We start from the raw sequence: 55024 nt of genomic DNA, 5'->3' as shown, positions 1-55024 counted from the left end.
GCCACCAGGAACACCAGCGACTACGACCTCACGCGGCTGGCCCAGGGCCGCATTGCCGAGGCTGTATCGCAGGGCACGACGTACCTGGAGACGAAAACGGGCTACGGCCTGGACGTTGAGCAGGAGGCCAGGAGCGCACGCATCGCCTCCACCGTCGCGGATGAGGTCACCTACCTCGGCGCGCACCTGGTGCCCGCCGGCATTGATGCGGATGAGTACACCAAGCTCGCCTGCGGCCCGATGCTGGACGCTGTGCTTCCGTACGCCCGCTGGGCCGACGTGTTCTGCGAAAAGGGAGCCTTTTCCGAGGAGCAGTCCCGTGCCGTGCTGCAGGCCTGCCGCCACGCCGGGCTGGGGCTGCGGGTGCACGGCAACCAGCTGGGCCACGGCGCCGGCGTCAGCCTCGCTGTGGAGTTCGGCGCGGCGAGCGTGGACCACGTCAACTATCTTTCCGGGCAGGACATTGACAGCCTCGCCGCCGGCTGGTCCGGCTGGGACGCCGCATCCGGAACGGGCACGCGGGGGACCGTGGCCACCTGCCTCCCGGCCTGCGACCTCTCCACCCGCCAGCCGCTGGCGCCCGGCCGGCAGCTGCTGGACGCCGGCGTGCCCGTGGCCCTCGCGTCCAACTGCAACCCCGGCACGTCCTACACGAGCTCTATGGCTTACTGCGTCACCACCGCCGTCCTGCAAATGCGCCTGAGCGTCCACGAGGCCGTCCGGGCGGCGACGTACGGCGGCGCCCTGGCGCTGCAGCGCGAGTCCGGGAACGACGTCGACGGCGAACGGGCGGTGGGCTCCATCGCCGTCGGACACCGGGCAGACCTGCACGTCCTTAACGCCCCGTCCGCCACCCACCTGGCCTACCGGCCCGGCATGCCGCTCACGCACGCCGTTTGGCGTGCGGGCGTGCGCGCACGGTAGTGTCAGGCGGGGCCATCAGCCGGGGGCAGTGACGCAAAATGATCATAATAGGTCTGATACAATCATAAAGCGTCATTTTTTGTGGCGTTTTAGGATCGTGAAAGGCCCTGCATGACCCGCACCGATCGACTGACGGCCATCCTGGATCTCCTTGCCGAGGCCGGCCAGGTGGAAGTCGAGGAGATCGTCACGCGGCTCGGCGTATCGCCGGCAACCGCCCGGCGTGACCTGGACAGCCTGGCCAAGCGGCGGCTGCTGACGCGGACCCGCGGCGGTGCCACCACAGGTGCCCTGGCCTACGACCTTCCCGGCAGGTACAACCGCGACGACCATGCCGTGGCCAAGCAGGAGATCGCTCTGGCCGCCTCGGCGCTGATCGCCCCGGGCATGGTGATCGGGCTGTGCGGCGGCACCACCAGCACCGCCCTGGCGCAGATCCTGGCCACCCGCGAGGACCTCAACTCGCCGTCGAACCAGCCCACCCTCACGGTGGTCACCAACGCCATCAACATCGCCTCGCAGCTTGCCGTCCGCCCCAACATCAAGGTGATGGTGACCGGCGGCATCCTCAACACCCGGTCCTATGAGCTGGTGGGTCCCTACACGGACATCATCATGCAGAAGGTGGTGCTGGACATCGCCTTCATCGGGGTCAACGGCGTCGACGCCGAAGTGGGACCCACCAACACCGGCGAGGCCGAGGCGACGGTTAACGCCCTGCTGGCCAGCCGCGCCAGCATCTCCTACGTGATCGCGGATTCCTCCAAGGTGGGCCGCCGTGCGTTCGCCACCATGGACGGCTACAACTTCACCCGCCTCATCACCGATTCGGGCATTTCGGCGGCGGACAAGGCGGCATTTGAAGCTCGCGGCACAGAGGTGATCGTGGCCGGCGCCTAACGGGGAATACGCCGCCTAGAAGATCACCGGCGGGGCGTCCAGCACGGTTTCGTCCACCCTTCGGTCCACCCACTGGGTGAAGGGCGTGTCGAGATCGTACTTGCCCAGGCTGTTTTGAACGAGCATACGCACTTCGGCGTTCTCGGGGTTGTTCAGCGACTCGAAGTACTCCACCGACCAGTGGAACCAGCGCATGCAGAACAGCCGCATCGTCAGGCCGTGCGTCACCAGCAGCGCGTTGGGGGAGTAGTCCGGCTTGGACCAGTGCCGGTACAGGGTTTCCATGAACGAGGAGATCCGGTCGTACACGTCGGAGCCCGACTCGCCCTCCCGGAAACGGTAGAAGAAGTGGCCGTAGGCGTTGCGGAGTTCCTTCTGGTCCTCGATGTCGCCGGAGATCTGGAAGTTGGCCCAGTCCTGCTCCCGCAGCCGCGGCTCCTCGATCACCCGCTCCGTCAGGGAGCCGAGGTTCAGCGCCTCGAGCGTCTGGTATGCGCGCAGGTACGGCGACACGTAGACGCTCACCTGCCGGCCGTCCAGCTCGCGCCGGATCCGCTCCCCGGCGGCCTTCGCCTGCTCCAGCCCCAGCTCCGTCAGCGGAATCCGGTAATCGGGCACCCTGTTGTAGATGGAGGTGTCCGCGTTGGCCGCGGACTGGCCGTGCCGGATCATGATGATTTTCCCGGGAGCGCTCATAGTTCCCCAGCATAGGGTCACCCCGTGGCCGGACAGGAACCGGCGGGCTGACAGCAAAGCACCAGCAGCTGCAGGCAAGATAGGAACATGTTGGTTCCCTCCCGCCGTCGGCTGCGGTTCGAAGTATGGATTGTCCTTGGCCTGTCACTGGGGCAGTCCGCCGTCTACTCCGTGGTGCAGCTGCTGGACAAGATGACCCAGGCACCCCTGGCGCAGGGGACGTCCACGCTGAACAGGTCGCAAAGCACCCGCGAGTATTTCGACCTGACCTACCAGCTGCTGGACATCATCTTCGCCCTGGTGCCGGTCCTGCTGGTGATCTATTTCCTGACAGACCAGCGCCAGGCGAAGCCCGGGACCGGGCACGACTCCGGCTCCGCCTTCCGGAAGCTGGGGTTCAACTTCGCCCGGCCGGGCAAGGACCTGCTGCAGGGGCTCGGGCTGGCCGCCCTGATCGGCATCCCCTCGCTGGGCCTTTACGCTGCCGGGCGTGCGCTGGGCATCACGACGGCGATCATCCCCAGCGGCCTGGATGCGTACTGGTGGACGGTGCCCGTCCTGATCCTGTCCGCGGTGCGCCACGCGATCGTGGAGGAAGTCATTGTGGTGGGCTACCTGCTGGACCGGTTCGGCAAGTTCGGCTGGTCCATGCCCCTGGCGATCTTTGTGTCCTCGATGCTTCGCGGCAGCTACCACCTGTATCAGGGGTTCGGGCCGTTCATTGGAAACGCCATCATGGGCGTGGTTTTCGCCTGGGTCTACACCAGGACCCGCCGGGTGATGCCGCTCGTGATCGCGCACGCCCTGCTGGACATCGTCGCGTTCGTCGGGTTCAGCCTGTTCGGCAAGGCCATCGGCCTGGGCTAGCGCTCCGCCCCTTAAAAAGGATTCGGCCGCCATCGGCGGGTGGCGTCATTGGCACCCGCTGATGGCGGCCGAAGTGCAGGGCAGAAAGTGCGTCAGATGGTGACGGCGCCCGCTGCGGTTTCGAACGTGACGGAAAGGATGCCCGGCGTGCCGTGCGGGGCCACCCAGTTCACGGCGACATCCTCCAGCGGCCGTTCGACCGGCTCGCCGAGCCACTCGGTCACGCGCTCGGCGGAACCCGCGATCGTGAGGCTGGACATCTTCACATTGCTGTCATAGGCGTTGGACGGGTGCAGGCCCGGATCGCCCTCCCACTTGAGCATGTACGGAACCTGCGGGTCCGCGATCAGGCCCAGGATGCCGATCTGCTTCCAGACCAGCTCCCGGCCGTCGGGGAACTTGCGGTTGCCGTTGACGGCGGAGCGGCCGAGGCGCTCCTCGAAGGGGGCCAGGTCGTCAACTTCGACGCACCAGCCCATCCAGCCGCCGCCGGCCGCGGACCGGGCCCGGACGGCCTGGCCGAACGGTGCCTTGTCCGACGCCGGGTGGTCCAGGACCTCAACAACCTCAAGGTACTTGTGGCCGGCCAGCGGAATAATCATGTTCCGGGTTCCAAACCGGGGGTGCACTCCGCCCTTAACGGCTTCGACGCCGAGGGCAGAGGAGATACGTTCGGTGGTGGCCGCGAGGCCATCGTGTTCACAGGCGTAAGAGACGTGATCCATGCGCATGCCCTCATCTTGGCACTTTGTGACGGGGCTCTCAGCTTAGGGTGGCCTAACCTAGCGAAAAGTCCATACTTTGACGAACTTCGTCACAAAGCTGTGCGCGTAATACTGCCATTCCTACACTGATCGCAGGTATGAGTGCCAGCGAAGAATGCCCCGGCCGCTGGCCGGCAACCCTCCGCCGCGGCGGGGTGCCCCGGGCGAAGACCTGGCTGCGCGGCGCCCGCTGTGCGGCAAGCGCGGGCCTGTGCCGGGACCAGCACATGCCCCTTGAGCAGAGGAGCCTGCATGTCCAACGCATGGTCATTCGAAACCCGCCAGATCCACGCCGGCCAGGTGCCGGACAACGCCACCGGTGCCCGGTCGCTGCCGATCTACCAGACGACGTCGTTCGTCTTCCCCAGCGCCGAAAGCGCGGCGGAACGCTTCGCGCTCGCCGAAATCGCGCCCATCTACACCCGGATCGGCAACCCGACCCAGGACGCCGTTGAGCAGCGGATCGCCAGCCTGGAGGGCGGGCTCGCCGCGCTGCTCCTGAGCTCCGGCCAGGCTGCAGAAACGTACGCCATCCTCAACATTGCCGAGGCCGGCGACCACGTGGTGGCCAGCCCCAGCCTCTACGGCGGCACCTACAACCTGCTGGCACACACCCTCAAGAAGTTCGGCGTGTCCGTCACCTTCGTGGCCGACCCGGACAACCTGGAGCAGTGGCGCGACGCCGTGCAGCCGAACACCAAGCTCTTCTTTGCCGAAGTGGTCTCCAACCCGCGGCAGGACGTCCTGGACATTGAAGGGGTGTCCCGGACCGCGCACGAGGCCGGCGTGCCACTCATCGTGGATAACACCCTGTCCACGCCCTACCTCATCAGGCCGCTCGAGTGGGGCGCGGACATCGTAGTGCACTCGGCCACCAAATACCTGGGCGGACACGGGGCCGCCATTGCCGGAGTCATCGTGGACTCAGGCAACTTCGACTTCGGCAAGGACCCGGAACGGTTCCCTGGCTTCAATACGCCGGACCCCACCTACAACGGGCTGGTCTACGCCCGCGACCTCGGCGCAGGCGGTGCGCTGGGGGCCAACCTGTCCTACATTCTCAAAGCGCGGGTCCAGCTGCTGCGCGACCTGGGCTCCGCGGTATCCCCGTTCAATGCCTTCCTCATCGCGCAGGGCCTGGAAACGCTGAGCCTTCGGGTGGAACGCCATGTGGCCAATGCGGTGGCCGTCGCCAGCTGGCTGGAAGCCAGGGACGATGTGGAGTCCGTAGCCTACGCCGGGCTGCCGTCCAGCCCCTGGTATGAGCGGGGTCTGAAGTACGGGCCGAAGGGCACCGGCGCAGTGGTGTCGTTCACGGTGGCCGGCGGCGCCGATGCGGGCAAGCGCTTCGTGGATGCCTTGGAACTTCACTCCCACGTGGCAAACATCGGCGACGTCCGCTCCCTCGTCATCCACCCGGCGTCGACCACGCACAGCCAGCTGACCCCGGAACAGCAGAGCGTGGCCGGGGTGGCCCCCGGCCTGGTCCGGCTGTCCGTCGGCCTGGAACACATCGATGACATTCTGGCCGACCTCGACGCCGGCTTCCGGGCGGCGAAAGGCGCCTGACTCCAGCTGAGGCGGGTGGAACTCCCGGCCCGGGAACGGGCCGGGAGTCACACAGCCGTCACATTCTTAGCGCAGATGTCCGCCTGTTTCGTAAACTTGGCAACAGGTCATGAGTGCCAGCGACAGCCCCGGCTTGCTGGCCGGCAACCCTCCTTCCGCGGTGGGGTGCCCCGGGTGAAGACCTGGCCTGCCGGACAGCTGCCGGCGGGCAAGCGCGTAGAAGAGGTTTACCTATGACGATTTCTGTCAGCAGCACCGACGTTCCCGCCGCCGAGGCTTCGGACGGCACTGTTGTTCCCGCCGGCCGCACTCTTTCCGGCAGCCGCACGATTCCCGACGGGACAGTCCAGTACCTCAACATCGGCAGCCTGAAGCTCGAGGCCGGGGGATTCCTGCCGGACGTGACCCTGGCCTATGAAACCTGGGGAACGCTCAACGAGGACGGCTCGAATGCCATCCTCGTGCAGCACGCCCTCACCGGCAGCACGCACGTGACGCGGGGCGCCGGTGAGGAGGAGGGCTGGTGGGAACAGCTCGCCGGGCCGGGCGCGCCGGCGGACACCGGCAGGTTCTTTGTCATTTCCGTCAATATCCTGGGCGGCTGTTACGGGTCCACCGGACCGTCGTCGAACGCTCCGGACGGCAAGCCCTGGGGCTCGCGCTTTCCGCTGGTGACGCTGCGGGACTCGACAGTTGCCGAGGCGCGGCTCGCCGACCGGCTCGGCATCGGAACCTGGCATGCCGTTGTGGGCGGATCCATGGGCGGGGCTCGGGCCCTCGAATGGGCGGTGACTTTTCCTGAGCGGGTCCGCCGCTGCGGCGTCATCTCCGTCGGTGCGAGGAGCACGGCCGAACAGATCGCCTTCGCGCAGGCGCAGACCCTGGCCATCCGGCAGGACCGCCATTTCAACGGCGGTGACTACTACGGCGGACCTGAACCCACGGAGGGCCTGGCGCTCGCCCGGCGGATTGCCCACATCACCTACCGGTCCGCCTACGAGCTCGACTTCCGGTTCGGCAGGAACGCCCAGGCCCCTGAAGAGCCCCTGCAGGCAGATGCCCTGGCGGGCCGCGGCCGTTACCAGGTGGAGAGCTACCTCGACTACCAGGGCAACAAGCTGGTGCGGCGCTTCGACGCCAACAGCTACATCGCCCTGACGGAAGCACTCATGAGCCATGACGTCAGCCGCGGACGGGGGACACTCAAGGAAGCCCTTGCCCGGGTCACCGCCGACGTCTTCGTGGCCGCCGTGGAGACGGACCGGCTGTACTTTCCCGCCCAGTCGCTGGAACTCGCCGAGGCCCTGCCCGGGAATGTGGACGTGCACATGATCGATTCGCCGATCGGCCACGACGGGTTCCTCACGGAGATCGGCCAGCTGAACGCCCAGCTCAGGGAGCACTTCCTCAACTGATCCGGCCCCGGTCACTACGCCCGTAGCCTGCGGTACCGCGGCAATACCCGTGCAGCAGATGTGCATTTATGCAGATGCGCCCTGCACTATTTGGCGTTGAGCTTGCGTCATTGGCAGACCATACTCGTTGAATCCGGCGTTCGTGGTGCGCATCACACCAGTTCGCCATCGACTGGTCCCCGTGGTGTCGAGGAAGACGCCGAAGGAGTTCGCTATGAGTACGGAAAGCTCCGCCGTAAGGCGTGCAGAAGAAACCGACGTCAAGGCCTCAGGCCTCAAGAAAGTTGTGACGGCGTCCATGGCCGGCACGGTGGTGGAGTGGTATGAGTTTTTCCTCTACGCCTCGGCTGCCACCCTGGTCTTCGGCAAGGCCTTCTTCCCCAACGCCGGCACCGAGCTGGACGGCATCATCGCCGCCTTCCTCACGTACGCCGTCGGCTTCGTTGCCCGCCCGATCGGCGGCATCGTCTTCGGCCACTTCGGCGACAAGTTCGGGCGCAAGCAGCTGCTGCAGCTGAGCATCATCCTGGTGGGTGTTTCCACCTTCCTCATGGGCTGCCTGCCGACGTTCCAGCAGATCGGCTACTGGGCGCCCGCGCTCCTGGTCTTCCTGCGGTTTGCCCAGGGCTTCGCGGTCGGCGGCGAATGGGGCGGCGCGGTACTCCTCGTGGCCGAGCACAGCCCCAGCAAGTCACGCGGCTTCTGGGCGAGCTGGCCGCAGTCCGCCGTTCCCATGGGCAACCTGCTTGCCACGGCCGTGCTGTTCATCCTGTCCTCCACGCTGACCCAGGAAGCCTTCCTCGGCTGGGGCTGGCGCGTCGCGTTCTGGCTCTCCGCGGTGATCGTCGTGATCGGCTACTACATCCGCACCAAGGTCAACGACGCCCCGATCTTCCTCGAAGCCCGCAAAGAGGTCGAGGCCGGGCACAAGGGCTATGGCGTTGCCGAGGTGTTCAAGCGCTACCCCCGCGGCGTCTTCACCGCCATGGGCCTGCGCTTTGCCGAGAACATCCTCTACTACCTCGTGGTGACGTTCTCCATCACCTACCTCAAGACCGTGGTCCAGGCCGACACGACGCGGATCCTGCTGCTCCTGCTGTTCGCCCACGCCGTGCACTTCGCCGCCGTTCCGCTGGTGGGAAAGCTGTCGGACCGCTTCGGCCGCAGGCCCGTCTACATGGCCGGCGCCATCCTGGGCGCCACCTGGGGATTCTTTGCCTTCCCGATGATGGACACCAAAAACGACATGATCATCCTGGCGTCCATCATGATCGGCCTGCTGTTCCATGCACTGATGTACGCCGGCCAGCCCGCGATCATGGCGGAGATGTTCCCCACCCGGATGCGCTACTCCGGCGTATCGCTGGGCTACCAGGTGACCTCCATCGTCGCCGGTTCGCTCGCGCCGATCATCGCTGCCTCGCTCCTGGGCACCTACAAGTCGTCCGTGCCGGTGGCCATCTACCTGCTGATCGCCTGCGCCATCACCGCCGTCGCCGTGTTCTTCCTGAAGGAAACCCGCGGCGTCTCGCTCCACGACGTGGACGCGGCGGATGCCCAAGGCACTGCCGACCTGCTCGCGGCCGGCAAGAAGTAGGGCAGGCGCCCCAGCCAGTAACCAGTCAGCTGCCCGGACCCGCCACCGATGCGGGGCCGGGCAGTTGCCCGTTCACCGAGATCAAGGATTCCCATGAAAGCAGCAGTCCTCTACTCCACCGTCCCCAACAGCGGCACCGCGGCCGGGACTGCATCGCAGAGGCCCAGCTACACTGACGCCCGGCCCCTGGTGGTGCAGGACTTGGAGCGGCCGGAGCCCCGCGCCGGCGAGCTGGGTGTTGCCATCACCTACTCCAGCCTGTGCCATTCAGACCTGTCCGTGGTGGACGGTTCGCGGGTCCGCCCCCTGCCGATGGCCCTGGGCCACGAGGCGGTGGGGCGGATCGTGTCGGTCGGCGACGGCGTCCCGGACGTCTCGGTCGGCGACCACGTGGTGCTGGTCTTCGTGCCGAGCTGCGGGGACTGCCGCGCCTGCCGGTCCGGCCGTCCTGCGCTTTGCCACCGGGCGGCCGAGGTCAACGGCTCGGGCGACCTGCTGCACGGCGGGGCGCTCCTGCGGACGCCGGCGGGGGAGCGGATCAACCACCACCTGGGCGTCTCTGCTTTCGCCGACTATGCAGTCGTCGCCCGGGAATCGGTGGTGGTGATTGACGACGACGTCCCGGACACTGTCGCAGCGATGTTCGGTTGCGCTGTGCTCACCGGAATGGGAGCCGTGCTGAACACCGCCGCTGTCACGGCCGGCCAGTCGGTGGCTGTCTTCGGGCTCGGGGCGGTGGGCCTTTCCGCCGTCATGGCCGCCTCCCTCGCCGGGGCCGCCAGCGTGACCGCCATCGACCCCAACCCGGGCAAGCACCAGCTCGCCCTCGACTGCGGTGCCACCGCGGTGGGCACGCCCGGGGACGCGGCCAGTCTCATCAAGGAAGCCGCCGGCGACGGCGTGGATGTCGCCGTCGAAGCCGTCGGCTCGGCCGCCGTGATCGCCGCTTGCCTGGGGCACGTGACCCGTGGCGGTGCCGTCGTCTCGGTCGGCCTGCCCCATCCGTCAGCCGAACTGACCGTGCCGGCGCTGCAGTTCGCCGGAGCCGGCAAACGCCTGCTGGGTTCATACATGGGCGACGCTGTTCCGAGGCGGGACATCCCCCTCTACCTCGGCTACTGGCGCGCGGGCAGGCTTCCAGTGGAGCTGCTGCACACCGACACACGGCCGCTCATCGAGATCAACGAGGGGTTGGATGCGCTGGCGTCCGGGCAGGTGGTGCGGCGGCTGTTCCAGGCCTGAGGCAGGCTGCCTGATGGGGCCAAGGCCGGACGGCGGGCGCTCGCCTGACGGGGCGCTCGCCTGACGGCGCGCAGTCCGGCGGGCGTCGGGGTACCGTACCGCCGTGAATCAGCCCGCCAGCACTGCTGACCGGGCCTTCACTTCCTCCTTGAGCGACGCGATGACGGCCTGCACCGCGGCCGAACGGAGGGACTCCGGCCGTGCCACCGCCCAGATGGGCAGCTGGCGCTCGAAGTCGTCCGCGAGCACGGGAACGAAATCCGGCTGCCCGGCCACCATGAAGTTCGGCAGCAACCCGATGCCTGCGCCCCGCCGCACCGCCTCCACCTGGGCGAAGACACTCGTGGCCTGGAAGCTTGACTTGGGCATCGGCAGCTCGGAGGACCAGCGGTGCCCCAGCTCCGCCACCTGCAGCGCAGACTCAACGTAAGAGACAAAGCCGTGCTGCCCGACTTCGTCGAGCGTTTCCGGCAGTCCCTGTCCCGCGGCGTAGCCGGGGCTGGCGTAGAGGCGCAGGTAGTAGTTGCTCAGGAAGATCGTCTGGGCGTTGCTGACGTCCGTCCGGCCCACCACGATTTCCAGGTCCACGCCTGACCTGTTCTGGCTGACCTTCCGCGTGGCGCTCAGCATCTCGATGTTCAACTGCGGGTTCTGCTGCTGGAGCCGGACCAGCGCGGGGGTGACGAAGACGGCCCCAACGCCGTCCGTCGTCGCGACGCGCACCAGGCCGGACAGGGCGCTCTGGTCCCGGCTGATGAGGCCGGAGAGTGATCCGAGCGTGCTCTCGATGGCTTCTGCCGCCTCCACCGCGGAGGCGCCGAGCTGGGTCAGCTCCCAGCCGTGCGGGCTGCGTTCCAGGGTGCGCCCGCCCAGCTGCTTGTCCAGGGCGAGGATCCGGCGGGAGATGGTGGTGTGGGTGGTGCCCAGCGTCTCCGCCACCGCATTGAACCTGCCCAGGCGCGCCACTGTCAGCAGGATCAGCAGGTCGTCCGGGCTCGGAAGCCGCCTCAGGTCCACGGCAAGCCTTCCCTTAGTGTGCATCAATGCACATAGCGTCTGTAATTTTTCCCCTTGATTGCACTCTAGCAGGGTGTGATGGTGGACACAGACCTTCCGGCCCCGGTGGCCGGATCCGAAGCAAAGGAGCTCACGAAATGGCAGTAATCGGTTGGATCGGCCTCGGAAACATGGGCGGCTTTATGTCCGCGAACCTGGCGAAGGCGGGACATGATGTCCGCGGTTTTGACCTCAACCCTGCGGCGCTCGCCGCCGCCGACGAGGCCGGCGTCACGCCGGTCGGCAGCATTGCTGAGGCCGTCGACGGCGCGGACGTGGTGTTCACCATGCTGCCCAAGGGCGAGCACGCCCGTACGGTGTACCTCGGCGAAGACGGCGTCCTGGCACACGCCGGCACCCACACGCTGCTGGTGGACTCCTCCACCATCGATATCGCGTCCGCCCAGGAACTGCACGACGCCGCTGCTGCCGCCGGCTTCCGCTTTGTGGACGCCCCAGTCTCCGGCGGCATGAGCGGTGCCAAGGCCGGGACGCTGACCTTCATGGTGGGCGGCGAGGAGGGTGCCGTCGCCGACGCCACCGGCTATATCGGCCCCATGGCGGCCAACATCATCCCCACCGGCGGCGCCACCACCGGGCAGGCAGCGAAGATCTGCAACAACCTGATGCTCTTCATCAATCTGGCGTCCACCGCGGAAGGCGCCGTCCTGGCCGACCGGCTGGGCCTCGACAAGCAGGTCTTCTGGGACATCGCGTCCGTCTCCTCCGGCGACTCCTGGGCGCTGCGGACCTGGTACCCGGTGCCCGGCGTGGTCTCCACCGCCGCCTCCAACAACGACTTCGCACCCACCTTCACCACCGAACTGGCCAACAAGGACATCGGCCTCGCCATCAGCGCAGCCGAGGACACCGGCACACCGCTGGAGATCGGAAAGCACGTCCAGCAACTGTTCCAGCAGCTCATCGACGCCGGCGAGGCGGGCAAGGACTGTTCGATGATCATCAAGGTCGCCGACGGCTCGCTGGCCTCCTCCGCCAAGTAGCCCGCATCATCCGGCACATTCGCTGGCCGCACCTGTAAGCAACGTACGAAAAGAGACTTCCCATGGAAACCATTCCCCACTTCATCAACGGCAGCCGCGTCAGCGACGCCGAACGTTTCGGCCCCGTCTTCAACCCGGCCACCGGCGAACAGGAGAAGCAGGTGGCGCTCGCCTCGGCGTCGCGGACCGAGGAAGCCATCGCCGCCGCCCGCGCCGCGCTCCCGGCGTGGCGCGCGACCAGCCTGGCCAAGCGCACCAACATCTTCTTCCGGGTCCGCGAGATCCTGAACCAGCGCAAGCCCGAGCTCGCGGCTATTCTCACCAGCGAGCACGGCAAGGTCCTCTCCGACGCCGAGGGTGAGATCTCCCGCGGCCTGGAGAACATCGAGTTCGCCACCGGCCTGTCGCACATGCTCAAGGGCGAGCGCTCGGAGCAGGTCTCCAGCGGCATCGACGTCCACTCCGTCCGCCAGCCGGTGGGTGTCGTGGCCTGCATTACCCCATTCAACTTCCCGGCCATGGTGCCGCTGTGGATGATCGGCAGCGCCCTGGCCTGCGGCAACACCGTGCTGCTGAAGCCCAGCGAGAAAGACCCCTCCGCCGCCATCTTCATCGCCGAAGCCTTCGCCGAAGCGGGGCTGCCCGCCGGCGTGCTGAACGTAGTCCAGGGGGACAAGGAAGCCGTCGACGTCCTGCTCGAGCACCCCGACATGAAAGCGGTGAGTTTCGTGGGCTCCACGCCCATCGCGCAGTCGATCTACAAGCGGGCGGCCGACCACGGCAAGCGCGTCCAGGCACTGGGCGGGGCGAAGAACCACATGGTGGTGCTGCCCGACGCCGACCTTGACATGGCTGCCGACGCTGCGGTTTCCGCGGCCTACGGTTCGGCCGGCGAGCGCTGCATGGCCGTAAGCGTCCTCGTGGCGGTGGGCAACATCGCCGACGACCTTGTCGAGGCGATCTCCAGCCGCATGGCCGGCCTGAAGATCGGCCCGGGAACCGACCCGGCCTCCCAGATGGGTCCGCTGATCACCGCGGAGCACCGGGACCGCGTGGCTTCCTACGTTGCGGGAGCGGAAAACGAAGGCGCCACGGTGGTCGTCGACGGGCGCTCGCAGCAGTTCGATTCGAACGGTTTCTTCATCGGCGTCAGCCTGGTGGACCACGTCAAGCCGGGCATGAAGGTGTACGACGACGAGATCTTCGGCCCGGTCCTGTCGGTGGTCCGCGTGGACACCTACACCGACGCCGTCCGGCTGGTCAACGAGAACGAGTTCGGCAACGGCGCGGCCATCTTCACCCGCGACGGCGGGGCAGCGCGGCAGTTCGAATTCGACGTCGATGCCGGCATGGTGGGCGTCAACGTCCCGATCCCCGTCCCGGTGGGCACGTTCTCCTTCGGCGGCTGGAAGAACTCCCTGTTCGGCGACACCCACATGTACGGCCCGGACAGCATCCGCTTCTACACCCGGGGCAAAGTGGTCACCACGCGGTGGCCCGACCCGTCCACCTCGGTGATTGACCTCGGCTTCCCGCAGATCGACTAAACTCGAAACTCGGTTTACATCAAAACTTGAGTTCGGACCGGTCACGACCGGCCTGTGCCTCAGCCCGTGTCCCGCAGCCACAAGCAGCGGGCCGCGGGCTGACCTTTTTGCGCGAACAGGCACCTGAGCCCCCACTGAGCGGCGCGAGCGGGAACCTGTCTTTCAGGCGTGTCCGGTTCTATGCTGGCCGCATGGTCCGGCTGAGACCCTTTGCCTGCCTTGCCCTCCTGCTGCCGGTGCTCCTCCCGGTGGCCGGATGCGCGAAGACCTGTCCAGCCATGGCCTGGATCAACTACCTCACTGTGGCCCTGGACGGGGACACCCGCACTGTGGCTTGGGTTCAGCTGTGCACTCCCGACGCCTGTTCCCAGGCAGCGGACCGGCCAACCGCGCCACCGGTGCTTCCAACGGCGACTCCGACCCCAACGGGTGCCAACGGTCTCGGTTTCCCGCCGGGGCAGGGACCAGCCGAACACCACATTTCGGTCGAGCGGACCGGTTCTGATGCCTGGAGATTTGGATTCGTCGTGGAATCGCCGGGGTCTGTGACAGTGCGCGCTCTCGATTCCGCGGGCAAGACGCTCGCGGAGAAACGGGTCTCGCTGGCCTGGCAACAGATTGGCAAAGCCACGGAATGCGGCGGTCCCGCGACGGCGGCTCCCGTCACCCTGGCTGTCAACGCATGACGGCCAGCGTATGGCCGCCAGCGCTGTACGACGGACCGCGCGGCGAGGTCTTGGGTGCGTGCTGCCTAGCCGTTCATGATGTCCTTGCGCCGGGCCATGTACTCCTCCATGGAGATCTGCCCGTCGCTGTACTGCTGATCCAGCTCAGCCAGTTTCCGGGCACGGAACCCCTGCGGAGCCGACGGCGGCGGGGGAGTTGCGTGCGCTGATCCAGTGGGAGGGGCGGCGCTCTGCTGAGGCTGGGGCGGATTGGCCCGGTATTCCGGGCTGTCCTCATAGGGAACCTGCCCCTGCTGCCACGGCGCACCGGCACTGCCGGGACCGTACTGGTTGGGGTACGGCTGGTTGGGATACGGCTGATTCGGGCCGGGCTGAGCGTATGGCGTGTTCTGCTGATCCGGGTAGGGCTGGTTCAGGGGCGGAAGCTCTTCACGCCCACCGCGCTGGGGAAATCCAAATCCGCCGCTGAAGTAGTCCTGCTGCGTGTAGCCGTCCCTCGGCCGGTTGTCCGGGCGGCCCCGGAAGGGGCCACCAAATGGGCTGCCCGGCTGGTTGCCGAACTGGTCGTCTCCCTGGTTGGGAAACTGGCCGGGATACTGTCCGGGCAGGCCGGGGCCCTGGTTCCGCCGCTGGACTGACCTCCGGTACATCCGCATGCCCATGGGAACCAGGACGGCCAGAATGATGATCCAAAAGAAGAAGTCGAACACGGTGGGGCCTCTCAGTGAGTGTCCATTCCAGCTTAGTCCCGTGAGGAAACGCGCCCGGGATGCTTATGCCCAGAGCGCACGGCCGCACGGTAAGGGACGCCAGGCGGCTGCTCCGTAACGCGGCGCTCCAAATCGCGGTGCATTGGAACGCGGTTCACTGGAAGTCACTTGCAGACCCGGGGCTGCTGCCGGACGGGATCGTCCAGGCCCATCGGCCCTTCACCCGAACCCAACGGAACGCCCGGACCGAACACGGGTCCCGGCGTCGGGCGTTTGGGGGTGATGCCGTCGCCGGAGGACCGGTGGCGCAGGCGCCGGACCACCCACGGCACAAAATACTCCCGCGCCCAGACGAGGTCTTCGCTGCGGGCCTCGCGCCAACTGCGGGGCGGCAGCGGCTTCGGCGCGAGCGGCTCCAGGCTGTGCTCCACATTCAGGGCCTCGAGCACCATGGCGGCGATGGTGTGGTGTCCGAGCGGCGAGAAGTGCAGCCGGTCCTCGTTCCACATCTGCGGATCCCTCAGCTGCCGGAGCGACCACATATCGGCGATGATTGCATCGTGCCGGGCGGCGATGGTGCGGAGGTTCTCGTTGTAAATGGCCACCTTGCTGCGGATCCGGCCCAATACGGACGAGCCTGTGTCCGGACCGTTGAACAGCACGACCGTGGCGCCGCTCGCCGCCAGGATCTGCACCACCGGGTCGAGCCGTTCGGCGAGGGCATCCGGATCGCCGCCGGGCCGGATGAGGTCGTTGCCGCCGGCGGAAAGGGTCACCAGGTCCGGCTTGAGGGCCAGGCACGGCGCCAGTTGCTGGTCGATGATCTGCTGGAGCAGCCGTCCCCGCACGGCGAGGTTTGCGTAGGCGAAATCCTCTTGGCCCCGTCCAAGCTCTTCCGCCACCCGGTCAGCCCAGCCCCGGTAGCCGCCCGGGCTGCTGGGTTCGGGGTCGCCGATGCCTTCGGTAAAGGAATCGCCCATGGCCACATACCGGCTCCAGGGGTGGCGGGACGAGGGCTCCTGGGTATCTTCAATAGGCTCTGGGGCTTGCTGCATGGGTTCGGTTCCGCTCACCTTCCCATCCTGTACCGTCACCGCCTGGCTACGCCACCGTAGGTTGTTACCGGCGGGTAACTGTAAGAATGGAGCCATGACTTTAGCCGACTCCTTTCCTGCCCCCGTTGTTCTGTGGTCCAAGCCTGAGGAAGCCCGGGCCGGCAAGCCCCTGCTCGTCCTGCTGCACGGCTACGGCGCGAACGAGCAGGACCTCCTCAGCCTGGCTGACATGCTCCCGGACGACTTCGCTGTTGCATCAGTCCGCGCACCCATCGCCATGGGACCGGGCTTTTCCTGGTTCCCGCTGACAGGATCGATCGAATACTCCGTCGACGCCGTCAAGGCCGCGTCAGCGTACGTCCTGGACTGGCTGGACACGGTCAAGGCCAACCACCCGTCCGTCACCCTTCTCGGGTTCTCGATGGGAATGGCCATGGCCACCACACTGCTCCGGCAGCGGCCCGCTGACTTTGCCGCCGTCGTCGGCCTCTCCGGCTTTGTGGTCAATGCGGATTCCGACGGCGAGTTCCGGGACGCCGAGCTGGATGGAACGGTGCCGCTGTTCTGGGGCCGGGACCAGCAGGACCCGGTCATCACGCCGGACAAGATCGAATACACAATGGGCTGGGTCCGCAAGCACGTGAAGCTGACCAAAGTTCTGTACACCGGCATGTGGCACGGCATCAACGCCCAGGAAGTCGGCCACGTGTCCGAGTTCCTCACCCACGAGGTGCTGAAGAAGTAGCGCTATTAACCCTGGGGAGCACTGACCCGGACGGTCTGCCCGTTCACCGTCACCGTGTCCCCGTTGTGAAGCTGCCGGCCGCGCCGGTCGTCGATCTCACCGTTGACCTTGACCAGGCCGTTCTTGATCAGCTCCGTTGCCTCCACGCCGTCCTCCACGAGGTTGGCGAGCTTCAGGAGCTGGCCCAGGCGGATCATGGTGTCGCGGATGGGGATCTCTTCGATTTCCGGGTTGCTCATACCTGTAATGATGCCTGACGTTAGGTGAACCGAATGACCCATGCACCCCGGCTGCCCCTTGCCGTGGGCCTTCCGATGGCCGTGGCCTCCGGCCTTGCGATTCCCGTCCAGGGACGCATCAACGGGGCCCTTGGTGCCCGCCTCGGTGACGGCATCGCCGCGGCCGTCGTCAGTTTCAGCACCGGGCTGATTGTGATGGTCCTCGTGTCCCTGCTGGCTCCGCGCGGGCGGGCCGGCCTCGCCCGGATCCTGCCCGCGCTGCGGGAACGCCGTTTCCCGCCGTACTACGCGCTCGCCGGCGGCATCGGCGCCTTCTTCGTCTTCGCGCAGTCCTTCACCGTGGGGCTGCTGGGCATCGCCCTGTTCACCGTGGCCACCGTCACCGGCCAAACGCTCAGCGGCCTGCTGGTGGACCGCCTTGGTATCGGCCCGGCGGGAAAGAAGTCCGTGACCGGCATCCGCGTCATTGGCTGCATCCTCACCATTGCCGCGGTCTCGTGGGCGGTATCGCCACGCTTTACCGGCGGCGCTGCGGGCGCGTCCGGCGCGGGCAGTGCGGCAGCCGGCCCGGCCGATCCCACGGCCCTGCTCCTTCCGATTATCCTGCCGGTCCTGGCCGGCTTCCTCATGAGCTTCCAGCAGGCCATGAACGGCACCGCCACCGTGCACTACGGGACGCCGATCGCTGCCACGCTGGTGAACTTCATCGCCGGTACCTGCGTGCTGTGGGTTGCCTGGTCCATCAAGGTGGCCGTCGCAGGACCTGCCAACCCGCTGCCGGGGGAGTGGTGGTACTACCTCGGCGGACCCATGGGCTGCGTGTTCATCGGCCTTGGCGCGCTGCTGGTGCGCAGTCTCGGGGTGCTGGTGACGGGCCTCGGCATGATCGCCGGCCAGCTGCTGGGGTCGCTCGGCCTGGACCTGCTGGTGCCCACGCCGGGCACCGTCGTGGAGGCGGCCACGGTTCTGGGGACGCTGCTGACCCTGGCGTCCATCGTCGTGGCCACCCTGCCCTGGCCCCGCGGCGCCTTCCGGCGGTGAGAACGCCTTTCAAAGATGAGCGCCGTAGGCTGGGCGGCGACCGGAAGATGCAGAGCGCCCGGAAGATGCAGAGCGCCCGGAAGATGCAGAGCGCCCGGCAGATGAGGGGCGCCCTCCGCAGGCAGCTCCCGGTAGGCTAGGACTCGCAGCTTCCTGCACAGTTTTTTCCCTTTCACACGCCCCGCCCGGCATCCAGCCGCGGTCACAGGGCCAGAGACACCGCGGACCGCACCCAGCGGCCCTGTAGAAATTGGAGTTCCCATGGCAGCAAAATCCGTCCTCGACCAGGTCATTTCCCTTTCCAAGCGGAGAGGTTTCGTTTTCCAGGCCGGCGAGATCTACGGAGGCTCGCGTTCCGCTTGGGACTACGGACCCCTCGGTGCCGAGCTGAAGGAAAACATCAAGCGCCAGTGGTGGCAGTCCGTGGTCCGCGGCCGCGAGGACGTGGTGGGCCTGGACTCCTCCGTCATCCTGCCCCGCCAGGTATGGGAAGCCTCCGGGCACGTCGAGGTCTTCTCCGACCCGCTCGTTGAGTGCCTCTCCTGCCACAAGCGCTACCGCGCCGACCACCTCGAAGAGGAATACGAGGAGAAGAAGGGCCGCCCCGCCGAGAACGGCCTGAAGGACATCGCCTGCGCCAACTGCGGAACCCGCGGGGAATGGACCGAGCCGCAGGAATTCTCCGGGCTGCTGAAGACCTTCCTGGGCCCCGTGGCCAGCGACGAGGGCCTGCACTACCTGCGCCCCGAAACAGCCCAGGGCATCTTCGTGAACTTCAACAACGTGCTCACCACCTCCCGGAAGAAGCCGCCGTTCGGCATCGGCCAGATCGGCAAGTCCTTCCGCAACGAGATCACGCCCGGAAACTTCATCTTCCGCACCCGTGAGTTCGAGCAGATGGAAATGGAATTCTTCGTCGAGCCGGGCACGGACGAAGAGTGGCACCAGTACTGGATGAAGGAACGCATGTCCTGGTACACGGACCTGGGCATCCGTGAGGAGAACCTGCGCTTCTTCGAACACCCCCTGGACAAGCTCAGCCACTACTCCAAGGGCACCACGGACATCGAATACCGCTTCGGCTTCCAGGGCTCCGAGTGGGGCGAGCTCGAAGGCATCGCCAACCGCACCGACTTCGACCTCTCCACGCACGCCAAGGCCTCCGGCACGGACCTCAGCTACTTCAACCAGGCCACCAACGAGCGCTACACGCCGTACGTGATCGAGCCCGCCGCCGGCCTGACCCGGTCCTTCATGGCCTTCCTCATCGACGCCTACACCGAGGACGAGGCCCCGAACGCCAAGGGCGGCGTGGACGTCCGCACTGTGCTCAAGCTTGACCCGCGGCTCGCGCCGGTCAAGGCCGCTGTGCTGCCGCTCAGCCGCAACGAGGACCTCTCCCCGAAGGCCAAGGACCTGGGCACGCAGCTGCGCAAGAACTGGAACATCGACTTCGACGACGCCGGCGCCATCGGCCGCCGCTACCGCCGCCAGGACGAGATCGGCACCCCGTTCTGCATCACAGTGGACTTCGACACGCTCGAGGACCAGGCGGTCACCATCCGTGAACGCGACACCATGAGCCAGGAACGCGTGTCCCTGGACAAGGTGGAGGGCTACCTGGCCGCCCGGCTGATCGGCGCCTAGCCGTGGCGATCCAATACCGAGAATGGCGCGAGGGCGATGACCTCGCCCTGCTGGAAATCTGGGGCGACCCGGAGACCGACCAGGCAGGACAGTTCCGCGGCACCCTCGCGCCCTCGGGCAACGCACCGTGGCGGCGCTGCATCGTGGCCGAGGACGTCGTCGACGGCGTGGCCATCCCGGTTGCCGCCGGCGTGGTCCACGAGGCCAGCCTGCACCCGGAGCGGCTGTGGGCGTACGTCGAGGTGGCCCGCGACCACCGCCGGGCCGGCATCGGTTCCACGCTGCTGATGATGCTGCGCCGCGAGGCGGAGGGATCGCCGTCGGGCGTGACCCGGCTGCGCTGCAAGGTGGAGCCGGGCACCTCCGGCGCCGCCTTCGCCGAGGCGGCCGGTCTCACCCCGATCCAGCACACGCGGCTCGTCGTGGTGGAGCCGGCGGCCCTGAAGCTCCCGGTCTTCGGCGACGGTTCCGAGGAAGCGGCGTCGGAGCGCATCGAGGACCTGGCCACCGGCTCGGTGGAGCTGTCCGACGTCGTGGGCCGCTACTACTCGTCCGTCCACGGCTGGGACAGCCCGGGCGAACTGGGCATCGGCACGGTGCAGCGCCTGTTCCTGGACGACCTCAGCGGCGCGCACGGCGCGATCGTGCTGCGTGCTTCGAAAGCCAGCGCCTTCGGGTCCGGCGTGCCGGCCAGCCGCAAGGGCAAGATCCAGGCCTTCGCGATCAGCTACGCGCAGGGCAGCTCCGACCACCCGTCGGACGTGTTCCTCGGCCACGAGCCGGAGCTGGACGCCGATGAGGCGCAGGCCGCGGTCCGTGACCTGCTGGCCCTCATCGCGTACCAATACCCGGTGCTCATGGAGGTGGACGATTCGATGGCAGCGCTGCGTGCCGTCGTCGGGCCTTTGATGGAAGCGGGCAAGGCCCGCCGCCAGGGCGCGGAGACGTCCGTCGTCTCCGACTGATCCTCCATGTAACTGACCCGTCTGTGTAGCAGCCACGGGGCGTTCCCAGGTCTGGAAACGCCCCGTGCTGCTACACAGTTGGGTGCGCCGTTCAGGACGTACGACGGCGGTCCCTCGCCAGTTCGGCGGCATCGAGCCTTTGGCGTTCCGTCTCGGACATGGCGCCGCCGCCGAGGTCCGCCGGCATCCACCAGTCGCCCGGCCGGGCCGCCACGGGAAAAGTGGCGATGGCGGCGTCGATGCCGGCCTGGAGCGTCCTGCGGAGCCGCGCCGTTTCAGCCTCTGCGTCGATATCCGCGGCCAGGTGCACCGGCTCACCGATGTGCACCCGGACCGGAGCACGCCGGATGCGGTGCAGCGGAAGGCCGTTGCCGCGGGTCAGGATGCGGTGGGCGCCCCAGATTGAGACCGGGATGAGCGGCACGCCCGCCTCGGACGCCATCCGTACCGCCCCCGTCCTGCATTCGCGGACCTTGAAGCTGCGGCTGACGCCGGCCTCGGGCATGACGGCCAGGTACTCACCGGCGCGGAGCCTGGCCACGGCGTCGTCATAGGCGGCGGTCCGCGAACCGTGGCGCACCACCACCTGGCCCGCCGCGCTGATGAAGGGACCCGCGAGCCAGTGGTCCGCGGCTCCCTGATGGATCAGAAACCGCAGCTGCCCGCGGTTGTGCCGCCACAGCACGAGCCCGGCAGCGGCGAAGTCCAAATAGCCGAAGTGGGTGATGGCGACGACGGCGCCGCGGCCCGGCAGTACCTTCCTCGCGGCCTTGTTGCGGCTTCCTGCTTCGCCGTCCGGCAGGTTTTGCTGCCCGGTCACGATCAGGCGGACCCGGAACAGCCACCGCAGGAAGAGTCCGGTCCGGACGAGGAGGCGGTAGAAGCGGTCGCTGGCGGCTGGGGTCCAGGGCATCTGGGGCTGCCGGCTCTCAGTGCCGCCGCGGCGGCCACGGAAAGAAACCGCTGGTGGACTGCACGTATTCACGGTAGCCGGGGCGGCCGGCCATGGCCTTCTCCGTGAGCGGTTTGCCGGTCTTGGCGGCCAGCGTCCAGATCATCAGCGCGGGGGAGAGGACGGTCAGCACGCCGGGCCAGGATTCCGCCGCGATCAGGAACAGCCCCGCCCAGACCGAGGCGTCGCCGAAGTAGTTGGGGTGCCTGGTGTAGCGCCACAGCCCGGTGTTCAGGACGGTGCCCTTCCGGGCCGGATCGTTCTTGAACCGCTCCAGCTGAAGGTCTCCCACGGACTCAAAGATGAGCCCGGTCAGCCACACGGCCAAACCCGCGGCGGCGAGCCACCCCAGCGCACCGGTGGCGAACATGCCCACCTGGATGGTCAGCGAGACGAAGAACATCACGAGGCCCTGCGGCAGATACACGCGGCGGACGGCGTAGGCGTTGCGTGACCCGTGTGCTCCTTTGAGCAGCTCCACGTAGCGGGGGTCCTCATGGCCGCCACGGGCCCGGCGGCCGATGTGCGCGCCGAGCCGGATTCCCCAGATGCCGGTCAGAACCAGCAGGAGCACCCGCCTGCCGTCGTCGCCCTCCCCGGCCGAGAGGATAAAGGAGATTACGGCAATCACGACGAAGCCCGGGCCCCAGGCCACATCCATGACCGAATGCCGGGCCCGGCCGCCGGTCCCGGCACCAACGGCCGCAGCGTAGGTGACGGCGAGCACCAGCACCACCCCCAGCGCGGCCCAAGGCAAGCTGGTGAGGAACGCCTCCAGCGGAAACGGGCTCATGAATGTGGTCGCCTCACAGCACCGGCCACCTCACAGCACCATTCACCTCACAGCACCAGGGGCAGCGCCGAGCCGGACGGGGGCAGCACCCTGTCCAGGGCTGCGGCGGACGCGGAGGACCCGGCACCCGGAACTCCGGTCCGCTCCGTGAAGGCCTTCATCAGGAACCCGGTGGCAAGCCGGTGCCACAGTCCGACCCGGCGCAGCATGAAGTGCCCGGCACCGCGGAGCGACACGTACCGCAGCTCCGCCGCTTCCGGCGCCGCGCGGCGCGCGAACCGGAGTGAGGCCGACGGGCTCGTCCACCGGTCCTCGTTCCCGTGCACGATCAGGACCCTCCGTCCGGCGACCGCGGACGCGGGCGTGGCGTCATCCAGCCACGGGGCCAAGGCCACCACGGCGTCCACGTCCGGTTCGTCGGCGGCGCAGATCGCCGTTAGGCCTCCCATCGAATGCCCCAGCAGGTAAATGGGCACGCCCGGGTGCTCCGCGCGGACTTTGGCGAGCGCCCAGCGTGCATCCTTCAAGGGCGTCATGTCCTCGCCGTTCCATCCGCGGACGCTGTTCCGCAGGATCCAGACCGCCAGGCCGTGTTTCCGGCCGGCGGCGTGCAGGTGGCGGGCGAAGGGCACCATCCGCGCCGGGCTAAGGTGCGTGGCCTGGACGGGTTCGAAGCTGTGCGACTTGCCGCCGTGCAGCACCAGGGCCACGCCGCGGGTGGGCCCGGACGGGGCCAGAACCGTCAGCACGGCTTCATAATCAGTTCGGCGTTGGCTCACTGCTGCATCCTCCGACACTTCCTCGTCCATTTATCAACCCTATGGCCGCCGCCGTAGAGTTCAAGCATGAGGTCTAGCTGCTGATGGGTGCAGGTCACTCCCACGGTCATACAGGGCGTTCGGAGCCAACGGCGGAAGCGATGGCCGCCCGCAGGAAGGCAAACAGGATTCTGGCCGCGGTGCTGATTCCGCTGACCCTCCTGACCCTCGCAGCGATGGCGGCGTTGTGGCCTTCGGGGAACAGGGAAGGCCTGACCCTGGCCAACCCCTATGCCGCAGCTCCGGGCGTGACCTTCGACACCGGGCGGATCCAGCGCGTGGTCACGGAGAGCTGCACCCAGGCGGCAGCCGGAGACTCCACAGCACAGGACAGCACGGCACAAGGAAGTACAGGCGGCTCGCAGTGCACCTTCGCGTTCACCGAGCCGGACAAGGGCGGCAACCCGGTCAAGGTGGTGATCAACCCGGACATCGCCAAGTCGCACGGCGTGAAGGTGGGCGACAACATCCGCTACCTGAACCTGTCCCGCGCCCAGGCGGCAGCCACCGGCGCCGATGCCCCGGCGGCCCAGGGGTCGCCGTCGTACATCTTCGTGGACTTTGTCCGCACCATGCCGATCATCCTGCTGGCCCTCCTCTACGCCGTCGTGGTGGTGGCCGTGGCGCGCTGGCGCGGGCTGCGCGCCCTGATCGGCCTCGTCGGCGCCTACTTCGTGCTGGTCAGCTTCATGCTCCCCGGTCTCGTGGAGGGCAAGCCGCCGCTCCTGCTGGCCCTGGTCGGCTCGACGGTGATCATGATCGGGGTGCTGTACTTCGCGCACGGCTTCTCGGCACGGACCTCGACGGCGCTGCTGGGCACCATTTTCGGGCTCGGCATCACCGCCCTGCTCGCCGCGTGGGCCACCGATGCGGCGAACCTCGCGGGCGTCGGCAGCCACGACGCCGCCACACTCGTGAACATCTCGGACAAGATCTCCATCTCCGGCATCATCCTCTGCGGCCTGATCATCTCCGGGCTCGGCGTGCTGAACGACGTCACCATCACGCAGTCTTCAGCGGTGTGGGAACTGTACGAACTCGCCCCCAACACGAGCGCCCGCAAGCTGTTTTCGTCGGCCATGCGGATCGGCCGGGACCACATCGCCTCCACTGTGTACACCATTGCCTTCGCCTATGCAGGCGCGGCCCTGCCCATCCTCATCATCGTGATGCTCTACAACCGTCCGCTGGGGGAGGCGCTGACCAGCGCCGAACTGTCCGAGGAGGTGATCCGCACGCTGGTGGGCTCCATCGGCCTGGTCCTGGCGATTCCGGTCACCACACTGATCGCCGTGCTGGTGGTCAAGGCAACCGGGGTCCGGTCCGCTGAGCTGACGACTTCGGCTGACGTGCCCCGCCCCTCCGCTGCGGATCACCGGCCGGGCGGCCATGCCGCCATAGGGGCCGACGACGTCGACGACACCGGAGCGCTCGCGGCCGCCGCGGCGGTGGCTGGGTGGGAAAGCGAAGCTGACGCGCCGCCGGCGACCCGGCGGGGACGTCGTGCCGCACAACGGAACCAAACACAGCGGGACTGAATACAACGGGACCGAAAAGAGCGGGGCAATTAAAAGGGGATTAGGTGCCGCCGTCGGCATCCTGCCCGGTATTCTGCCCGATTTGCCCGACTTTGAGACAATGGACGGGTGACTGTTGTAGCAACGCCTCCCGCCCCCCGGCTGGAACTTCCGCCGCTGAAACTCGGCCCCATCACCGTGGACACCCCGGTGGTGCTCGCGCCCATGGCCGGCATCACCAACACCGCCTTCCGCAGGCTCTGCCGTGAATACGGCGGCGGGCTGTACGTGGCGGAGATGGTCACCTCCCGTGCCCTCGTGGAGCGCACACGGGAATCGCTGCGCATCATTTCCCACGACGACGACGAGAAAGTCCGTTCCGTCCAGCTCTACGGCGTGGACCCCGGCACCGTGGGCGCGGCGGTCCGGATGCTGGTGGAGGAGGACCGGGCGGACCACATTGACCTCAACTTCGGCTGCCCCGTGCCCAAGGTCACCCGGCGCGGCGGCGGTTCGGCCCTGCCCTGGAAGATCGGCCTCTTCACCTCCATCGTCCAGACCGCCGTCCGCGAGGCGTCCAAGGGCGGAATCCCGCTGACCATCAAGATGCGCAAGGGCATCGATGACGACCATCTGACATACCTCGACGCCGGCCGGATCGCGCGCGATTCCGGTGTTGCCGCCGTCGCCCTTCACGGCCGCACGGCGGCGCAGTTCTATTCCGGCCAGGCCGACTGGTCCGCCATCGCCCGCCTGCGCGAGGCGCTGCCGGACATTCCGGTACTGGGCAACGGCGACATCTGGTCCGCCGAGGACGCGGTCCGGATGGTCCGTGAAACCGGCATCGACGGCGTGGTGGTTGGCCGCGGCTGCCAGGGCCGGCCCTGGCTGTTCGGCGACCTGCAGGCTGCCTTCGAAGGCAGTGACAAGCGGCACCGGCCCGGCCTGCGCGAGGTGGCCGAGGGCGTCTACCGGCACGCCGAACTCATGGTCGAAACCTTCGGCAACGACGAATACAAGGCGCTGCGCGAGATCCGCAAGCACATGGCCTGGTATTTCAAGGGCTATGTGGTGGGCGGCGAACTGCGGGCCAAACTGGCCACCGTGCCCACGCTTGAAGTGCTCCGCGAACTGCTGGACCAGCTGGACATGGACCTGCCGTATCCCGGCATCGATTCCGAAGGGCCGCGCGGGCGTGCCGGTTCTCCAAAGAGGCCGGCCCTGCCCAAGGACTGGCTGCTGAGCCGCCAGCTGAACGAGGACCAGTCGCGGGACATCGCCGCGGCGGAACTGGATGTGTCCGGTGGCTGAAAGCCGGCTGGCGGACGCCCGCACCACCCCGCAGGCACTGCCGGGCTACGAAGCCCACGACTCCGCCCGCTGGGTCGAGGAACCGCCCAAGAGCACGTACCGCTCCGACTTCGAGCGCGACCGTGCCCGCGTGCTGCATTCCTCGGCCCTGCGCCGGCTCGGCGCGAAGACGCAGGTGGTGGCCCCGGACACCGACGACTTTGTCCGCACCCGGCTGACGCACAGCCTCGAGGTGGCGCAGGTGGGCCGGGAACTGGGCCGCGCCCTCGGCTGCGACCCCGATGTGGTGGACACCGCCTGCCTTAGCCATGACCTCGGCCACCCGCCGTTTGGACACAACGGTGAATCGGCGCTCAACGAGATGGCCCACGCCATCGGCGGGTTCGAGGGCAACGCCCAGACCCTGCGCCTGCTCACCAGGCTCGAACCGAAGGTCCTCGACCCGCAGGGCAGGCCTGCGGGCCTGAACCTCACCCGGGCCAGCCTTGACGCGGCCGCGAAGTACCCGTGGTCCGCCCTGGACGCGCCGGTAATCCACGGCCAGCGGACCAGCAAGTTCGGCGCCTATGAGGACGACCTCCCCATCTTCAACTGGATCCGCGAAGGCGCCCCCGAGCGGCGGTCCTGCCTCGAGGCGCAGGTCATGGACCTCGCGGACGACATCTCGTACTCGGTGCACGATGTTGAGGACGCGATCGTGGCAGGGCACTTCCAGCTGCGATGGATGGACAACCCGGACCACCGGGCGCGCGTGGTGGGCTACGCCAAGCAGTGGTATCTGCCGCACAACGATCCCGCGGCCATCGACGCCGCCCTGGCCCGGCTCGAAGCCACCGACGTCTGGGTGCGGGAGGCGGACGGCAGCCGCAAGTCCATGGCGGCGCTGAAGGACATGACAAGCCAACTCATCGGCAGGTTCTGCCAGAGTGCCCTGGAAACCACCCGCGCCGTCTACGGCCCGGCGAACCTGACCAGGTACAACGCTGAGCTCATTGTTCCGGAGGAGACCGTCCTGGAGATCGCGGTGATGAAAGGCCTGGCCACCACGTTCGTGATGACCACCGACCACCGGCAGCCCATCTACGAACGCCAGCGCGAGGTGCTCCACGCCCTGGTGACGGCGCTGAACGCCTCCGGAGACCGCCACCTCGAGCCCATGTTCGCCGCGGACTGGCGGGAAGCGGCCGACGACGGCGCCCGGCTCCGCGTGGTCATCGACCAGGTGGCGTCGCTGACGGACGGCTCCGCGCTGGCCATGTACGAACGGCTCGTGGGCAGCCTGCCGTCCCTGTGGTGACGGGCGCCATAGCCGGACAACTGCTGTCAGCGGGCGGTACTAGGATTACTTCGTGGCTGGGCTGATTAAACGGGAAGACATCGATGAAGTCCGCCAGCGCACGGACATCAAGGAAGTTGTCGACGGCTACGTCACGCTCAAGGGCGCCGGCCTGGGCTCCTACAAGGGCCTGTGCCCCTTCCACGACGAGCGCTCGCCGTCGTTCACCGTCCGCCCGCAGGTGGGCCGCTACCACTGCTTCGGCTGCGGCGAGGACGGCGACGTCATCTCCTTCGTGCAGAAACTGGACCATACCTCCTTCCACGAGGCCGTCGAAAAGCTTGCCGCCCGGATCGGGTACGAGCTCCGTTACGAGGACGGCGGCACCGGCCCCAGCCGCGAGGAAGTCGGCAAGCGGCAGCGGCTCCTGGACGCCCACAAGATCGCCGACGAGTTCTTCCGCGCCCAGCTGCTCACCGCCGGCGCCGCCGAGGGCCGGAAGTTCCTGCAGCAGCGCGGCTTCGACCGGGCAGCGGCCGAGCACTTCGGCGTCGGCTACGCACCGCAGGGCTGGGACGCGCTGCTCAAGCACCTGCGCGGCCGGGGCTTCACCGACCCCGAGCTGAAGCTCACAGGGATGTTCTCCGAAGGCAACAGGGGCATCTACGACCGCTTCCGCGGCCGCCTGATCTGGCCCATCCGGGACATTGCGGGCGACACCATCGGCTTCGGCGCCCGCAAGCTCTACGAGGACGACCAGGGCCCCAAGTACCTCAACACCCCGGAAACCACGCTCTACAAGAAGTCCCAGGTGCTGTACGGGATCGACCTTGCCAAGCGGAACATCGCCAAGGACAGGCAACTGGTGGTGGTGGAGGGCTACACGGACGTCATGGCCTGCCACCTCGCTGGGATTACGACGGCGGTGGCCACCTGCGGTACGGCGTTCGCCGCCGACCACATCAAGATTGCCCGCCGGCTGCTGTCCGACGACGGCACCGGGGGAGAGGTCATCTTCACCTTCGACGGCGACGCCGCCGGCCAGAAGGCGGCCCTGCGGGCCTTTGAAGAGGACCAGCGCTTTGTGGCCCAGACGTACGTGGCCGTCGAACCCACCGGAGCCGACCCCTGCGACCTGCGCCAGACGCGCGGGGACGCCGCCGTCCGTGACCTGATCAGTTCCCGGCGCCCGCTCTTCGAATTCGCCATCCGGGCCACCCTGCGGAAGCACAACCTGGACACGGTGGAGGGGAGGGTGGCCGCGCTGCGCGAGTCCGCCCCCGTCGTGGCCCAGATCCGCGACGCCGGGCTCAGGCCCGGCTACGCCCGGGAACTGGCGGGATGGCTGGGAATGCCCATCGACGACGTCACGCGGGCTGTGGCGGCCGCCGCAAAGCGCGCTGCGCCGGCCTCGGGGGCGCCGGCGCCCGGTGCGCCCGGTGGCGGAGCCCAGGGCAACGGGGCGGCGGGCAGGGCAGGCGGTGCCGGATACAACGGTGCCGGATACAACGGTGCTGGATACAACCCAGCCCAGGGAAACGGCCAGAACGTGCCCGGCGTGGCGGCGCTCCCGCCGTCGGGCGTTCTACCGTCCTTCCACCGTCCGGATCCCCGGGACCCGGTGGCGTCCATGGAGCGGCAGGCCCTCGAGGTGGCGCTGCAGGAGCCGGCAATGCTGGGCGGCGCGGCCTGGGAGCGGTTCGCGACAGCCCGGTTCGCCACGCCCGCCTACCAGGCCATCCACGATGCCATCCGCGCCACGGCCCCGGGCTTCTCCGGGGATGCGGTGCAATGGGTGGAGGCCCTGCGGCAGGAGGTTCCCGAGCCACTGCAGCCGCTGGTCTCGGAGCTCGCTGTGGTCCCGCTGCCGGCCCATACTGCCGAAGCCGTGCAGAAGTACTGCCGGGACATCCTCGCGAGGCTGTTCGAGCTGCAGATCACCCGTGTGAAGGCGGACAAGCTGGGGCAGCTGCAGCGGCTGGATGCCGCTGCCCATCCCGAGGAGTTCCAGCAGCTGAACCGGGAGCTCATGATGCTCGAAATGGAGCGCCGGTCGTTGCGTTCAGACGCCTAGGCTGGAGCGTTGCGCGGTGTCTCTGGGGCCGGCTCCGGGGCTGGAATCATGCCGATTTCGTATCCGGGCCGGGTGTTTGCTAGGCTGGTACCCGCTTCATTCCTCCTTAGCTCAATTGGCAGAGCATTCGACTGTTAATCGAAGGGTTGCTGGTTCAAGTCCAGCAGGAGGAGCGCTCAGTCCCCGTTCCGGGTTCCGGAACGGGGACTTTTTTATACCCCGGAGGGGTATTAGTGCCCAGTGTTGGCGCCGATTTCACATTGCGGCGGAACCTTTGCTAATGTCATACCTGCTTCATTCCTCCTTAGCTCAATTGGCAGAGCATTCGACTGTTAATCGAAGGGTTGCTGGTTCAAGTCCAGCAGGAGGAGCGCACAGTCCCGCGGTTGGCCCAGAGCCGGCCGCGGGACTTTTTTGTTTTGTGCTGCTCGGCTGCCTGAGGCCGCTAAACCCAAGTCACAAAATCCCGGACGAGCGGCGTCAGACGAAGTCCATCTCCACCTGGAGGAAGCGCTCGGCCTCGGCGATGGCAGCCTCGAACGCTTCCCGCTCGGTGGGGGACTTCCGCGGCTCGCGGGGATGCCATTCGTGGGGGGAGGAGTGCACACGCGTGAAGCCGCCATCGGGCGGGGCGTAGAAGATGCCGAACCGCTGGACCGGCCATTCGGGGGAGGTCTCGGGGGCCACCAGGAGGGCAGCGTTGAAAGCCGGGTTGAACCACTGGGCTATGGGCCGGCGCCGGTCCTCGGTGAAAAGTCCCGCCGCATAGAGTGCCGCCGACTGCGCACTGGTCTGGGTGCACAGCCGGTCCCACCACAACGGCAGAATGCCGGAGTCGCACCGCTGCCACGTGGCTGGAAGTGGAGGATGATCCTGCCAGTGGGGCACGTAACAACTTTATCGCGCAGGCACCCACGCGAACAGATGGCCTACGGCCTGTTCCAGGGTCCCGGATTGACGCGGTACAGCAGCGCAGAACCGACGACGGCGCCCACCAGGATGCCCAGCGCCGCGTTGCCCATCATCCTGCCGGCGAAGAAGCCTGCCACGGCGCCAAGGATGGCTCCGAGGTACAGCCCTCGGCCGTTGCGGTGGGGTTTGCGGGTCGGTTTGCGGGCCATCGTGCCAGCCTACAGGCCGGTGCCGGCCTACTCCCGGTTCCCGGGGGGTGGAAGGACTCAGTGGATGGACGGCACAGTCCTGGGCCGGACCACGAGCCACAGGGCGGCCGCGGCCAGGAAGATGCAGCAGGCCTGGACTGCGCCCATGGGCGTGGCGGAATTTCCGCCCAGCCAGCCCACGACGGGGGAGATGATGCCCGCCATCAGGAACGTGGACGCCCCCAGCAGCGAGGCGGCCGTACCGGCTTGCGCCCCGTGGCTGGCCAGCGCCAGGACCTGCACGCAGGGGAAGGTGAATCCGGTGCCCAGGATGTAGAACCACAGCGGAACCATGACGCCCCAGAGCCCGAACCCCAACTGGTCGAACACCACGATCAGCACGGCCATCAGGAACATCCACGCCGTGGAGCAGGCTAGGATCCACTGCGGCGGGACGCGCTTGATCAGCCGTGAACTCGTCTGCACGCCGGCGACAATGCCCAGCGAGTTGATGCCGAAGAGGAGGCCGTACTGCTGCGGTGAGAAGCCGAAGACGTCCTGGAACAGGAACGGGGAGGCCGAGAGGTAGGTGAACAGGCCGCCGAAGTTCATGCCGCCCAGCATCAGCAGGCCCACGAAGATCCGGTCGGAGAAGAGCACGCCGTACCGCTGCCGGGCCGTCAGGCCGGACTGGCCGCGCTTCTCCCGCGGCAGCGTCTCCCGGACCAGTACGATGGCGGAGACAATGACCGCGGTGCCGTAGCAGGCCAGAAACACGAAGATGCCCGGCCACGGCATGACCAGGAGAAGCTGGGACCCGATGACGGGCGCCAGGATGGGAGCGAGTCCGTTGACCAGCGCCATTCGGGAGAACATCCGGACCATGGCGTAGCCGCTGAAAAGGTCGCGGACCATGGCCATCGCCACCACGCCGCCGCCGGCTGCGCCGATGCCCATGAGGACGCGGAACACGCCGAGGGTGGCGATGTCGGTGGAGAGCGAGGCGCCCAGCGAGGCGGCGATGTGCAGGGCGGTGGCCAGGATCAGCGGCAGCCGGCGCCCGAACTTGTCGCTGAACGGCCCAACCACCAGCTGCCCCAGGGCAAAGCCGACGGTGGTGCCGGTCAGGGTCAGCTGGACGGCGGCTTCCGGAACGTTGAGGCTTGCCTCCAGGGCGGGGAAGGCGGGCAGGTAGAGGTCCACCGTGAACGGCCCGAGGGCGGTCAGGGCGCCGAGTAGAAGGATGTAGAGGAATTTCTGCCGGCGGCTGAGGGCATCGCCCGGGTTGGTGGTGGTCACAGTGAACCATCCTAGGGCTGACAGATCAGACTTTTACAGCGTTGGAGGGCTCGCCGGGGCTATTTCCAGAAGTTCCGGCTGACCCTGAATGATAGTTTTGTCAGCGGGGGCGCGCGGGCGAACCGGAAACCCCCGAAGCAGTGAAGAAAAATCGACAATGGAACCAGTTAGGCGGAACCTATGAGCGGGCGTCACAGCGGGCGGGCCAACCAAGGACTGCGTATCACTGCGCTGCCAAAAACGTTGCGGCTCGCCGTCAAACTGGTGCCACGCCAGCTCAATGACGAGATCGCGCTGGCCAAGATCGAGGCAAAGCGCAAAGGCAAGCAGCTTGGCGTCGCCGGCGCCTTCTTCGGGGTGGCCGCCGTCTTCCTGGCGCTGCTGGTCACCGGGCTGATCGTGGCGGCCATCATGGGCCTGGCCACCATCATGCCGGCCTGGCTGGCGGCTCTGCTGGTCAGCGCCGTCTTCCTGCTCATTGCCCTGATCGGCGGTCTCATTGGTCTCCGGAAGTTCAAGCAGGCGATGCCGCTGATTCCCGAGGACACGGTCCGCGGCCTGAAGCACGACCTGGGCATCGCGAAGGAAGGCTCGGACTTCGACGCCGCCGTGCTTGATCCCAACTCGCCCCAGGCCAAGGCCGCCGCCGAAGCAAAGGCAGCGGAGAAGGCCAAGGAGAAGGCGGACAAGGAAGCCAGGAAGGCTGCCGAGGCCGTGGACGTTCCCGTGGCCACGGAGCCTGAACTCCGCCGCCGCCTGAAGCAGCGCCGTGAACACCTGACCGGTGTGCGGGATGAGCTTGGCGAGGAACTGGACGTCAAAACCCAAGCCCAGGCTTTCCTTGGCGCTGCCAGGAACCGGGCCGCGGAAGGCAACGAGAAGTTCCAGGAGGCCCGCGAACGTGCGGCCGAACGCTTCGCCGCCCTGTCGGCGTCGGCCCGCTCCGGCGCCCCGACGGGCTCCCTGCCCGGGCAGCTCGAGGCGCGCTGGAAGCCGCTCCTGGCCCTCGCTGCCTCAACCGCCGTCCTGCTCACTCTGCTGCGGAAACTTTTCAAGAGCTGAGCCTTGCCCTGAACGAAGACTGTAAGAGGCCGCCGGCCGCTGAGAGGGTGTCCTGATGAGATTCATCGGCGCTGGTTCCCGCCCCGGGCAGCCGCATGTCGATCGCGATCTGGTCTACACCGTCCCCAACCTCCTCACGGTACTTCGCTTCATGGGCGTTCCTATTTTCATCTGGCTTGTGCTGGCCCAGAGGGAATACGGATTGGCCGTGTTGGTGCTCGCCATCATGGGCAGCACTGACTGGGTGGACGGTTACGTCGCCCGGCGGTTCAATCAGACCTCCAAGCTGGGGCGCGTTCTTGACCCCATCGCCGACCGGCTGGCCATGATTGCCGTCGCAGTCACCCTGGTGATCGCCGGCGTCGTGCAGTGGTGGTACCTGGCCGCGCTCGTGGTTCCCGACGCCGTCCTGCTGGGCATGTCACTGTTCTACTTCCGCGGCCACCCGGACCTTCCCGTCAGCCTGGTGGGCAAGGCCCGCACCGGCCTGCTCCTGCTCGGAACTCCGCTCCTTGTGCTGTCGAAGCTGCCCATTCCGTCCGCCGGAGCGTGGTTCGTCGCCGCCTGGGTGGTTCTGGGGCTGGGGCTCGTTGGCCACTGGGTTGCCGCCTACAACTATTTCTGGGCGATCCAACGCAAAGGAAAAATGCTGGCGGCCGACGACGGCGGGAACGGCTGATGGTCTGGGTTGCGGTTTTGCTCGCGGTCATGGGCGCGTTTTGTCTCGCCTTCGGTGCCCAGCGCCAGGGAAGCGCGGTCAAGGCGGACACGGGTGGTCTGGCGCTGAGCTCCAACGGATTCCTCCGCCTCCTGCGGAATCCCCGGTGGGTCTTCGGCCTCCTCCTGCTGTGCATGGGCATGGCCATGAACGCCGTTGCGCTGGTCACGGCACCCCTGACCGTGGTCCAGCCGATCGGCGCCATCGCCCTGGTGATCACCACCGTGGTCAACACCAAGGATCAGGGCCTGAGCATCAACCGCGCCACCGTGGTGGCGATCAGCCTTTGCGTCACGGGATCGGCGCTGTTCGTCCTGCTTGCCGTCAATGTCACGCAGGAAAGCCACCATGTCACGCCTGAGGACGAACTCACGATTGTGCTGCTGCTGTCTCTGGCGGTGGGCATCTTCGGCAGCCTCGCCGCCATGTTCAAGCACCGCATGAGCGCGTTCATCTACATCCTGGGTGCCGGCATCCTGTTTGGCTTCGTGGCAGTGCTGACACGAATAATCGGCAAACACCTGCTGGATCCAAACGGCCTGTTCCTGCTGAACGTGCCCTGGTACTCGCTGGTGGCCATTGCGGCGGCAGGAGGAATGGGGTCATGGTTCGTGCAGAGCGCGTATTCCACCGGTCCGCCGGATCTGGTGATTGCCGGCCTCACCGTGGTGGACCCCATCGTGGGCATCGCGATCGGCATCACGATCCTGGGCGAGCTGCGCCCCGATGTCCACGCCGTCGTGGCGATTGCCATGGGTACGGCGGCAACCCTTGCTATCGTGGGGGTAATCGCCCTGTCACGACACCATCCCGAGGTCACCAAACGGAAGAAGGACGTTCGGAAGGCCACGGGCAGGGCGTCCCACTAGCCGGTTTTTACTGCGGACCAGGCAAGAATGTGCCGGTGCACCACGTGCCGGCCGGCCGGTGTGGTCAGCCGCAGCCGACCACCGTGACCACCAGGAGCTTTCTACGTGACCATGCCCGACGCGCAGCGTCCACTGACCATCCTCATCGCGGCGGACACGTATCCGCCCCACGTTAACGGAGCCGCCCAGTTCGGCTACCGGCTGGCCAAGGGCATGACGGCGCGCGGACACGAAGTCCACGTCCTGGCCTGCCGGCAGGACAAGGGCAAGAGCTTCACGGAGTTCCGCGCCGAAGCCACTGTCCACCGCCTCCGCTCGCACAGCGTGTTCACACACGAGTACTTCAGGGTCTGTTTCCCGTGGGAGATCAAGAAGGAAATCAGCCTGCTGTTCGACAGGGTCCAGCCGGACGTGGTGCACATCCAGAGCCACTACATGATCGGCGAGCACGTCCTGTACGAGGCGGTGAAGCGCGGCGTCCGCGTCGTCGCGACCAACCACTTCATGCCGGAGAACCTCAACCCCTTCCTGCCGTTCCCGCAGTGGTTCAAGGACATCATCGGGAAGATCTCCTGGAAGGACATGGGGAAGGTGATGGGACAGGCGGACGTCGTCACCACACCCACGCCGCTGGCCGCCAAGGCGATGCACCAGCACGCCTTCCTGCGCAAGGTGCTGCCGCTGTCCAACGGCATCGACTCGGCAGCATACGAGCCCAAGCCGGATGAGGTCATTGAACCGCACGAACACCCGACCGTGCTGTTTGCCGGGCGGTTGGCTGAGGAGAAGCACGTTGACGTGCTGATCAAGGCGGTGGCTGCCACCCCTGCCGACCTGAACGTCCATCTTGAAATCGTCGGCGGCGGCGAGGTTCGCCCGTCGCTCGAGGCCCTGGTGGAACGGCTCGGACTGCAGAACCGGGTGAAGTTCCTGGGCCTGGCCAGCGATGACGAACTTCGTGAGGCCTACATCCGGGCCGACCTGTTCTGCATGCCCGGGACCGCGGAACTGCAGTCGCTGGTGACCCTCGAGGCCATGTCGGCTTCCACGCCTGTGCTGCTGGCTGACGCCATGGCCCTTCCGCACCTGGTGCGCGACGGCGAGAACGGCTACCTGTTCAGGCCGAATGACAGCGCGGATCTCGCGGAGAAAATCACCAGGATCTTCCGCCTGCCGGCCGAGGAACGGAAAGCCATGGGCAACGCCAGCCGGTGCATGGTGGAACCGCACAGCATCCAAGGCACCCTGCAGACGTTCGAGGACCTCTACTACGGGGCGAACTATGAGGACAAGGTCGTCTAGGCTCCCTGCCGGCCGAAGCCAGCGGGACCGAAATGGTCTGAAGCCCTTCGCCGGTTTGCTAGAGTAAATCTGCCCCGCCGACGACGGTCCCCACAGGCCGTTGCTGGCAGGGCGGGCCTCCCGTTGCCGGGACGGTGCACGGGGCTATAGCTCAGCTGGTTAGAGCGCGGGACTCATAATCCTAAGGTCCTCGGTTCAAGTCCGAGTAGCCCTACCCCTGAGAGCCCTGGTCTGCGTCTTCGCAGAGCAGGGCTCTTTTCTTTTGCTGCCGTACTGGGATATGTTACTGGCGAGTAACTAACCCGCCGGCGCTCGTTGTTGTTCCATCGCGGACGCCGGCCATTGCAAATGGAGCGCCATGTCCGCCGCCGCAACTGACATCAACAGCCTGCCCTACGCCGACGGCGACTTCTTTTCCTTCGAGCAGCTGCTCAGTTCCAAGGAGCGGGACAGGCTGGCCGAGGTCCGCTCCTTCCTGGTCCGGGAGGTAAAGCCGATAGCGGTGGACTGCTGGAACCGCGGCGAATTTCCCCTCGACCTGATTCCGAAGCTGGCCGAACTCGACCTTGTCAGTCCGGTGCGGCGCCAGGGTCATTCCAACCTCTTTGCCGGCATCGTGCACGCGGAAGTTACCCGGGCAGACACGTCCATTGCCACCTTCATGGGCGTGCATGACGGACTCTTCACCGGTTCCATCGAGGCCCTGGCGTCCCGGGAGCAGCAGGACGCCTGGCTGCCGGACATCTACTCGCTGCGCAAGATTGGGGCCTTCGGGCTGACGGAACCCCTGGGCGGATCCGACGTCGCCGGCGGCACGCGCACCACGGCCAGGCGGGACGGCGACAGCTGGGTACTCAACGGCGCCAAGCGCTGGATCGGCAACGCTACATTCTCTGACTGGGTGGTGGTCTACGCCCGCGACGTGGCCGACAACCAGGTCAAGGCCTTCCTTGTGGACACGGCACTGCCGGGCTTCAGTGCGACCAGGATCGAGAACAAGATCTCGCTGCGGACCGTGCAGAACGCCGACATCATGCTCGATAACGTGGTGGTGCCGGACTTCTTCAAGCTGGCCCACGCCAACAGCTTCCGCGACGCCAACAAGGTCCTGAAGGTCACCCGACTCGCCGTCGCCTGGCAGGCGGTGGGCCAGCAGCTCGCCGCCTTCGATGTGGCCCGGCGCTACGCCGTGGAGCGGCACCAGTTCGGGCGCCCGCTGGCCTCCTTCCAGCTGGTGCAGAGCCAGCTGGTCCAGATCCTGGGCAACGCGGTCAGCTCGATGGGCATGATGGTGCGGCTCTCCCAGCTCGAGGATGCCGGCCAGGCCAAGGACGAGCAGTCGGCCCTGGCCAAGGCGTTCACCACCGCGCGGATGCGGGAAAGTGTCGCCATCGGCCGCAGCCTCCTCGGCGGAAACGGTATTGTGACGGACTTCGAGATGGCAAAAATCTTCGCCGACGCCGAGGCGATCTACTCCTACGAGGGCACGCACGAGGTGAACACCCTCGTGGCCGGCCGGGCCATCACCGGCGTGTCCGCGATCGTTTAGCCGCCCGGCGACCCGCTGCCCATAAGCGGCAGCAGTACCGAGGGCCGCAGGTCGAGGATGAAGGACAGCGGGTTGAGGTACTCGTCGCCGCGGCGGACGCCCCAGTGCACGCATGGCGAGCGGCCGCAGTGGCCCGCCAGCAGGGTTCCCACCACGGCGCCCTTGGCCACGAAGGCGCCCTTTTTGAGTGTGCTCCGTACTGGTTCGAAGCTGCTCCGCAGGCCGTTGCCGTGATCGATGGTGATGACCGGCCGGTCCACCACCACGCCCACAAAGCTGACCGTTCCGGCTTCCGGGGCGGTGACCGGACCGCCGCCGGACGCTGATCCCAGGTCCACGCCCCGGTGCCCGCTCAGCCATGGTTTGTCCGGGGGGTCGAACGGGCGCAGGACCGCCGGCCGCGGCGCAAGCGGCCAGCGCCAGCCTGCCGGCGCCGGGGTGGCGGCCCGGGCGGGGGAGGCCGCTGTCAGGGCGAGCGGCGCCGGGGCAGCGGAATATGCCGGAGCAGCGGAAGGTGCCGGGGCCGCGGAAGGTGCAGGGACCGCCGTCGTGAGCAGGAGTACCGCCGCCATCACGTAAGCTTTCATGCCCCCAGCATGGGCGCCCGATCCGCCTGCCGGAACGGGGCCTTCGGCCTATGTGGAAAACGCCACCCGGCGCGGCAGAACCGGTGCATTTGCCGCGGGCCGCTGTAGTACACTTGGTGGAGCAGTTTGCTGTGCCCTCAACGCATTCCATTTTAGTGGGTCGCGTCAGCACGCCCCATTCAGGAGTGCGGGGGAGCAGCAGCTGACTACGCGTATCCAGCCCTCCACAACCGGTAAGCAGTTGCTTCCTGCTGCGGAGGATTGTGCCTCTTGCGGTCAGGCCCGGCAACGGTCCTGATGAGATGTGCAATGGATGCCAGGAGCCTGTGCCCGCCCGGGCAGGGCTAACTAACCGTCAACTATTGGCAGGGTAAGAGCGGCCGCGGCCGCTCTCATGAATGACCTGCCGGAAGGAGCGTCGGCATGCCCGTCGTAACTATGCGCCAGCTGCTTGACAGCGGCGTCCACTTTGGACACCAGACCCGCCGTTGGAACCCGAAGATGAAGCGCTTCATCTTCACCGAGCGCAACGGCATCTACATCATTGACCTCCAGCAGTCGCTGTCCTACATCGACCGCGCCTACGAGTTCGTCAAGGCCACCGTTGCCCACGGCGGCACCGTGCTGTTCGTCGGCACCAAGAAGCAGGCTCAGGAAGCCATCGCCGAGCAGGCCACCCGCGTTGGCCAGCCGTACGTCAACCAGCGTTGGCTAGGCGGTATGCTCACCAACTTCCAGACTGTTGCCAAGCGTATCCAGCGCATGAAGGAACTCGAAGAGATCGACTTCGACGACGTCGCCGGCTCCGCTTACACCAAGAAGGAACTGCTGCTCCTGCGCCGCGAGCTGACCAAGCTCGAGTCCAACCTCGGCGGTATCCGCAACCTGACCAAGGCACCGTCCGTGCTGTGGGTTGTTGACACCAAGAAGGAGCACCTGGCTGTTGACGAGGCCAAGAAGCTCAACATCCCGGTTGTGGCCATCCTGGACACCAACTGCGATCCGGACGAGGTCGACTTCCCGATCCCGGGCAACGACGACGCCATCCGCTCCGTGAACCTCCTGACCCGCGTTGTTGCTGACGCCGTTGCCGAGGGTTTGATCGCTCGCAACCAGCGCGCAACCGGCACCACCGAGACTCCGGAAGAGCCGCTGGCTGAGTGGGAGCGCGAGCTCCTCGAAGGCAGCAAGGCCGAGGAAGCTCCGGCTGCCGAGGCTGCTCCCGCCGCTGAGGAAGCCCCGGCTGAGGCCGAGGGCACCGACTCCGCGAAGTAACAACTTCATCGGGATTTCCGGTCGCTGTCCGCAGCGCCCGGGCAACTGACCAGGATGGCCGCTCACCCGTGAGCTGCCGTCCTGTCGGTCCGTACACACAAAAATTTTCTAGACAGAGGGGTTCACATGGCGAACTACACTGCCGCTGATATCAAGGCTCTGCGCGAGCGCACCGGCGCCGGCATGATGGATGTCAAGAAGGCTCTCGACGAAGCCAACGGCGACGCCGAGAAGGCGATCGAGATTATCCGCATCAAGGGCCTCAAGGGCGCCACCAAGCGCGAAGGCCGCTCCACCGCCGAGGGCCTGGTTGCTGCCAAGGTCGAGGGCGGCGTCGGCGTAATGATCGAGGTCAACTGCGAGACCGACTTCGTCGCGAAGGCTGACAAGTTCATCCAGCTGGCCGACAAGGTCCTGGCCATCGCCGTCGAGTCCGGCGCTGCCGACCTCGAGACCCTGCTTGCCACCGATGTTGACGGCAAGCCGCTGTCCGAGGTTGTTGTCGAAGAGGGCGCTATCCTCGGCGAAAAGGTTGTTGTCCGCCGCATCGCCCGCATCGAGGGTGCCACGGTAGACGCTTACCTGCACAAGACCTCCAAGGACCTCCCGGCCCAGGTCGGCGTCCTGTTCGCTGTTGACGGCGAAGGCGAAGCAGCTGCAACCGCAGCCCACGACGTCGCCGTGCACATTGCGGCAATGGCTCCGAACTACCTCTCCCGCGAGGACGTTCCGGCGGACCTGGTCGAATCCGAGCGCCGCATCGCCGAGGAAACCGCAAAGGCCGAGGGCAAGCCCGAAGCCGCGATGACCAAGATCGTTGAAGGCCGCGTTACCGGCTTCTACAAGGGTGAGGTCCTGGTTGACCAGGCTTTCGCCAAGGACGCCAAGAAGTCTGTGGCGCAGGTCCTCGAAGAGGCCGGCGTCAAGGGAACCGCCTTCACGCGTTTCCGCGTCGGCTCCTAGTCTGACACGCAAGGGGGTGGCCACTTCGGTGGCCGCCCCTTTTGCATGCACCGGCCCTAAAAGATGTGAGCGCTGGCCGGATGCGCGATAACCTAGCTCCGAGTTCACCAAACGGAAGGCACCATGGAAGCCCTCAACACTCCCGTCCAGTCAGAGAAGAGCAGGCGCCGGGTCCTCCTGAAACTGTCCGGTGAAGTCTTCGGCGGCGGCAAGCTGGGCGTCGACCCGGACACCGTCCGCGCAGTAGCCAAGGAGATCGCCGCGGCCGTTCCTGACGTCGAGGTGGCCATCGTGGTTGGCGGTGGCAACTTCTTCCGCGGCGCCGAACTGTCCCAGAGCGGCATGGACCGTTCGCGTGCCGACTACATGGGCATGCTGGGAACCGTCATGAACTGTCTCGCTCTGCAGGACTTCCTGGAGCAGGCCGGTGTTGAGACCCGGGTCCAGACTGCCATCACCATGGGACAGGTGGCCGAGGCCTATATTCCCCGCCGCGCCATCCGCCATATGGAAAAGAACCGCGTGGTCATCTTCGGTGCCGGCGCAGGCCTGCCGTACTTCTCCACGGACACCGTGGCCGCCCAGCGCGCCCTCGAGGTGCACGCCGACGTGGTGCTCATGGCCAAAAGCGGAGTGGACGGCGTATATACGGCCGACCCGAAGAAGGACCCGGCCGCGGAGAAGCTGGAGAACCTCAGCTACGACGACGCCCTCCGCCGCGACATCCGCGTCATGGACCAGACCGCCATGACCATGTGCAAGGACAACAAGCTCTCCATGGTGGTGTTCGGCATGGAAGGCGAAGGCAACGTCACGCGCGCCATCCGCGGCGAAAAGCTGGGAACGCTGGTCACGCCCTAGTTACAGCTAGGATATTTCTAGGACGGTTCCGCCATTGGGCGGGACCAGGTTTGTGAAATGCCCCGGTTGGCCGGGAACCAATTTCTGAGGAGAGATCGTGATCGAAGAAACCTTGCTCGAAGCCGGAGACAAGATGGATAAGGCGGTTGAGGTAGCCAAGGAAGACTTCGCCTCGATCCGCACCGGGCGGGCAAACCCGGGACTGTACAACAAGGTCATGGTGGAGTACTACGGCACCCCCACGCCGCTGCAGCAGTTGGCGTCCTTCGCCATCCCGGATGCCCGCACCATCCTCATCACGCCGTTCGACAAAACTGCCCTGCGCGACATCGAGCGTGCACTGAGTGATTCCGAGGTCGGTGCCAACCCGTCCAACGACGGCAACGTCATCCGCATCACCATCCCGGAGCTGACGAAGGAACGCCGAAAGGAATACGTCAAGATAGTCAAGTCCAAGGGCGAGGACGCCAAGGTTTCCATCCGCAACATCCGCCGCAAGGCCAAGGAAACCCTGGACCGTCTCGTCAAGGACGGCGAAGCCGGCGAGGATGAGGGCGCCCGCGGCGAAAAGGAACTCGACGTCATCACCAAGCAGCACGTCGACGGCATCGACGAGCTGCTCAAGCGCAAGGAAGCTGAGCTGCTCGAGGTCTGATGGGCCAGGCACAGCAGGCCCCCGGCGCGCGGGCCCGAACCCGGACCCGCCAGCCCAGGCCCAACCCCACACCCCGGGGCGGGGCGCAACCTGCCGGCGGCAATCGCCGTGGGCCTGGCCATGCTCCTTGCGGTGCTCGGCGGGCTGCTCTTCCTGCCGCTGGGCTTCGTTGCCGTCGTCACCACTTTTGCCGCCTTCGGCGTATGGGAGGTCTTCCGCGCGCTCGAAGCGAACGGAACGCGCCTGCCCATCGTGCCCGTCATGGTGGGCACGGTGGCGATGCCGTTCTCTGCCTATTTCGGCGGGCTGGAAAGCCTGCTGTTTGCGATGCTCTCCAGCAGTGTGGCGGTGCTGCTGTGGCGGTCGGTGGAAAGTGCGACCGGCTCGGCGCGCAGCATTTTCGCCGGGGTGTTCGCCCTTGCCTGGGTGCCCTTCCTGATCAGTTTCGCCGCGCTTCCGCTGCACGTCGAAGGCGGCGCCTCCCCGGTGGGACCGTGGCCGGGCGGAACAGTGCCGGAGGGCGCGTGGCAGATTGTCATCCTGCTGCTCCTGGTGGTTTCCAACGACACATTCGGTTACCTCGTCGGCGCGCGGCTGGGCAAACACCCCATGGCGCCCAAGATCAGCCCGAAGAAGTCGTGGGAGGGTTTTGCCGGATCCATCGCGGGCGCCATGCTCGTGGGCATCCTGGCCAGCATCTTCCTGCTGGACAAGCCCTGGTGGGTGGGGGTTGTGCTGGCGATCGGTATGGTCGCTGCCGCCACCGCCGGCGACCTCGCCGAATCGATGGTCAAACGCGAACTCGGCGTCAAGGACATGAGCAGCATCCTGCCAGGACACGGCGGGGTGATGGACCGGCTGGACTCCATCGTGTTCGCCTCGCCGGTGGCCTTCATGCTGTTCGTCCTGTTCTCAGGGGCCTGAGTTTCCCGGCCGGAGCCTGACATTTTCTGGCAGGTGCTTCCGGCACCTGGCCCTGCGCAACGCCCTAGAATAATGCGGTTACGACCCGCCGAAGTAGTATCGAAGGAAACATGGTGAGAGTGGACAGCAAGCGTCAGATTCCCGCGTCGTTCGAACGCGTGGCGCGGACCGACTACGGCTACAACGCCAAGCAGGTGGACCAGTTCCTCCAGCAGGCCCGCGTATCACTGGAGACGCCTGAGGCTGCCGCCCACCCCGTTAAAAGCGCCGACGTCCGGTCTGTGTCCTTCGACCCCGTCAAGGGCGGATACTCGGCCACCGCCGTGGACGCCGCGCTGGACCGGCTTGAAGATGCCTTCGCCCGCAGGGAACGGGACGACCTCATTGCCGAACGTGGCGAGGACGCCTGGCTGCGGCAGATCGGACAGCTGTCCGGGACGCTTCGCGGCCGCCTCCACAGGCCCGACGGCGAGAGGTTCCGCCGCCCGGTCAAGAAAAAGGCGCGCAGCTACAACACCAAGGATGTGGATACCCTGTGCCGGGACCTCATCGGTTACCTGGAGCAGGACAAGCCCCTCAGCGTCGACAACGTCCGCCGGGCAGTGTTCCGGCCCGCGGCCGGCAAGGACGGCTATGAGGAGACCCAGGTGGACGCCTTCCTCGACCGCGTGGTCGAGCTGATGGCCGCCATCGACTGACGGCCTGCCCGGCTGCGTGCCGGCCTGGCAGTTAGGCGACTCACAGCTCAGCGCTCCGTGGCGAGCGGCCGCTCGGGCGTGTGCAGCCGTGTCATCACCCTGGTGATGGTCCGCGGCACCCGGGAACTGGTGGCACGCGAGGCCAGGACCATCACGGTGAAGGCCGCCGGCACCGTCCAGGCCGCGGGCTGCGCCAGCCACGGCGGCGTCCCCGCAACACCGAGCACCGTACCGGCCACCATTGCGCCGCCGCACAGGAGGCCGCCGGTCACCATCCCCGCAATCGCGCCGACATCGGTCAGGCCCCGCCACCAGATGCCGAGCAGCAGAACCGGGCAGATCGTTGACGCCGTGAAGGCGAAGACAAGGCCGACGCTGCCGGCGAGGGCCAGAGAGTCCGTCATGAGCGCCAGGCCCAGCGGAACGGTGATCGAGACCAGTGCCGCCACCCTGAAGCCGCGCACGCTTCCGTCCAGGACGTCCTGGCTGATGACACCGGCCAGCGAGACGACCAGTCCCGACGTCGTGGACAGGAACGCGGCAAAGGCCCCGGCCACGACCAGGGCGGACAGCAGTTCGCCGGCTGGACCCCCGACGAGGCGGCCCGGAAGCAGCAGCACCAGGGCATCCGCCTGCCCCGTCCCGGCCAGATCAGGTGCGAAGAGCCTGCCGGCCAGGCCGAACGCCGTCGGAAAAAGATAGAACACGGACAGCAGGCCCAGCACGATCAGCGTGGTCCGCCTCGCCGAGTGCCCGTCCGGGTTGGTGTAGAAGCGGACCAGGACGTGCGGCAGCCCCAGCGTTCCAAACAGCAGGGCAACGAGGAGTGAAATGCTCTGGTAGGGGCTGGCAGGATCCGCTCCGCCCGGGTTCGTGGCCGCCTCCGCCAGCGGGGGCGAACCGCTGCCTGCCAGCACCAGCAGAATGAAGATGAGGGGCACGGCCAGGGCCGTGAGCTTCAGCCAGTACTGGAAGGCCTGGACGAAGGTGATCGAACGCATGCCGCCGGCCACCACGGTGAGGCACACCACCACCACGACGGCGGTTGAACCGGCCCACGGCGGCAGCCCGGTCGTGGTCCGGATCGTCAGGGCGGCGCCGTGCAGCTGCGGGACGATGTAGAGCCAGCCAACGATAACCACGGCCAGGCTGGTTACGCGGCGCACCGCCCGCGAATCAAGCCTGGCCTCGGTGAAATCGGGAATAGTGTAGGCGCCGGAACGCCGCAGCGGCGCTGCCACGAACAGCAGGAGCATCAGGTACCCGGCCGTGTACCCGACGGGATACCACAGGGCATCCGTGCCGGACAGCAGGATCAGGCCAGCCACGCCCAGGAAGCTCGCCGCAGACAGATACTCCCCGCCGATCGCCGAGGCGTTCCACCAGGGCGGCACCGTCCGGGAAGCCACGTAGAAGTCGCCGGTGGTCCGGGAGATCCGGAGTCCGTAGAATCCGATCACCGCCGTCGCCACGGAAACGGCGGCAACCGCCGCGATGCCCACCACCGGATTCATCGGCGCGTCACTTTCAGATGGATCACTTCCAGGTGCATCACCTTTCCCCGGCGAGGTCGCGGTAGCGGGCCTCGTTCCGTGCCGCGCTGCGGGTGTAGAGCCAGGCGCTGATTCCGGTCACTGGGTAAATCCCGGCCCCCAGCAGGAGCCAGTTGAGCGGAATCCCGGCGACGCGGGTATCAGCCAGACCCGGTATGGCGGCAAGGAGCAGCGGAAAGGCGCCGAGGATCAGCAGGAAGCCGCCGGCCACCACCAGGGCAAGCCGGAGCTGGGAGCGGATGAGCGAACGGACGAACACCTGGCCGACGGCCGACTCCTCGGCGGACTCCCGCGGCTCGGCCGGGGAGTCCGTCGAGATGCGCGACGCCGCACGGGGCGCCGTGACCCTGACGCGCGTCATGCCTGCGGCCGGATCCTGTTTGCCTCAAGCTTCCCGCGGACGGCAGGCAGATGCCGGCGGCTGATCGGCAGCTCGGCGTCCGCCACGCAGACGCTGGGGCGGACCGCGGCGAGCTTGAGGTGGGAGACGTGGGCGAGGGCGACCAGGTAGGAGCGGTGGGTACGGATGAAGCCGGCATCCGCCCACTGCTGTTCCAGGTCAGCCAGGGGAACGCGGATCAGGTAGCTGGCATCGGTGGTGTGGAGCCGGGCATAGTCACCCTGCGCCTGGACGTACGTGACGTCGTCGCGTCGGATCATTCTGGTGGTACCGCCCTGGTCCACGGTGATCATCTCCGGCGCGGTCCCGCCGTCGCGGATCAGTTCACTGATCCGGCCCACGGAGCGGGCCAGCCGCTCGGCCCGCACGGGCTTCAGCAGATAGTCCACAGCCGCCAGTTCGAACGCCTCCAGGGCACAGTCCTCGTCCGCAGTGACAAAAACGACGGCGGGCGGCCGGCTGCTGCGGGATATGGCGCGTGCGATGTCCAGCCCGGACACGGCCGGCATGTGGATGTCGAGGAAGACGGCGTCCACCGACCCGGCTTCGAGGGCGCGCAGGGCCTCGGCGCCGGAGGAGGCTCGGAGGATGGTGCCGATCCGCTCATCCCGGCCCAGGAGGAAGGCCAGCTCCTCGATCGCGGGCAGCTCGTCGTCGGCGACGAGAACGTTAATCATGGTCCTAGGTTAGCTTTCGGTTCAGGCATCGTGGTCCGGCTGGGACTTGGGGACCCGCATGGTGATGAGGGTGCCCTCGCCGGGAGCTGTTTCGATCACCAGGCCGTGCTCGTCGCCGTACACTTGCCGGAGCCGGGCATCGACGTTCCGCAGGCCCACGTGCTCACCGTCCACGTGGCCGGCGAGCATGGACTGCAGCTGCACCGGATCCATTCCCACGCCGTCGTCCTCGATGGTGACCTCCGCGAATGCGCCCGAATCGTCGGCGGAGATGGTGATGTGGCCCGGGCCCTCCTTCGCCTCCAGGCCATGCCGGACAGCATTCTCCACGAGCGGCTGCAGGCTCAGGAACGGGATCACCGTGCTCAGCACCTCAGGCGCGATCCGCAGGCTGACCTGTACCCGCTCGCCGAACCGGGCCCGTTCCAGCAGCAGGTACCTGTCGATGCACCGCAGCTCCTCGGCGAGCGTGGTGAAGTCCCCGTGCCGCCGGAACGAGTACCGGGTGAAGTCCGCGAATTCCACCACGAGTTCCCGCGCCCGGGCCGGATCGGTGTTGATGAAGGAGGCGATGGCGTTCAGCGAGTTGTAGATGAAATGCGGGCTGATCTGGGCGCGCAGGGCCCGCACCTCGGCCTCCATGAGGAGCGTCCGGGAGGCGTCCAGCTCGGCCAGCTCAACCTGCGCGGCCACCCAGTCTGCCACCTCGGCGGTGGCGCGTACCAGCCCTGCGCCCGCCTGCGGGGCGAAGGCGGCCACGGCTCCCACCACGCGTGAGCCGGCCCGGACGGGAGCCACGACGGCGGCCGCGACCGTCCCGGATTTGGGGGAGCGGAGCAACAGGTCCGCGGCGTTGAAAACCTGGGTCCTGCCATTGGCGAGCACGTCCGCGGCGAGCTCCATCAGCCCGGGACGCAGTTCCTCCGCGATCCCGTCCCAGGCCAGCACACCGGACACATCCAGGATGGCCAGCGCGTCACAGCCAAGCAGGGCCCGCAACTGCCGGCTGGCCTTGGCGGCGCCGGCGGGGTTCAGGCCGGTCCGCAGGTGCCGGCCGGCTTTCGAGGCGGCGTGGAGGGTGTTGTAGGTGGCCCGCTCGGCGTCGGTGCCCAGCTCCCGGAACGAGCGCAGCACCTTGAGTCCGACGGCGACGACGGCGGCCACCGCGAGCGCGATGACGGCCACGGCGGCTGCGGAATAGAGAGGGGAGTCCGGCATGCTGCCCAGCGTAGCGCGTGCCGTTTGGCGCAGCATCGCCGCCGTTGGCCGACCGGCCGCGCGCAACCACTGGCATATGGTCCGAACCGCGCCGCACAGTGATGGCAGTCACATTGGCCGGTGGGGTCCGGCCGTGTGGGAGTTCATCTCGATGAGGAGGAATGATGGGTAACGATGCCCGAACCAAGGACGCGGCGGCGTCCGCGGACTTCGAGGAAGTCCTGGCCACGCAGCAGTTCAAGGAGCTGCGCAAGCGCCACCGCAGCTTTGTGTTCCCGATGGCCATCGCGTTTCTGCTCTGGTACTTCGCGTACGTCATCCTTGCCGCCTACGCCGTGGACTTCATGTCCACCAAGGTGTGGGGCAACATCAACGTGGGCATCATCATGGGGCTCCTGCAGTTCGTGACCACGTTCGCCATCACCGGCTGGTACGTCAGCTACTCGAACCGGCGCCTGGACCCGATCGCCGCGGACATCCGGCACGGCATCGAAGGCCACGAGTACGACAAATCCGGCAGCAGCGCACTGGGCGGAGGGGCAAAATGATCGCAATTCCGGCAGCGGTTGACGTCGCGGCGCTGAAGGACACCACGCTGCTGAACATGGGCATCTTCGCCCTGTTCATCGCCGTCACCATGGTCATCGTCCTTCGGGCCAGCCGCAACAACAAGACCGCCGCCGACTACTACGCTGCCGGCCGATCCTTCACCGGCTCGCAGAATGGCACAGCCATCGCCGGCGACTACCTGTCCGCGGCCTCGTTCCTTGGCATCACCGGCGCCATCGCCATCAACGGCTACGACGGCTTCATGTACTCCATCGGCTTCCTGGTGGCCTGGCTGGTGGCGCTGCTGCTGGTGGCGGAGCTGCTCCGGAACACGGGCAAGTTCACCATGGCTGACGTCCTTTCGTTCCGCCTGAGGCAGCGTCCGGTGCGCATCGCGGCCGCCATCTCCACCCTGGCCGTCTGCTTCTTCTACCTCCTGGCCCAGATGGCCGGCGCCGGAAGCCTGATCTCGCTCCTGCTCGGCATCAGTGACTGGGGCGGACAGGCACTGGTGATCATCGTCGTCGGCGCCCTGATGATCATGTACGTCCTGATCGGCGGCATGAAGGGCACCACCTGGGTGCAGATCATCAAAGCCATCCTGCTCATCGCCGGTGCCGCCGTCATGACCCTGTGGGTTTTGGCCATCTACGGGTTCAACCTGTCGAACCTGCTGGGCGGCGCCGTCGACGCAGCCAACAATCCTGCCGTGCTCAACCCGGGGCTGCAGTACGGAAAGACCGAAACGTCGAAGCTGGACTTCATGTCCCTCGGCCTCGCCCTGGTGCTGGGGACGGCCGCCCTGCCGCACGTACTGATGCGGTTCTACACAGTGCCCACCGCAAAGGAAGCCCGCAAATCGGTCGTGTGGTCCATCTGGCTGATTGGGCTGTTCTATCTCTTCACGCTGGTCCTCGGCTACGGCGCCGCCGCACTGGTGGGTGCGGACACCATCAAGGGCGCCCCCGGCGGCGTCAATTCTGCGGCGCCGCTGCTGGCCTTCCACCTGGGCGGACCGCTGCTCCTGGGCTTCATCTCGGCCGTGGCGTTCGCCACGATCCTTGCCGTCGTCGCCGGGCTCACGATCACTGCGGCCGCCTCGTTCGCCCATGACATCTATGCCAACGTCATCGCGAAGGGAAAGGCCGACGCCGGCACTGAAGTTAAGGTGGCCCGCCGCACTGTGATTGTGATCGGCATCCTCGCCATCCTGGGCGGGATCTTCGCCAACGGCCAGAACGTGGCGTTCCTGGTGGCTCTGGCGTTCGCCGTGGCGGCGTCGGCCAACCTGCCCACCATCATCTACTCCCTGTTCTGGCGCCGGTTCACCACACAGGGCGCCATCTGGAGCATGTCTGGCGGGCTCGCGTCGGCCATCATCCTGATCGCGCTCTCCCCGGTGGTGTCCGGCGGAGCCACGTCCATGATCAAAGGCGCCAACTTCGCTGTCTTCCCGCTGAGCAACCCCGGCATCGTGTCCATCCCGCTGGCCTTCCTGCTGGGCTGGCTTGGCACAATCCTGGACAAGAAGCAGGAGGACCGCAGCAAGCAGACGGAAATGGAGGTCCGGTCACTGACGGGGGTGGGCGCCGAGAAGGCCGTGGAGCAGTAGGCGCCTTCTTCGGTTCACTACACGTCCTGGGTGACGCCCACCCCGGCGAGGCCCGGTCTCCGGTGAACCCGGCCTCCAGTAACGTCCGACCGAAAAGGCAAGAGCCCCGCGCGCCGCGCGGGGCTCCTGCCGGGTCTGTCGCCGCCGTGTCTTTTACTGCCGTGTCTGTCGCCGTCGCGCCTGCTGCCGGCGGCGCCTGTCGCCGTCGGGGTGAGCCAACGGCTCAAGGCGAGTGGTGGCCTCCGGAGTGTTGACCGTGCGGCACGGCGAACTGGCCGGCCGTCGACGCGGCGAGTCCCGGCGTCGTGATGGCAGCGACCAGCAGCGCCGCGGCGAAGGCGGCGGCGAGCAGCTGCCCACTACCCAGCCGGCCCGATGAGGGCTGGCCTGATGCTCCATGGCACGGTCCGCCGGGAACACCCCGGGACCTGCGGCCGAGCCACGACGTGGCCGCGAGAACCATGAGGGTCAGCAGCAGGGCGGCGAGGTGGCTGATGCCGAGGCCCGCCATGCCGCTTCCTGCGCCCAGAATGATGGCAACCACGTGCACGGCGGCTGCGGCGGGCAGCAGGATGGCGGAAGTCCGCGGCCGTGGGAAACGGCTCCGTCTCAGCCCGGCCACCGTCCAACCCAGCAGAGCCGCTCCCCAGAGCAGGGCCGCCGCGGCGCCGGCTGCCCTCACGGGGAGGGCAGGGCCGGCGGCGGCAAACAGACTGGAAGCGACGGCGAGGTTGACCGCTGCTGCGCCGAGCCCGGCAAATCCGGCGACGAGCCGCACGGCATCGGAACGGGACATGTCCTGGGTTGCCGGGGTTCCCGCAGTTGCCTGGCTGGCCTGGCTGGTCATCATCTTTCGGTGCGGGGTTTCTAGGCGCGAGCCGTGGCGGGGACCTTGTCCAGGGACAGGCCGACGCCGAGCAGCAGGACGGCGCTCGCCAGGTGGAGAACGTTGTCCGCACCGTTGAGGGCAATGATGTTGAGCGGCGAGCTGAGCAGGAACAGGCCGAGGATGCCCACCAGCAGGTACACGGCACCCACAGCCGTGTTGACGGTGCGCGACAGCTGGATGTCCTTGACGCCGGCGTAGAGCAGGGCAGCGCCGATGGCCAGGTGGATCACGTTATGCAGCGGGTTGACCTCGAAGATGATCAGGTTGGTGCCTTCGGTGGCGAAGAAGCCGACCCCCGGGGTCACGGCGAAGCCGACGAGGCCCACCAGCAGGTAGACGGCTCCGAAAACTGTGGCGACAAGTCGGTTGGGTGAATTGCGCATTGCCCATTTCCTTCCGGTGTGAGCCGGGGCTGTTTCCCCGGCCTGTTTTGCGGAGTCCCGGGCGGACCCCTCGGAAGCAATTCGGGCCTGGTGTGCGCTTGGATGGGTGGGCGGTCAGATGAGGGTCAGGCCTTTGGCCGGAGCTTGATGGTGACCAGCTTGAGATCGTCCTTGCCGGCGAAGCGGTACACGAGTTCGATGTCCTTGCCAGGGCATTTGATGAGTCCGGCGACATCCGCGATATTGTTCTCGTTCTGCGTACTGACTTTGAGGTCGTCGTAGGCCGTGGTGCAGGCCGGCTCCAGCTGGAGGCTCCTGACGCCGGAAGCGAATTCCTCGCGGCTCAGCTGCTCCTTGAGGCTGGGGTCCATGTAGTCGTTATAGGCCTTGTCCGTATCCCCGGCGATGACCAGCTTGGTGAAGCCGTCGGCGAGGTCCCCCGCCTGCCGGGTGGCACCGCCCACAAGGTTCACCAGCAGCAGCACCCCGACGACCACCAGCAGGAGCACGCCAGCGACAATGCCCACGACAATCCAGAGGCCCTTCCGGCTTTTGGCCGGAGGCAGGCCGGGCAAACCGAACGGCGAAGTCGGGAGCGACCGCCGGCCCAGGGGTTGCCGGGGGCCGGATGAATGCGGTCCAGGTTGCTGTGGTCCCGGCTGGTAGGGGCCCGGGCTGCTGCGGACCAGACTGCGGGGGGCCGGGCTGCTGCGGGGGGAGCGGGGGATTGCTCAAGGGTGGGCCTTTCCGGCACCGCACCAGCGGCGCTCCATCTAACGGGGCACAGCCGGCGCCCGGTCACTTTTGTGGAATAGCCTATAGCGCCGGTGGCCCGAAACAGCGATGTTGTCCCGTGGTTACGGCCGTCCGCTCCGGTCAGACTTCTGCTGAGTTGCGCTCAAGCAGTGGTTGGATCCGGAAAGGTATCAGTTCACCCATGGCCAGGGCCGTATCGGTCCTCTCGACACCGTCGCAGGCCAGGATCTTCCCGTTGATCCGGAAGAGGTCCTCGGCGTCCAGTGCCACTACGCGCAGCAGCAGGTCCGCTGAGCCCGTCAGGCCGTAGCCCTCAAGGATCTCCGGTACGGCGGCCAACTCCTCGGCGAGGGAGCCAAGCTTTTGCTGCTGGACATGCACTGAGATGAAAGCCATCAGCGGATAGCCCAGGGACACCGGATTGATGCGCCGCTCGAACGAAAGGAATGCGTGCTTCTTCTCGAGCTGGGCCATCCGCGCCTGGACGGTGTTGCGCGAAAGCCCGAGCTTCTGCGCGAGGGCCACCACGGTGCGGCGGGGGTCCTGCGCCAGGGCGGAGAGCAGCCGGGTGTCAGTGCCATCCAAAGCTTGCATAATGCGCAAGGCTAGCACGGTCTGGAGCCGCCAGACAGTGCATAGTGCTCAGTTTTAGCAGCAGTGGTTGTACCACCTGAACATTGTGAGTATGGTCACAATTAACCGGGGCAAAGGCGCCCGGGAGGCCGGAATGCGGCGGTATCACGAGTCCTGCCGCGGGATGGTTACACGACGTCAGAAGGTTGCGGCAACAGTGGTGACAGACGATGCGGCCCAGGGCGGAACAGCCGCCGGCCAGGACAACAAGACAGGGCACCAGGGTGGCGCTGGCCACAGCATGGTCCAGCTGATTACCCCCGCGGGGGAGCGCGTCAGCCATCCGGAATATGACCCTTGGGTCAAGGACGTATCAGACGAGCAGCTGTGCTCGCTTTACGAGGATCTGGTGGTGATCCGGCGGATCGACAAAGAGGCCACCGCGCTGCAGCGGCAGGGCGAACTGGGTCTCTGGCCGCCGCTCTTGGGCCAGGAGGCTTCGCAGGTGGGATCCGTGCGGGCCCTGCGGGATGACGACTTTATTTTTCCGAGCTACCGCGAGAACGGTGTGGCGTATTGCCGCGGGGTGGACGTGAAGGACATCCTGCGTGTCTGGCGCGGTGCAGCTTCCGGCGGCTGGGACCCGTACAAGTTCAACCTGGCCATCCCGCAGATCGTCATCGGCGCCCAGACCCTGCACGCCACCGGCTATGCCATGGGAATCCAGAACGACGGTGCCGATTCCGCTGCCATCGTCTACTTCGGCGACGGCGCCACCAGCGAGGGCGACGTCAGCGAGGCTATGGTCTTCGCCGCCAGCTACCAGGTCCCGCTGGTGTTCTTCTGCCAAAACAATCACTGGGCCATCTCCGAACCGGTGCGCGTCCAGTCCCATACCCAGCTTGTGGAGCGCGGGACCGGATTCGGCATCCCCAGCATGCGGATCGACGGCAACGACGTGCTGGCGGTCATGGCGGCCACCCGGGTCGCCCTCGACCGGGCCCGCCGGGGCGGCGGTCCCACGTTCATCGAGGCCGTCACTTACAGGATGGGCCCGCATACGACGGCGGATGATCCCACCCGCTACCGCGACCCCAATGAGCTCGAGGACTGGGCAGCAAAGGATCCGATCGGCCGGGTCCATGCCCTGCTTGACCGGAAGGGCCTGTTCACCGAAGAGTTCGAAACCAGCGTGCGGACCAAGGCAGACGCCGTCGCCCGTGACCTGCGCGCCGGTTGCGTGGGCATGCCGGACCCAGAACCCCTCGACGTTTTCAAGCACGTGTACAGCACCCCCAATTCCTGGCTGGACCGCCAGCAGGACCACTACTCCCGTTACCTTGCCTCCTTCGGCGATCCCGAAGCGGCAGAACAAGAAGAAGGTGCACGCTGATGATGCAGATGACCTTTGCGCGGGCATTGAACTCCGGCCTCCGCAGATCCCTCGACAACGATCCCAAAGTGATCCTCATGGGCGAGGACATCGGCACCCTGGGCGGCGTGTTCCGCGTGACCGACGGACTGCAGAAGGACTTTGGCAAGCACCGCGTCGTGGACACGCCGCTGGCAGAGTCCGGCATTGTGGGCACCGCGGTTGGCCTGGCCTACCGCGGGTACCGGCCGGTGGTGGAAATCCAGTTCGACGGCTTTGTCTACCCCGCGTTCGACCAGATCGTGTCCCAGGTGGCGAAGATGCATTACCGCAGCCGCGGCACCGTGAAAATGCCCATCACCATCCGCATTCCCTTCGGCGGGGGGATCGGCTCGCCGGAGCACCACTCCGAGTCGCCTGAGGCTTACTTCGCGCACACGGCAGGCCTGCGCGTGGTCACCCCGGCCAGCCCGCAGGACGCCCACACCATGATCCAGCAGGCCATTGCCTGCGATGACCCCGTCGTGTTCTTTGAACCCAAGCGCCGTTACCACGACAAAGGCGAGGTGGACGAGACGCTGGATCCCAATTCTGCCCCGCCAATGGGGCAGGCCCGCGTGGTTACGGACGGCAGCGACGTCACCCTCGTGGCGTACGGGCCTTTGGTGAAGACGGCCCGCGATGCTGCCACGGCGGCCGCGGACGAGGGCGTCTCGGTTGAGGTCATTGACCTGCGCTCCCTCGCGCCGGTGGATTTCGCCACCGTGGAGGCTTCGGTCCGGAAGACGGGCAGGCTGGTGGTCACCCACGAAGCCGGCCAGTCGGGCGGGCTCGGCGCCGAGGTTGCCGCCAGCATCACCGAGCGCTGCTTCTACCACCTTGAGGCGGCACCGGTCCGCATCACCGGGTTTGACGTGCCGTACCCCTATTCGAAGGTGGAGATGCACCACCTGCCGAATCTGGACCGGATCCTCGACGGCGTCGACCGCGCGCTGGGCCGGCCGAATTCGCTGAGCGGGCTGGAAGGATGACCGCCACCATGATCAAGGAATTCCGGCTGCCCGATCTCGGCGAAGGACTGACCGAATCCGAAATCGTCAGCTGGAAGGTGGGCGTGGGGGACACCGTCAGCCTGAACCAGATCATCGCCGAGGTGGAGACCGCCAAGGCAGTGGTGGAGCTGCCCTCACCGTTCGCGGGCGTGATCACGGCCCTGCATGAACAGCCGGGAACGGTGGTGGAGGTGGGGAAGCCGATCGTCTCGTTCGAGGTAAAGGACGACGCCGGTAACCAGCCCGGCGCCGCCGCGACGGCTGACGCGGCGCTCCCCAGGAGGGAGCCCAACCTCGTCGGGTACGGCGCCGTCGTCGAAAGCACCGGGCGTCCGGTCCGGCGGCAGCGCGCCCTGGTGGAGGCCGCCGCTCCGGTGGAGGCCGCCCCGCAGGTTGAGCCTGCCCCGCAGGTTGAGCCTGCCCCGCCGGTTGAGCCTGCCGAAACCGGGTCTGTCGAAAGCAGGGGGCAGGACACCCGCCCCGCCGAGCGGCCCCGTTCCACGCCGCCCGTCCGGAAGCTGGCCAAGGACCTTGGCGTGGACCTCGAAAAGGTGGCGGGGGCCGGCCCGGGCGGGCTGATTACCCGTGACGACGTGCGCAATTTCGTCGGCGGCGGGGACCTGCCTGCGGCCGCCCAGGAGTTGGCGGCACAGGAAACGGCACCGCAGTCCGCGGCGGCCCGGGGTGAGCGCGAGGTGCGTACGCCCATCAAGGGTGT

At 67.1% G+C, this 55024-nt stretch carries 54 protein-coding genes, 3 tRNA genes, 1 pseudogene and 2 riboswitches (2 of these 60 running past the window's edge); of the genes and pseudogenes, 37 read left to right on the top strand and 21 right to left on the bottom strand.

The features are described 5' to 3' along the window. Together hutI and ABIE00_RS16795 are read left to right on the top strand one after the other, a co-directional pair. A protein-coding gene (gene hutI / locus ABIE00_RS16800; RefSeq protein WP_354261858.1) for an imidazolonepropionase crosses the window boundary here: on the top strand, positions 1–924 show its 3' portion. 288 nt of this gene lie to the left of the window's left edge; 924 of the gene's 1212 nt are visible here — the last part of the coding sequence; its start codon lies off the left edge, out of view; it ends in the stop codon at positions 922–924. Between the two features lie 111 nt (positions 925–1035). Then, positions 1036–1824 (top strand): DeoR/GlpR family DNA-binding transcription regulator, encoded by a 789-nt coding sequence (locus ABIE00_RS16795; protein WP_354261857.1) that lies wholly within the window; start codon positions 1036–1038, stop codon positions 1822–1824. 15 nt (positions 1825–1839) lie between these two features. Here the strand turns inward: ABIE00_RS16795 and ABIE00_RS16790 are convergent, their stop codons facing one another. Continuing rightward, positions 1840–2520, bottom strand: a complete 681-nt coding sequence (locus tag ABIE00_RS16790; protein ID WP_331573918.1) for a histidine phosphatase family protein — start codon at positions 2518–2520, stop codon at positions 1840–1842. Between the two features lie 87 nt (positions 2521–2607). On the opposite strand from ABIE00_RS16790, the gene ABIE00_RS16785 reads away from it, so the two are divergent. Then, on the top strand, positions 2608–3387 hold the full coding sequence (locus tag ABIE00_RS16785) for a CPBP family intramembrane glutamic endopeptidase (protein ID WP_354261856.1): 780 nt from the start codon (positions 2608–2610) through the stop codon (positions 3385–3387). Positions 3388–3479: 92 nt separating this feature from the next. On the opposite strand, the gene ABIE00_RS16780 is transcribed toward ABIE00_RS16785, so the two are convergent. Continuing rightward, entirely contained in the window at positions 3480–4118 is a 639-nt protein-coding gene (locus tag ABIE00_RS16780; RefSeq protein ID WP_003802054.1) for a VOC family protein, read from the bottom strand. Between the two features lie 128 nt (positions 4119–4246). After that, positions 4247–4361, top strand: a riboswitch (SAM riboswitch). A 42-nt stretch (positions 4362–4403) separates the two neighbouring features. Here ABIE00_RS16780 and ABIE00_RS16775 point away from each other — a divergent pair. The 4 genes from ABIE00_RS16775 (at position 4404) to ABIE00_RS16760 (ending at position 9974) form a co-directional block, all read left to right on the top strand. Then, a complete protein-coding gene (locus ABIE00_RS16775) occupies positions 4404–5720 on the top strand; it encodes a bifunctional o-acetylhomoserine/o-acetylserine sulfhydrylase (protein ID WP_354261855.1) in 1317 nt (438 codons plus the stop codon). A gap of 105 nt (positions 5721–5825) precedes the next feature. Continuing rightward, positions 5826–5941, top strand: a riboswitch (SAM riboswitch). A 12-nt stretch (positions 5942–5953) separates the two neighbouring features. Further along, complete coding sequence (metX, locus tag ABIE00_RS16770) at positions 5954–7135, top strand: homoserine O-acetyltransferase MetX (protein WP_354261854.1); 1182 nt, start codon at positions 5954–5956, stop codon at positions 7133–7135. A gap of 214 nt (positions 7136–7349) precedes the next feature. Next, positions 7350–8732, top strand: a complete 1383-nt coding sequence (locus ABIE00_RS16765) for an MFS transporter (protein WP_354261853.1) — start codon at positions 7350–7352, stop codon at positions 8730–8732. 93 nt (positions 8733–8825) lie between these two features. Next, positions 8826–9974 carry a zinc-binding dehydrogenase gene (locus ABIE00_RS16760; protein WP_354261852.1) on the top strand — a complete coding sequence of 383 codons (1149 nt, stop codon included), beginning with the start codon at positions 8826–8828 and terminating at the stop codon, positions 9972–9974. 108 nt (positions 9975–10082) lie between these two features. On the opposite strand, the gene ABIE00_RS16755 is transcribed toward ABIE00_RS16760, so the two are convergent. After that, a complete protein-coding gene (locus ABIE00_RS16755; RefSeq protein ID WP_354263395.1) occupies positions 10083–10985 on the bottom strand; it encodes a LysR family transcriptional regulator in 903 nt (300 codons plus the stop codon). Between the two features lie 143 nt (positions 10986–11128). Between ABIE00_RS16755 and mmsB the strand changes: the two genes are divergently transcribed. The 3 genes from mmsB (at position 11129) to ABIE00_RS16740 (ending at position 14267) form a co-directional block, all read left to right on the top strand. Further along, positions 11129–12034 (top strand): 3-hydroxyisobutyrate dehydrogenase, encoded by a 906-nt coding sequence (gene mmsB / locus ABIE00_RS16750; RefSeq protein ID WP_354261851.1) that lies wholly within the window; start codon positions 11129–11131, stop codon positions 12032–12034. A 62-nt stretch (positions 12035–12096) separates the two neighbouring features. Continuing rightward, a complete protein-coding gene (locus tag ABIE00_RS16745; protein ID WP_354261850.1) occupies positions 12097–13581 on the top strand; it encodes a CoA-acylating methylmalonate-semialdehyde dehydrogenase in 1485 nt (494 codons plus the stop codon). A gap of 191 nt (positions 13582–13772) precedes the next feature. Beyond that, a complete protein-coding gene (locus ABIE00_RS16740; RefSeq protein ID WP_354261849.1) occupies positions 13773–14267 on the top strand; it encodes a hypothetical protein in 495 nt (164 codons plus the stop codon). 65 nt (positions 14268–14332) lie between these two features. Here ABIE00_RS16740 and ABIE00_RS16735 read toward each other — a convergent pair whose 3' ends face one another. Next, the gene (locus tag ABIE00_RS16735; protein WP_354261848.1) at positions 14333–14977 is read right to left on the bottom strand and encodes a hypothetical protein; all 645 of its coding nucleotides are present in this window, start codon (positions 14975–14977) and stop codon (positions 14333–14335) included. A 164-nt stretch (positions 14978–15141) separates the two neighbouring features. Further along, positions 15142–16032, bottom strand: coding sequence for an SGNH/GDSL hydrolase family protein (locus tag ABIE00_RS16730; RefSeq protein ID WP_354263393.1), 891 nt, complete (start codon positions 16030–16032; stop codon positions 15142–15144). A 94-nt stretch (positions 16033–16126) separates the two neighbouring features. Here ABIE00_RS16730 and ABIE00_RS16725 point away from each other — a divergent pair, with 94 nt between their 5' ends. Further along, on the top strand, positions 16127–16777 hold the full coding sequence (locus ABIE00_RS16725) for an alpha/beta hydrolase (RefSeq protein WP_354261847.1): 651 nt from the start codon (positions 16127–16129) through the stop codon (positions 16775–16777). Positions 16778–16782: 5 nt separating this feature from the next. Here ABIE00_RS16725 and ABIE00_RS16720 read toward each other — a convergent pair whose 3' ends face one another. Continuing rightward, positions 16783–17016 (bottom strand): RNA-binding S4 domain-containing protein, encoded by a 234-nt coding sequence (locus tag ABIE00_RS16720; protein WP_331573889.1) that lies wholly within the window; start codon positions 17014–17016, stop codon positions 16783–16785. A 33-nt stretch (positions 17017–17049) separates the two neighbouring features. Here ABIE00_RS16720 and ABIE00_RS16715 point away from each other — a divergent pair, with 33 nt between their 5' ends. The 3 genes from ABIE00_RS16715 to ABIE00_RS16705 all read left to right on the top strand — a co-directional run bounded on the left by ABIE00_RS16715 (position 17050) and on the right by ABIE00_RS16705 (position 20669). Beyond that, complete coding sequence (locus tag ABIE00_RS16715) at positions 17050–18057, top strand: DMT family transporter (RefSeq protein WP_354261846.1); 1008 nt, start codon at positions 17050–17052, stop codon at positions 18055–18057. 261 nt (positions 18058–18318) lie between these two features. Further along, positions 18319–19704: a glycine--tRNA ligase gene (locus ABIE00_RS16710; protein ID WP_354261844.1), complete on the top strand. Its 1386-nt coding sequence runs from the start codon at positions 18319–18321 to the stop codon at positions 19702–19704. A gap of 2 nt (positions 19705–19706) precedes the next feature. Further along, positions 19707–20669, top strand: coding sequence for a GNAT family N-acetyltransferase (locus tag ABIE00_RS16705; protein ID WP_354261843.1), 963 nt, complete (start codon positions 19707–19709; stop codon positions 20667–20669). 91 nt (positions 20670–20760) lie between these two features. Here ABIE00_RS16705 and ABIE00_RS16700 read toward each other — a convergent pair whose 3' ends face one another. From ABIE00_RS16700 to ABIE00_RS16690, 3 genes are read right to left on the bottom strand one after another with little or no spacing between them, the layout of a single operon-like run. After that, positions 20761–21582, bottom strand: a complete 822-nt coding sequence (locus ABIE00_RS16700) for a lysophospholipid acyltransferase family protein (protein WP_354261842.1) — start codon at positions 21580–21582, stop codon at positions 20761–20763. A gap of 16 nt (positions 21583–21598) precedes the next feature. Continuing rightward, a complete protein-coding gene (locus tag ABIE00_RS16695) occupies positions 21599–22414 on the bottom strand; it encodes a DUF1295 domain-containing protein (protein ID WP_354261841.1) in 816 nt (271 codons plus the stop codon). Between the two features lie 47 nt (positions 22415–22461). Continuing rightward, positions 22462–23223: an alpha/beta hydrolase gene (locus tag ABIE00_RS16690; protein WP_354261840.1), complete on the bottom strand. Its 762-nt coding sequence runs from the start codon at positions 23221–23223 to the stop codon at positions 22462–22464. Between the two features lie 53 nt (positions 23224–23276). On the opposite strand from ABIE00_RS16690, the gene ABIE00_RS16685 reads away from it, so the two are divergent. The 6 genes from ABIE00_RS16685 to ABIE00_RS16660 all read left to right on the top strand — a co-directional run bounded on the left by ABIE00_RS16685 (position 23277) and on the right by ABIE00_RS16660 (position 29781). Further along, on the top strand, positions 23277–24770 hold the full coding sequence (locus ABIE00_RS16685; protein WP_502914223.1) for a YibE/F family protein: 1494 nt from the start codon (positions 23277–23279) through the stop codon (positions 24768–24770). Positions 24771–24878: 108 nt separating this feature from the next. Next, positions 24879–26060, top strand: a complete 1182-nt coding sequence (gene dusB, locus ABIE00_RS16680; protein WP_354261838.1) for a tRNA dihydrouridine synthase DusB — start codon at positions 24879–24881, stop codon at positions 26058–26060. Then, positions 26044–27357 carry a deoxyguanosinetriphosphate triphosphohydrolase gene (locus tag ABIE00_RS16675; RefSeq protein ID WP_502914222.1) on the top strand — a complete coding sequence of 438 codons (1314 nt, stop codon included), beginning with the start codon at positions 26044–26046 and terminating at the stop codon, positions 27355–27357. The genes dusB and ABIE00_RS16675 overlap by 17 nt, the downstream gene beginning before the upstream one ends. A 52-nt stretch (positions 27358–27409) precedes the next feature. Then, on the top strand, positions 27410–29410 hold the full coding sequence (dnaG, locus tag ABIE00_RS16670) for a DNA primase (RefSeq protein WP_354261837.1): 2001 nt from the start codon (positions 27410–27412) through the stop codon (positions 29408–29410). 100 nt (positions 29411–29510) lie between these two features. Next, a tRNA-Asn gene (locus tag ABIE00_RS16665) sits at positions 29511–29583 on the top strand. Between the two features lie 125 nt (positions 29584–29708). Further along, positions 29709–29781, top strand: a tRNA-Asn gene (locus ABIE00_RS16660). A 109-nt stretch (positions 29782–29890) separates the two neighbouring features. Here ABIE00_RS16660 and ABIE00_RS16655 read toward each other — a convergent pair. Genes ABIE00_RS16655 through ABIE00_RS16645 form a run of 3 tightly spaced genes read right to left on the bottom strand, consistent with a single transcriptional unit; the run spans position 29891 to position 31809 of the window. Continuing rightward, positions 29891–30298 (bottom strand): hypothetical protein, encoded by a 408-nt coding sequence (locus ABIE00_RS16655; RefSeq protein ID WP_076798221.1) that lies wholly within the window; start codon positions 30296–30298, stop codon positions 29891–29893. Between the two features lie 41 nt (positions 30299–30339). Next, positions 30340–30531, bottom strand: a complete 192-nt coding sequence (locus tag ABIE00_RS16650) for a hypothetical protein (protein ID WP_354261836.1) — start codon at positions 30529–30531, stop codon at positions 30340–30342. A gap of 57 nt (positions 30532–30588) precedes the next feature. Then, positions 30589–31809 (bottom strand): multidrug effflux MFS transporter, encoded by a 1221-nt coding sequence (locus ABIE00_RS16645; protein ID WP_331573865.1) that lies wholly within the window; start codon positions 31807–31809, stop codon positions 30589–30591. Positions 31810–31989: 180 nt separating this feature from the next. On the opposite strand from ABIE00_RS16645, the gene ABIE00_RS16640 reads away from it, so the two are divergent. From ABIE00_RS16640 to ABIE00_RS16615, 6 genes are all read left to right on the top strand, one after another. After that, positions 31990–32871, top strand: coding sequence for a phage holin family protein (locus ABIE00_RS16640; RefSeq protein ID WP_354261835.1), 882 nt, complete (start codon positions 31990–31992; stop codon positions 32869–32871). 55 nt (positions 32872–32926) lie between these two features. Then, positions 32927–33550 carry a CDP-alcohol phosphatidyltransferase family protein gene (locus ABIE00_RS16635; RefSeq protein WP_354261834.1) on the top strand — a complete coding sequence of 208 codons (624 nt, stop codon included), beginning with the start codon at positions 32927–32929 and terminating at the stop codon, positions 33548–33550. Continuing rightward, the gene (locus ABIE00_RS16630) at positions 33550–34458 is read left to right on the top strand and encodes a DMT family transporter (protein ID WP_331573859.1); all 909 of its coding nucleotides are present in this window, start codon (positions 33550–33552) and stop codon (positions 34456–34458) included. The genes ABIE00_RS16635 and ABIE00_RS16630 overlap by 1 nt, the downstream gene beginning before the upstream one ends. 105 nt (positions 34459–34563) lie before the next feature. Further along, positions 34564–35760, top strand: a complete 1197-nt coding sequence (locus ABIE00_RS16625) for a glycosyltransferase (RefSeq protein ID WP_354261833.1) — start codon at positions 34564–34566, stop codon at positions 35758–35760. Positions 35761–35900: 140 nt separating this feature from the next. Beyond that, a tRNA-Ile gene (locus tag ABIE00_RS16620) sits at positions 35901–35974 on the top strand. Between the two features lie 144 nt (positions 35975–36118). Further along, positions 36119–37309 carry an acyl-CoA dehydrogenase family protein gene (locus ABIE00_RS16615; RefSeq protein ID WP_354261832.1) on the top strand — a complete coding sequence of 397 codons (1191 nt, stop codon included), beginning with the start codon at positions 36119–36121 and terminating at the stop codon, positions 37307–37309. Here ABIE00_RS16615 and ABIE00_RS16610 read toward each other — a convergent pair. Next, on the bottom strand, positions 37306–37896 hold the full coding sequence (locus tag ABIE00_RS16610; protein WP_354261831.1) for a M23 family metallopeptidase: 591 nt from the start codon (positions 37894–37896) through the stop codon (positions 37306–37308). The genes ABIE00_RS16615 and ABIE00_RS16610 overlap by 4 nt on opposite strands. Before the next feature lie 423 nt (positions 37897–38319). Here ABIE00_RS16610 and rpsB point away from each other — a divergent pair, with 423 nt between their 5' ends. The 6 genes and pseudogenes from rpsB (at position 38320) to ABIE00_RS16580 (ending at position 43272) form a co-directional block, all read left to right on the top strand. After that, complete coding sequence (rpsB, locus tag ABIE00_RS16605) at positions 38320–39171, top strand: 30S ribosomal protein S2 (protein WP_003805931.1); 852 nt, start codon at positions 38320–38322, stop codon at positions 39169–39171. A gap of 126 nt (positions 39172–39297) precedes the next feature. Continuing rightward, positions 39298–40134 (top strand): translation elongation factor Ts, encoded by an 837-nt coding sequence (gene tsf, locus ABIE00_RS16600; RefSeq protein WP_306921968.1) that lies wholly within the window; start codon positions 39298–39300, stop codon positions 40132–40134. A gap of 123 nt (positions 40135–40257) precedes the next feature. Continuing rightward, positions 40258–40995: a UMP kinase gene (gene pyrH, locus ABIE00_RS16595; RefSeq protein WP_354261830.1), complete on the top strand. Its 738-nt coding sequence runs from the start codon at positions 40258–40260 to the stop codon at positions 40993–40995. A gap of 97 nt (positions 40996–41092) precedes the next feature. Beyond that, positions 41093–41650: a ribosome recycling factor gene (frr, locus tag ABIE00_RS16590; protein WP_354261829.1), complete on the top strand. Its 558-nt coding sequence runs from the start codon at positions 41093–41095 to the stop codon at positions 41648–41650. After that, a pseudogene (locus ABIE00_RS16585) lies at positions 41650–42574 on the top strand (phosphatidate cytidylyltransferase). The gene frr and the pseudogene ABIE00_RS16585 overlap by 1 nt, the downstream one beginning before the upstream one ends. A 110-nt stretch (positions 42575–42684) precedes the next feature. Then, complete coding sequence (locus ABIE00_RS16580) at positions 42685–43272, top strand: DivIVA domain-containing protein (RefSeq protein WP_502914221.1); 588 nt, start codon at positions 42685–42687, stop codon at positions 43270–43272. Positions 43273–43319: 47 nt separating this feature from the next. On the opposite strand, the gene ABIE00_RS16575 is transcribed toward ABIE00_RS16580, so the two are convergent. The 4 genes from ABIE00_RS16575 to ABIE00_RS16560 are packed head-to-tail and all read right to left on the bottom strand — an operon-like array spanning position 43320 to position 47120. Then, positions 43320–44786 carry a sodium/solute symporter gene (locus tag ABIE00_RS16575; protein ID WP_354261828.1) on the bottom strand — a complete coding sequence of 489 codons (1467 nt, stop codon included), beginning with the start codon at positions 44784–44786 and terminating at the stop codon, positions 43320–43322. Positions 44787–44823: 37 nt separating this feature from the next. Then, entirely contained in the window at positions 44824–45186 is a 363-nt protein-coding gene (locus tag ABIE00_RS16570) for a DUF485 domain-containing protein (protein WP_354261827.1), read from the bottom strand. Next, positions 45183–45902: a LytR/AlgR family response regulator transcription factor gene (locus ABIE00_RS16565; RefSeq protein WP_354261826.1), complete on the bottom strand. Its 720-nt coding sequence runs from the start codon at positions 45900–45902 to the stop codon at positions 45183–45185. The genes ABIE00_RS16570 and ABIE00_RS16565 overlap by 4 nt, the downstream gene beginning before the upstream one ends. Positions 45903–45923: 21 nt before the next feature. Beyond that, entirely contained in the window at positions 45924–47120 is a 1197-nt protein-coding gene (locus tag ABIE00_RS16560; RefSeq protein ID WP_354261825.1) for a sensor histidine kinase, read from the bottom strand. Between the two features lie 164 nt (positions 47121–47284). Between ABIE00_RS16560 and ABIE00_RS16555 the strand changes: the two genes are divergently transcribed. Both ABIE00_RS16555 and ABIE00_RS16550 read left to right on the top strand, forming a co-directional pair. Further along, on the top strand, positions 47285–47668 hold the full coding sequence (locus ABIE00_RS16555; protein WP_354263388.1) for a DUF485 domain-containing protein: 384 nt from the start codon (positions 47285–47287) through the stop codon (positions 47666–47668). Further along, positions 47665–49281, top strand: coding sequence for a monocarboxylic acid transporter (locus ABIE00_RS16550; protein WP_354261824.1), 1617 nt, complete (start codon positions 47665–47667; stop codon positions 49279–49281). Before ABIE00_RS16555 ends, ABIE00_RS16550 begins: the two co-directional genes overlap by 4 nt. A 223-nt stretch (positions 49282–49504) precedes the next feature. Here ABIE00_RS16550 and ABIE00_RS16545 read toward each other — a convergent pair whose 3' ends face one another. From ABIE00_RS16545 to ABIE00_RS16530, 4 genes are all read right to left on the bottom strand, one after another. Further along, a complete protein-coding gene (locus tag ABIE00_RS16545; protein ID WP_354261823.1) occupies positions 49505–50131 on the bottom strand; it encodes a hypothetical protein in 627 nt (208 codons plus the stop codon). A gap of 17 nt (positions 50132–50148) precedes the next feature. After that, positions 50149–50553, bottom strand: a complete 405-nt coding sequence (locus ABIE00_RS16540) for a DUF4383 domain-containing protein (RefSeq protein ID WP_354261822.1) — start codon at positions 50551–50553, stop codon at positions 50149–50151. A 125-nt stretch (positions 50554–50678) separates the two neighbouring features. Next, positions 50679–51080, bottom strand: coding sequence for a hypothetical protein (locus tag ABIE00_RS16535; protein WP_354261821.1), 402 nt, complete (start codon positions 51078–51080; stop codon positions 50679–50681). Between the two features lie 349 nt (positions 51081–51429). Beyond that, positions 51430–51903: an Lrp/AsnC family transcriptional regulator gene (locus ABIE00_RS16530; RefSeq protein WP_354261820.1), complete on the bottom strand. Its 474-nt coding sequence runs from the start codon at positions 51901–51903 to the stop codon at positions 51430–51432. Between the two features lie 196 nt (positions 51904–52099). On the opposite strand from ABIE00_RS16530, the gene pdhA reads away from it, so the two are divergent. The 3 genes in view from pdhA to ABIE00_RS16515 are tightly spaced (each overlapping or abutting the next) and all read left to right on the top strand, a layout consistent with a single transcriptional unit that may run on beyond the window. After that, positions 52100–53275, top strand: a complete 1176-nt coding sequence (gene pdhA, locus ABIE00_RS16525; protein ID WP_502914290.1) for a pyruvate dehydrogenase (acetyl-transferring) E1 component subunit alpha — start codon at positions 52100–52102, stop codon at positions 53273–53275. After that, positions 53275–54285 carry an alpha-ketoacid dehydrogenase subunit beta gene (locus tag ABIE00_RS16520; protein WP_354261819.1) on the top strand — a complete coding sequence of 337 codons (1011 nt, stop codon included), beginning with the start codon at positions 53275–53277 and terminating at the stop codon, positions 54283–54285. The genes pdhA and ABIE00_RS16520 overlap by 1 nt, the downstream gene beginning before the upstream one ends. Then, positions 54282–55024, top strand: the 5' portion of a protein-coding gene (locus ABIE00_RS16515; RefSeq protein ID WP_354261818.1) for a dihydrolipoamide acetyltransferase family protein. 670 nt of this gene lie beyond the right edge of the window; only the first 743 of its 1413 coding nucleotides appear in the window; its start codon is at positions 54282–54284; its stop codon lies off the right edge, out of view. The genes ABIE00_RS16520 and ABIE00_RS16515 overlap by 4 nt, the downstream gene beginning before the upstream one ends.

This window comes from Arthrobacter sp. OAP107 (assembly GCF_040546765.1).
GTDB lineage: Bacteria > Actinomycetota > Actinomycetes > Actinomycetales > Micrococcaceae > Arthrobacter.
The sequence above is the reverse complement of the archived record's forward strand: the minus strand, read 5'-3'. Positions and strand labels throughout refer to the sequence as shown.

What these genes read in the sequence shown, in the direction of transcription:
- ABIE00_RS16555 (WP_354263388.1), top strand. Translation starts at nt 47,285, where the DNA reads ATGGGTAACGATGCCCGAACCAAGGACGCGGCGGCGTCCGCGGACTTC.
- ABIE00_RS16785 (WP_354261856.1), top strand. Translation starts at nt 2,608, where the DNA reads ATGTTGGTTCCCTCCCGCCGTCGGCTGCGGTTCGAAGTATGGATTGTC.
- ABIE00_RS16570 (WP_354261827.1), bottom strand. Translation starts at nt 45,186, where the DNA reads ATGACGCGCGTCAGGGTCACGGCGCCCCGTGCGGCGTCGCGCATCTCG.
- ABIE00_RS16745 (WP_354261850.1), top strand. Translation starts at nt 12,097, where the DNA reads ATGGAAACCATTCCCCACTTCATCAACGGCAGCCGCGTCAGCGACGCC.
- ABIE00_RS16740 (WP_354261849.1), top strand. Translation starts at nt 13,773, where the DNA reads ATGGTCCGGCTGAGACCCTTTGCCTGCCTTGCCCTCCTGCTGCCGGTG.
- ABIE00_RS16780 (WP_003802054.1), bottom strand. Translation starts at nt 4,118, where the DNA reads ATGCGCATGGATCACGTCTCTTACGCCTGTGAACACGATGGCCTCGCG.
- ABIE00_RS16560 (WP_354261825.1), bottom strand. Translation starts at nt 47,120, where the DNA reads ATGCCGGACTCCCCTCTCTATTCCGCAGCCGCCGTGGCCGTCATCGCG.
- ABIE00_RS16675 (WP_502914222.1), top strand. Translation starts at nt 26,044, where the DNA reads ATGTGTCCGGTGGCTGAAAGCCGGCTGGCGGACGCCCGCACCACCCCG.
- ABIE00_RS16790 (WP_331573918.1), bottom strand. Translation starts at nt 2,520, where the DNA reads ATGAGCGCTCCCGGGAAAATCATCATGATCCGGCACGGCCAGTCCGCG.
- ABIE00_RS16685 (WP_502914223.1), top strand. Translation starts at nt 23,277, where the DNA reads ATGGGTGCAGGTCACTCCCACGGTCATACAGGGCGTTCGGAGCCAACG.
- metX (WP_354261854.1), top strand. Translation starts at nt 5,954, where the DNA reads ATGACGATTTCTGTCAGCAGCACCGACGTTCCCGCCGCCGAGGCTTCG.
- ABIE00_RS16700 (WP_354261842.1), bottom strand. Translation starts at nt 21,582, where the DNA reads ATGCCCTGGACCCCAGCCGCCAGCGACCGCTTCTACCGCCTCCTCGTC.
- tsf (WP_306921968.1), top strand. Translation starts at nt 39,298, where the DNA reads ATGGCGAACTACACTGCCGCTGATATCAAGGCTCTGCGCGAGCGCACC.
- ABIE00_RS16545 (WP_354261823.1), bottom strand. Translation starts at nt 50,131, where the DNA reads ATGATGACCAGCCAGGCCAGCCAGGCAACTGCGGGAACCCCGGCAACC.
- ABIE00_RS16530 (WP_354261820.1), bottom strand. Translation starts at nt 51,903, where the DNA reads ATGCAAGCTTTGGATGGCACTGACACCCGGCTGCTCTCCGCCCTGGCG.
- ABIE00_RS16715 (WP_354261846.1), top strand. Translation starts at nt 17,050, where the DNA reads ATGACCCATGCACCCCGGCTGCCCCTTGCCGTGGGCCTTCCGATGGCC.
- ABIE00_RS16775 (WP_354261855.1), top strand. Translation starts at nt 4,404, where the DNA reads ATGTCCAACGCATGGTCATTCGAAACCCGCCAGATCCACGCCGGCCAG.
- ABIE00_RS16695 (WP_354261841.1), bottom strand. Translation starts at nt 22,414, where the DNA reads ATGAGCCCGTTTCCGCTGGAGGCGTTCCTCACCAGCTTGCCTTGGGCC.
- ABIE00_RS16795 (WP_354261857.1), top strand. Translation starts at nt 1,036, where the DNA reads ATGACCCGCACCGATCGACTGACGGCCATCCTGGATCTCCTTGCCGAG.
- ABIE00_RS16550 (WP_354261824.1), top strand. Translation starts at nt 47,665, where the DNA reads ATGATCGCAATTCCGGCAGCGGTTGACGTCGCGGCGCTGAAGGACACC.
- ABIE00_RS16565 (WP_354261826.1), bottom strand. Translation starts at nt 45,902, where the DNA reads ATGATTAACGTTCTCGTCGCCGACGACGAGCTGCCCGCGATCGAGGAG.
- ABIE00_RS16690 (WP_354261840.1), bottom strand. Translation starts at nt 23,223, where the DNA reads ATGGACGAGGAAGTGTCGGAGGATGCAGCAGTGAGCCAACGCCGAACT.
- ABIE00_RS16575 (WP_354261828.1), bottom strand. Translation starts at nt 44,786, where the DNA reads ATGAATCCGGTGGTGGGCATCGCGGCGGTTGCCGCCGTTTCCGTGGCG.
- ABIE00_RS16520 (WP_354261819.1), top strand. Translation starts at nt 53,275, where the DNA reads ATGATGCAGATGACCTTTGCGCGGGCATTGAACTCCGGCCTCCGCAGA.
- ABIE00_RS16720 (WP_331573889.1), bottom strand. Translation starts at nt 17,016, where the DNA reads ATGAGCAACCCGGAAATCGAAGAGATCCCCATCCGCGACACCATGATC.
- ABIE00_RS16610 (WP_354261831.1), bottom strand. Translation starts at nt 37,896, where the DNA reads ATGAAAGCTTACGTGATGGCGGCGGTACTCCTGCTCACGACGGCGGTC.
- ABIE00_RS16650 (WP_354261836.1), bottom strand. Translation starts at nt 30,531, where the DNA reads ATGGCCCGCAAACCGACCCGCAAACCCCACCGCAACGGCCGAGGGCTG.
- ABIE00_RS16580 (WP_502914221.1), top strand. Translation starts at nt 42,685, where the DNA reads ATGGTGAGAGTGGACAGCAAGCGTCAGATTCCCGCGTCGTTCGAACGC.
- mmsB (WP_354261851.1), top strand. Translation starts at nt 11,129, where the DNA reads ATGGCAGTAATCGGTTGGATCGGCCTCGGAAACATGGGCGGCTTTATG.
- ABIE00_RS16540 (WP_354261822.1), bottom strand. Translation starts at nt 50,553, where the DNA reads ATGCGCAATTCACCCAACCGACTTGTCGCCACAGTTTTCGGAGCCGTC.
- rpsB (WP_003805931.1), top strand. Translation starts at nt 38,320, where the DNA reads ATGCCCGTCGTAACTATGCGCCAGCTGCTTGACAGCGGCGTCCACTTT.
- ABIE00_RS16710 (WP_354261844.1), top strand. Translation starts at nt 18,319, where the DNA reads ATGGCAGCAAAATCCGTCCTCGACCAGGTCATTTCCCTTTCCAAGCGG.
- pyrH (WP_354261830.1), top strand. Translation starts at nt 40,258, where the DNA reads ATGGAAGCCCTCAACACTCCCGTCCAGTCAGAGAAGAGCAGGCGCCGG.
- ABIE00_RS16640 (WP_354261835.1), top strand. Translation starts at nt 31,990, where the DNA reads ATGAGCGGGCGTCACAGCGGGCGGGCCAACCAAGGACTGCGTATCACT.
- ABIE00_RS16765 (WP_354261853.1), top strand. Translation starts at nt 7,350, where the DNA reads ATGAGTACGGAAAGCTCCGCCGTAAGGCGTGCAGAAGAAACCGACGTC.
- ABIE00_RS16630 (WP_331573859.1), top strand. Translation starts at nt 33,550, where the DNA reads ATGGTCTGGGTTGCGGTTTTGCTCGCGGTCATGGGCGCGTTTTGTCTC.
- ABIE00_RS16635 (WP_354261834.1), top strand. Translation starts at nt 32,927, where the DNA reads ATGAGATTCATCGGCGCTGGTTCCCGCCCCGGGCAGCCGCATGTCGAT.
- ABIE00_RS16760 (WP_354261852.1), top strand. Translation starts at nt 8,826, where the DNA reads ATGAAAGCAGCAGTCCTCTACTCCACCGTCCCCAACAGCGGCACCGCG.
- ABIE00_RS16615 (WP_354261832.1), top strand. Translation starts at nt 36,119, where the DNA reads ATGTCCGCCGCCGCAACTGACATCAACAGCCTGCCCTACGCCGACGGC.
- ABIE00_RS16730 (WP_354263393.1), bottom strand. Translation starts at nt 16,032, where the DNA reads ATGCAGCAAGCCCCAGAGCCTATTGAAGATACCCAGGAGCCCTCGTCC.
- ABIE00_RS16725 (WP_354261847.1), top strand. Translation starts at nt 16,127, where the DNA reads ATGACTTTAGCCGACTCCTTTCCTGCCCCCGTTGTTCTGTGGTCCAAG.